This is a genomic window from Stieleria mannarensis, from assembly GCF_014154935.1.
GTDB lineage: Bacteria > Planctomycetota > Planctomycetia > Pirellulales > Pirellulaceae > Stieleria > Stieleria mannarensis.
Window position 1 is genome coordinate 1 of sequence record NZ_JACEHH010000047.1, and the last position, 57,671, is coordinate 57,671.

Here is a 57,671-nt window from a genome sequence, read left to right on the forward strand (position 1 = left end):
CCGCTTCGTGCCGCCTCACGCAAACAGTCGCCCAACGAGCGGCCCATCAACTCGTCCATCACCAACACGCGTCGGGTACATAACTCGGCGACCGGGTTGGGGACGACGACATCAACGCTATGTTTGGCGATCCAGGTGGAGAAGTGTTCGAGCGATTGCCGTTCGCGGCTAAAGTCCAGTTCGCGGGTGATGATCGGTGCCAGCTGGCGGACCACATCGCCGGGTCGCCACGCGGCGACGGTTTCGACGCGTTCGGCCAACACGGCTAACCCGCTCAACACCTCGATGTCCTGTTTGACCGTTTTTTCGATGCCCGCTCGCTGGACTTTCAAGACCACGCGGCGACCGTCGTGCAGCACCGCGCGGTGGACCTGGCCGATCGAGGCACTCGCCAGCGGCTGGGCATCGATGCTGGCGAAGTAGGCCTCGTAGTTTTCACCCAATTCCTTGGCCAGTGTTTGCCGGACCGTTTCGATGCTGTCTGGGCGCACGTTGGCCCGCAGCCCTTTTAATTCTTCGCTCAGCGCGACGCCGACCAGATCGGGGCGGGCGGCCAGAATCTGACCAAGCTTGATGAACGTGGGGCCGAGGTCGGTCAGCGCCATCCGCACCCGTTGTTCTCGCGTGTACTCGGCCAACGGCGTGCCGCGATGATCTTTGAACCATCCGCGAAATGGCAGCCGACGATGCTGGCTGAGCCAATCGGCGAGTCCATAGCGGCGCAGCACGGCCAGAATCTCGCGCCAGCGGCGCAGATTCCGGTACAGCTGTGGGATCGCGGTGATTTTCATGCGGCGGGAAGAATCGGCGCAAACGGTGGGTGTCCCGTAGCGGAACTCGCCAAGAGTTTCGCAGGGGGGGGGGGGCGACCGGCGCGAAAGCCTTGGCGGCTTCCGCTACGGTGTGAGAGCCGGGTCATTCTAACCCGAGGGGCGAAACTCCAGCCGTGGCGGGGCGCCGCAAAAAGTTTTAGACAAATAAACGAATCGAATGGATCAGTTAAACTGGTACTCACTCCCCACCGCCGGCCCCCTCACGCGTCCGCCTCGTCTTTTCGTCGATTTGCCCCTGATGACCGAAGCCCCCCCTGTTGTTGATCCGACCGCCGCGGCCGCGGGTGCCGGCGAAGCCGCCAATGTCGCCGCGGTTTCCGATTTCGCCAAGCGGGTGATCGCCAATGTCGAACATGCGATTGTCGGCAAGCGAAAGCAATTGGTGTTGTCCCTGGTCGCGTGGCTGAGCGGTGGGCACCTGTTGCTCGAAGACGTCCCGGGGGTGGCCAAGACCATGCTGGCACGGGCGCTGGCCAAAAGCATCGGATGCCAGTTCAAACGGGTCCAATGCACCCCCGACCTGTTGCCGACCGACGTGACCGGGACCTCGATTTTCAACCAAAAGGAAGCCGAGTTCGAGTTCCGCGCCGGACCGGTGTTCACTCAAGTTCTGTTGGCCGACGAGATCAATCGGGCGACACCGCGGACCCAGGCCTCGTTGTTGGAGGCGATGGCCGAGGGCTGCGTGACCGTCGACGGAACGACGCACGTGCTGGAAAAGCCGTTTTTGGTGATCGCGACCCAAAACCCCGTCGATCACGAGGGCACGTTCCCGTTGCCCGAAGCACAATTGGATCGATTTCTGATGCGATTCAGTTTGGGGTACCCCACGATGGAAGAGGAGATGCGGATGCTGGACTTGCTCCAGCACACGCACCCGATCGATGGTTTGAAAGCGGTGGCGACGTCCAAGGAGGTGTTGGCGGCACAGGCGGAAATCCGCAAGGTTCACGTCGATCCCCGCGTGCGTCAGTATTTCTTGCAGATCATCGAGCAGACGCGTCATCACAGTGATCTCGCGCTGGGGGGCAGCCCGCGTGCGACGATCGCGCTGTTTCGATGTGGCCAGGCGATGGCGGCGATTCGCGGGCGTGGATTTGTCACCCCCGATGACATCAAACGCGTGCTGGCCCCGGTGATGAATCACCGGCTGATCCTGCGTGGGGAATCGCGGCTGCGCAAGGTGACCACGGAAAGCGTGTTGCAGGACATCGTCAGCGAAATCGCCGTCCCGACGGTCACCGCGTAGCGAATCGCCCCTCCCGTCGCTGTGAATCGACCACAGACGCGGCACGTGAAGGGGGCCTGCACCCGAGCCGTCTGTCCGCTCATCTCTGTGGCTTTTGGCAGGCCGCTGGTCCCGTCATCCCCAGCCCTTTTCCCCCGCAACGCCGGGGGAGACGGGAGCCATCGTAAATTTTGTAGACCGCAATGCTTCCCGCGAGCGTCGTGGAGGAGCATGCGACGACGCACGGTGTCGTGGGCTGGTCAGGAGGGGGCCGCGGGACGTAGGCTGTACATTGACCAGTTCGTCCATACCACAATATCTGGGAAACGGGGTGCAGGGATGTTTCAAGACGTCGCCCAGTCGGTCGACGCGACCGGCCGGGTTCAGGATCCGGGAGAGGTCCCGTTGGTCGTCCATTCGGTGGTCTCGGGGCCGATCGCGGCGATGAGTTTTCTGCGTCGTTCGCTGCTGTTTGCCGAGTTGTCGATGATTGCGTACAACGATGAAGCGGAGGTGAAGGCGGCCGCGGCGATCGTCGGGTTTGACGACGTGACCTTCTTTGACCGCGACGGATCGCAAGCGTATCGCTTTCGCAACGACCACGATTGCGTGATCGGATGCCGGGGGACCGAACCGAATGAGTGGAATGATATTCGGGCCGACGCCAACGCCGCCAGCGTGGTCGCCGAAACGGTCGGACGAGTGCATCGCGGGTTCAAACGCGAGGTGGACGATCTGTGGCCGATGATCGAGACGGCACTGTTGGACAACCACCATTCGCTGTATTTCTGTGGCCACTCACTCGGCGGGGCGATGGCCACGATCTGTGCCGGTCGCTGCCATCTGTCGCACATCCCCAGCGACCCGGTGGAGTTGTTTACGTTCGGGAGCCCTCGGGTGGGTAACCGGCGGTACATCAACTTTGTTAAACTGGATCATTATCGCTTTGTCCACAATAACGACATCGTCACGCGGGTGCCGCCGTCGATCCTGGGTTACCGACACAGCGGAAGTGAAGTCTACTTTGATCGCAACGGGCGCATCCGAAGACTCGGGCGGGTTTCCAAACGCCGTGACAAGTGGCGCGGGTTTCTCCGTGGGCTTCGAAAATGGAAAATTGATCATTTCACCGATCATTCGATCCACCAATACATCCAGGCGATCGTGGCGGCGGTTCAGGACGAAGAGACACGCGTGCAATCGGGCGGCCGGGCGAAACCGGCGTCTGCCTATACCGGCACGGGCGAATGAGTAAGATTCCTTTTGGACAGCGAAGAGATTGAGACCGGGCCCGTCACGGGCGGTACCGGTCGGACCGGACGGTATGAACAGTTAAGATGAGCTCCGCGAAAGACCCGATGACCAATCCCGACGAAAATGATGCGTTGCGCTCGACGCATGTCGAAATCGATGGCGTTCTATTGAAGCTGGCCCAACCCTATGTCGCTCCCGGTCGTTGGATCGGCCAAGCCGAGATTTTCCAGCAGCTGTTGGCTTGCTGGATCTCGTTGGACGAAGCCGATTTGCCGTTGACGCCGCGATTGATCGGTGCGCCCGGTGTGGGCAAGACGCAACTGGCGATCGCGGCGGCCAAAGCCCAGCGGCGCCCGCTGTACATTTACCAGTGCACCGCGGACACGCGGCCGGAAGACTTGTTGGTGACGCCGGTATTGAGCCAAAACGGCAACATCGCCTATCACGCGTCGCCGTTGGTCACGGCGATGATCTGCGGCGGCGTTTGCGTCTTGGACGAGGGCAATCGGATGAACGAAAAGTCGTGGGCCTCGCTCGCGCCGCTGCTGGACAACCGGCGGTATGTCGAATCCATCGTCGCGGGCATCACGATCGACGCGCACAGCGAGTTTCGCGCCGCGGTGACGATGAACCAAGACGAATCGACGTTCGAAATCCCCGACTACATCATGAGCCGGTTGCAGCCGACGTTGCCGGTCGGGTTTCCCAACAAGCAGGACGAGATGGCGATCTTGCAATACCACCTGCCGTTCGCCGAACCGGAGATGCTGGCGATGACGGTGGAGTTTCTGCAGCGTTCGCATCAATTGAAGTTGGAATTTTCGCCGCGCGATGGGATCAACCTGCTTCGCTACGCCCTGAAACGAATCTCACAGAACCCCGATCATCCGGTCAGCCGCGACGTCGCTTGGCAGGAAGCCCTGCAAAGTTGCCTCGGGGACGAAGCGTTGGATCTGGAGCAATTGTCCAAGCGGAAGAGTCGAACGCTCGGTGGCGACGCCGTCCCGCTGGGATTGGCCGATTTGTTTTTTGATCCGGACGATCCGATGCACCCGGATCGCGACGACGATGACGAGGACGAGGATTTCCATGTCTAGCTCGATGGCGCAGCAACCCGCGACCGGGGCGATCGATCCTTCACCCACGACGATCCAACGGATCGTTGCCGTCATCGACATCGGTGCCACGGCGATCCGGATGGCGGTCGCCGAGATCCACGCCGGCGGCAAGGTTCGAATGTTGGACCAGTTGGTCCAGCCGGTGCAACTGGGCAAAGAAGCCTTCGAGACGCGTCGCTTGTCCCGCAAGAGCATCGAACGAGTCGTGTCCGTCTTGTCACAGTATCAACGCGTCTTGCGCGAGTACGGCATGGACGGAACGTCGGACATTCGCGTCGTTGCGACCAGCGCCGTTCGTGAAGCGGCCAACCGACTCGCGTTCACCGATCGCGTTTACACCGCGACCGGATTGCATGTCGAACCGATCGACGAAGCCGAAGTCAATCGGATCACGTACATGGGGATCACGCCGGAGTTGCTGGCCCATCCGGAGCTTGCCAACGGCAAAGCGATGGTGTTTGAAATCGGCGGTGGCAGCACGGAGGTGTTGATCGTCCGCAGCGGCAATGTGCTGGCCAGCAATTCGTTCCGGCTGGGATCGCTGCGGATGTTGCAAGCGATCGACTTGGCCCGCGCCGGTGTCGACCGACGCCGCGCCTTGCTGGAAAACCACATCAATCGGACACTGACGCAGTTGCACGATTTTGTCCGCAGCGACGCGCAGATGGATTTGGTGGCGATCGGGGGCGACATCCGCTTGGCGACACGGTTGATTCTCGATGACTGGCAACCTCGCGAATTGGCCGTGCTGCCGACCAAGGCCTTGGCGGAACTGACCGACGCGGTGCTGAAGATGGGCGATGATGAAATCGTCAAGCGGTTTGGCGCCTCGTTCATCGAAGCGGAAACGCTGGGGCCGGCGCTGCTGTCCTACACGATGGTCGCCAAACAGTTCCGATTGGAACACCTGTACGTCAGCGATACCAACCTGCGAGAAGGGTTATTAAAAGACATCGCGGCCGGCGGCAGTTGGACGGCCGAGTTTCGCAACCAGATCGTGCGTTCGGCGTTGTCGCTCGGTCGGCGTTTTCACTTTGATGAAATGCACGCCCGCAGCGTCGCCGAGCTGGCACGAAAACTGTTTGACCAGTTGCGGCCCCAGCACCGGCTGGACAACCGTCACGAAGTGATCCTTCACGTGGCGGCATTGCTGCACGAAATCGGGATGCAGATCAACGTCCGCAGCCACCACAAACACGCGCTGTACATCATCAAGTACAGCGAGCTGTTCGGGCTGTCGCGGTCCGAGCTGCTGCAAGTCGGATTGATCGCTCGGTACTATCGCCGTGCACCGCCGCAACCGAGTCATGCCGACTACATGTCGCTGGATTTGGAAACCCGCGTGATCGTCGGCAAATTGGCGGCGATCCTGCGATTGGCGACCGCCCTGGACGACACGCGGACCAGTCGAATCCGCGAAATCGAATGCCACAACGACGGCAAGCGATTGATGATTCACGTCCCGGGGGTCCGGGACGTGTCGCTGGAGCAGATCGCGATGAAGCAGCAATCCGGCCTGTTCCGCGACGTATTCGGAATGTCGGTCACGTTGCGGGCCGGCGAGACGTAGTCGTCTACCGCAGCTTCGTTTTCGATTGGGCTGGACTGTCGCCGTCCTCTCCGAGGTCGGCGCGAGTCAAAGCTTCGCTTATTTTCGCTCGCCGAGTTCGGAGAACACGGCGACTTTTCGCGGCTCGCCGAGTTCGGAGAACACGGCGACTTTTCGCGGCTCGCCGAGTTCGGAGAACACGGCGACTTTTCGCGACTCGCCGAGTTCGGAGAACACGGCGACCCTCGGGATACACCGTCAAGCACGCAAATCGAATCGGCGCCGTCGGCGCCAGTGACTTACGCTCCGCAGCCGCAGCTGCAAGGGCAGGTCTGCTGGACCGTTTTCATCACGGTGCAGGGGACCTGTTTTTCGACCGTGTAGGGAACTTTAACGGTGCAGGTGCGAGTCTGTTCGACCTGGACCGTTTCCGGGACACAAGCGGTGACCATCTTGGTCTTCTTGCGGTATTCCATCGTCTTGTAAGGATGCTTGATGGTCTTGGTTTCCGTTTTCGTGAAGTACTCTTTGACCTTGCGCGTCTTTTTGATCGGCACCGAGATGCAGACTTCGCAGGTGTAGGGTTCTTCGACACAGACCTCCTTCATCACCGTGACTTCTTTGGTGACTTCGACCGGGTTGGGGCACCAGACTTTCTTTTCGGTGCACTTGCATCCGCCACAGCTGTCGCTGGCGACCATTTGGATTTCCCAGTGGCCCTGGTCCTCGATGCAGGTCTTGGTTTCGGTGACCGGCACACACTCGGTCCGTTTGCGGATCTTGGTGACGGTGTCCTTGCCGGGAACCATGATGGTGTATTCTTGATCGACCCAGCGGAATTTGGGCGTTTTGACTTCGATGACTTGTTCGTCAACTTTTTCGACGCACACCAGCGCGTTGTATTCGTAGGGGACTTGTTTTTCGACCGTGATGGTTTTGGGGACCAACACGGTTTCGGTGCGCTGTTCTTCGCGATAGCACGTTTGCGTGACGGTCTTCATGACGGTGCAGGGCACTTGGACCGTCTTGGTGCAGACACCGGTCCCTTTGCATTTGGCACAATCGTCACAGGCGCCAGCGGTTCCGACCAGCAAGGCGGTTGCGGCGACCAGTCCGCCCCAGGATTTTGCGGCTAACATTTCGTTTGAACTCCCCCGAGTCTTCGATTCTTGTGGTTTGATTGCCGCACCCGAAAACAACGGATGGTGCGGATTCAGGTTAAACCTAGGTCGATCGTGGGGGGAGTCAAATCAACAATGTTGACTTTTGGCAACAAGCGTTGCAAATGGGGCTCGTTCGGGTTCGGAGGGGGGCCCGCGGGGGATGTCGCTGGGCGGACTACCGCGCGCCGATTTCCAACCACAGATCTTCCAGGAAGCGTTCGTCGTCGCCCTGGCCGAACACGCTGTCCACGGCCGGAATCCAATCGGACGCCAGCGGGCGTTCTCCTTCCGCGACGGAGGAACTTTGCCTGGCGATCGCGTTGATCACCATCAGTGCATCCGACGGTTCGATGGCACCGTTTCCGTTGACGTCTTTGGCCCGATCGCCTTCACTGAGCGTTTGCTCGCCGGAGGCAGAACTGTTTTGCGACCGGGCGACGTGATTGATCACGACCAGGGCGTCCCGTGCCGACAGGATGCCGTCTTGGTTAACGTCGGTCGCGGCAAACCCCTGCGGTGTGACGACCGGTGGGGGATTGCTGGTGGTGGCGACCACCGACGGAATCTGACTCGGTTCGGTGACCGCGAGCAAGGGCGCCGGAGTGTCACGGACTGGTGCGAAGGGGACGAGAATGGGGCTGTTCATCGCCGAGAACGAAACGGCGTCGGGCGGGATGATGATCGCACGCAACCAGGTCAGCACGTCCTTCGTGCCCCCGCCATCGCCGATGACTTCGCAATCACGAAATGCGTCCACGCCCACCTGGATGCAGACGTCGCCCGGGGTCAACGAGGATTGGCTGCCGCCGTTGAGGACCTCGCCTTCGGCAAACACGATCGAATCGGTGCCGAAGGCCTGGTCGCTCAGCAGCACGTCGTTGCCGTCTCCACCGAACAAGAAATCCTTGCCCGGTCCGCCGGTCAGCAGGTCTTGATCAAATCCGCCGTAAAGCGTGTCGCTTCCCAGTCCGCCGGTGAGCGTTCCCAGGGCCGGTGTTTGGGTGGAGATTTGATCGTCGCCCTCGTTGCCGTCGATGCGGATAAATTCGACATTGTCGATTTCAAAGGGCTGGTCGTTGGGCGTGTCATCGGTGCCGACGGTGATCAGGTCGCTACCGCTGGTGCCGACGATTTCGAATTTGTCGTCGCCGCCGCCGCCATCAAAATCGATCAAGTGCTCGGTCAAATTCACGTCGATCGTCACGTCGCTGGTGACGGTCAAGAGATCGTTTGCCGATCCCGAGGTGATGTCGACCGATTCGATGCCCAACGTCTCGAACACTTCGTTACCGGTGGTCGCACGGGGAGAGGATGGCGTGGTGGTCGCGAGCACACCCTGGGCCGCGGCGGTGATCACATAACGCAGATCCAACGCGTCGGTGGCGGAGGAGGCGTTTACGAAGACTTGGTCACCCACCGCAACACCCGTCACGGTTTGTTCGTCGGGGAATTCCGCGTTGTTGACCACGCCTTGAAACACGGTGCGCGTCCCGGCGGCGTTGTCACCGCCATCGAGGAACAGTTGACGCGTCGCTGCCACGGCGTCACTGCCCAGGGGATCGTTGTTGAGTCGGTCCAGGTATCCGGCGGCATCGGATCCCGCAGCGGTCAGATGAAAGCTGTCCTCGCCCGCGTCGCCACTGAGGTCGACGACGGTGTTCAGAAACACTTCGTCGACATTCAACGTGTCGTCGTCGTCTCCGGCGGACACCACAACCACGGCCGATCCGGTGCGGGGCGGTGCAGCGATTTCAACGCCCAACGTCACGGTGTCACCGCCCGTATCGGTTTCGATTTGCAGCCCCGCCTGGTCGCCAAGCGAGTTGACTGAAACCGTATCATTAGCGGCCCCCGTCGAAACCAGCGTGACACTCGAGTGGCCGGTCGGGGTGATGTCTCCGGTTGAATCGATGGTCACATCATCGACACCATCAGCGGTCGAAATCCGGTTGATCGAACCGTCACCGGTGTTGCTGATTGTCACCACGTCGGAACCAAGAAACGTGTCGAGATGAAACGTTGTGGCATCCGCCGTCGACGCAACGGTGACGGTGCTGTCACCGCGGCTGGTTCTCAGATTCAGCGTCTCGGTCGTTTCATACGTCACGGTTCCACCGGTGCCTCGTCGAACCGTGGTGGCTGAGACCGCATAGCTTTGGGCGGTCAGGGAGAGTTCGTCAGAAACGTTCAACGTGTCTCCGCTTTCAACCGTCGTCGTCACCGTGACATCCGAGCCGATTGTTTGTCGACCGCTGACCGATTCGGGCGTCGACGTGGCATCGTGACCTTCACCGAAGACGCAGATGTCGCCTAGGATGGCGTCCAAATTGCCGAACAAATTTCCGTCGGGCATCCCAGGGGCGGGAGCACCATCGGCTGTGGACGTGATGTTGAACGTGTCATTTCCGTCACCTCCGTTGATGTCCAACCCGCTGCCGGTTGCAGTGCCGCGAATGTTTGCGACGTCAGCTCCCTCTCCCAACAAAATCGCGGTTGCTGAATTCATGCCGGTGTTCGTCACCGTCGTGGTGTCGTCGCCGATGCCGGTGTCGATCGCCAGCCCGCTTTCAACGCCCGTGGTGGTGACGGTCACGGTATCGGCCCCTTCCCCAGTCGTCACCCGGGTGACACTCGCGTCGAACACGCCCGGTGTTCCTGTTGTTCCCGTGTCGTGAACAGTCACGGTGTCGGCTTCAGTCCCGGAGTCGACCACCAACACGCTTTCGTCACCCGTGGTCATCACATCGATCGTGTCCGCTCCGGCGTAGGTGTTGATGGTGGTGCGTGTACGATCTTTGGTGGAAATGATCGTGACATCATCGGTGCCGCTGCCGGTTTCCAAATTCATCGTCTCGATCGTCTCATACGTGAGCACACCCGAGAGACCGACGCGAGTCAATCGAGTCGCATCCGGAGTGACGGTTGCATCAAGCGTGTAGGAATGACCGACCGGATTCCCCTCGTCACTCACATTCAGCTCGTCACCGAGTTCATAGCTCTGGGTGACGGTGATTGGTGTGGGAGTGGTGGTTTTGACGGCCACGCTTTCGGTGATGCCCGGCGTCGTTGGCAACGGGGCTTGGCCATAAACGCAGATGTCGCCCAGGAGGTCATCGAGCACGCCGGCGGGATTGCCACGCATGATGTCGCGATCGGCGCTGCGTGTGCCGGCGGCGTCGGAGGAGAGGTTGATCGTGTCCAGACCAGCGCCGGCGAAGATGTCGGTCGCACTGTCGGTTCCGGTGGCGCGCACGTTGATGACGTCGGAGTCATCACCGGTGTCGATGTTGGTCGCCGAAAGTCCGCCGCTGCCGGCCAACGTGACCACATCGTCGCCGCCCTCGGTGTCGATCGCCAGTCCGCTTTCGACGCCGGTCGTGGTGACCGTGACATCGTCGTCGCCGCTGCCGGTGGTCACCCGCGTCACGCTGGCGTCGACCACGCCGGGCGTTCCCGTCGTGCCGGTGCCCAGCACGTTGACGGTGTCGTTGTCGGCGCCCGAATCGATGACCAGAACACTTTCTGTTCCCGTGGTGGTGACGGTGATGGTGTCGCCGCCGGCGTAGGTATTGAGGGTCGTCCGTGTGCGATCGACGGTATCGGTGATGGTGACGATGTCGTCGCCGGAGCCGGTTTCCAGGTTCAACGTCTCGATCGTGTCATAGGTCAGCACGCCGATCGGTCCGCTGCGCGTCAACGTGGTGGTGTCCAGCGTGTAGGTTTGCGCGACGGCGTTGCCCTCGTCACTGATGTTCAATTCGTCGCCGAGTTCATAGCTTTGCGTGACGGTGATGGTTTTGGCGGTCACGGTTTCGGTGATTCCCGGCGCGGCGATGCCGGGATCTTGGCCATAGACGCAGACGTCGCCCAGAATGAAATCGAGCACGCCGGAGGGGTTGCCACGCATGATGGCGCGATCGGCACTGGGCGAGCCGGCGGCGTCGGAGGAGACGTTGATGGTGTCCAGTCCGGCGCCGGCGAAGATGTCGGTCGCACTGTCGGTTCCGGTGGCCCGGACGTTGATGACGTCGGAGTCATCACCGGTGTCGATGTTGGTCGCCGAAAGTCCGCCGCTGCCGGCCAACGTGACCACATCGTCGCCGCCATCGGTGTCGATCGCCAGTCCGCTTTCGACGCCGGTCGTGGTGACCGTCACGTCGTCATCGCCGCTGCCGGTGGTCACCCGCGTCACGCTGGCGTCGACCACGCCGGGCGTTCCCGTGGTGCCGGTGCCCAGCACGTTGACGGTGTCGTTGTCGGCGCCCGAATCGACCAGCAGTGCACTTTCCAGGCCGGTGGTGGTGACAGTGACGGTGTCCGCGCCGGCGTAGGTATTGAGGGTCGTCCGAGTTCGGTCGCCGGTGGTGGTGATGGTGACGCCGTCATTGTCGCTGCCGGTATCAAGCGTCAGCGATTCGATGCCGCTGTAGGTCAAACTGCCGGCAAAACCGGACGACGCGAGCGTGGAGTCGGTCAGTGTGTACGTTTCGGCGGCGACGCTTGTGCTGTCTGAAACATTCAGTTCGTCGCCATGTTCCAGCGTGGCATCGACGGTGATCGCTTTAGCGGTCACGCTATCGGTGGTTGTCGGCAGGGCTTCATTCGCTCCGCCACCGATCACCAGCGTGCCATCGATCGCGTCCAACGAACCCAGACCGACGTTGAGGATGTCATTGCCGACGCCACCGTTGAGAGTGGCCGTCAGCGTCGCTCGTACGTCGGCAATATTGATGGTGTCGCTGGCGTCGTCGCCATTGACGTTCAAAACCGGGAAAGCAGACAGACTGTCGCGATCCAAAATCTCGATGACGTCATCCCCGGTTCCCGCGTTGATGGTCAACGAGTTGGTAGGGTTCAAGAAGTCGACCAATTCGCCCAAGGTGGAATCGATTCGATTGACGTTGTCGGCGGCGACCGCGTCATCCGACAGCGTGATCGTCTCGGCGCCGCCGGTGAAGGTAAAGACGCGATCGACGGCGCTCAGGTTGTCGATGATCGGCTCCAGCCCGGTGTAGGTGATCATTCCGGAGGTCAACGGATCAAAGTCGATCGAAATCGATCCGCCCATCTGGTCGTTGACCGGAGGGGCAAAGCTGTGATTGACACCGAGCGTGGCGGCGTTGACCAGACGCAGCGCGTCGCCGGGCACGCCTGGGTTGTTAGGGTCGTTCAGTGGATCGGCGCCGTCAAAGAAGATCGGGGTTTCGATCGTTCCGCCGCTGTAATCGATGGTCAGCGTGTCCCGATCGGTGCTGCCCTGGACGGCGATGTTGGCGATCGTTGCGATCGGGACGCGGCTGAGCATGGTGCCGCTGCCGGTTTCGTTGACGCGCAGGTCGGCGCCGTCGATCACCATCGTGTAGTCATCGTCGGCACCGTCGGAGACGGATGGGAAAATGAACAGGTCGCTGATGTCGATCGACGCTGAGTCGGTGGAGGTCAGGCCGTCGGTATCGGTCACGGTCAGATCGATCGTGTGCGAGCCGACGCCGATGTGGTCGATCACGGTCATCCAAGGAATTGCCGCGACCGGATTGTTGGTGGTGAAATCAGCGGTGCCGTCCTGGTCCAGGTCCCAGGCGTACGTCAGTGCATCTCCGGTATCGGGATCGGCCGTCCCGCTGGCGTCGACGTTGATCGTCAGCCCGGCGTCGATCGCATAGGGGCCGCCCGCTTCGGCGACCGGAGTTTCATTGACGTTGTCCACGGTGACTTGAAGCGATTGCGTGTCAAAATTTGAATCGCTGTCGGTGACCGTCACATCGACGTCATACACATTGTCTTGACCGTCGTCGGCGGGCAGTTCGAAATCAGGTGCGGCCAGGAATTGCAAAACACCCGAGTTGGCATCGATGCTGAATAGGCTCTGATCCGCACCTCCGCTGATCGAGTAGGTCAGTCCGCTGCCCTCGGAGTCCAGATCATCGGTCGATTGAACGTCGATCGCCAGCGGCTGATTCTCGTCCACCGTGACCGTGTCGGGCGACGTGATGACCGCCAAAAGGCGGCGATTTTCTAGCGATTCGACCAATCCGCGGCGACGTCGGCTCCGTTTGCGGGCGTTGGTTCGGCGCGGGCGTTTAGAAATCGAGCCGAGCAGACGTTGTGGCCAGTGTCGCGACATGACGGAACCTGGAGGACCTGATGGCGTGGAGGTGAATTAATGTCGATCACTCGGAAGTGTGTGGCTTCCACTAACGTCGACCGGATTGGGTGGAGACTCTGGGGCGAAACAACGAATTTGATCCCCTATTCGATCCGCTTCTCTCACCCCCGAGTAAAATCACCCCGCCGCGAAAAACAAGCCAACACTCACAAAAGGACCAACTTGCCTGATTTCCGCCGATTCTCAGCTGCCTTCCCGCTTCAGACGCTTAAAATCGGTGGCGGAGATTGGTGGCACTCAACAACGCTTGAAAGCACACGTTAAGCTGGTATCACAGGGTTGGCCCCGATTTCGAAAGACCCGCCTGACTTGACCCCCTCTTATGAGTAACGCTCCTCCCGTCGAATTCCATCCTGGGATGGAAGTTGTCCCGGGCTATACCCTGATCGCTCCCCTCGGCAGCGGGATGGCGGGAGACGTGTGGCAGGCCCAGGCTGCCGGCGGGATCAAGGTCGCACTAAAAGTGGTGCGCAACTTGAAGGATTTGGGCGGCCGCAAGGAGCTCAAGGCACTCAAAACGATCCGCGATGTGCACCATCCCAACCTGTGCCCCTTGTTCGGATTTTGGACCAAGGACGCTGATGGGCGCGTACTCGCTGACGGCGAAACCGAGGAACTGACGCTCGATTCGATCAGCGGTGTGGGAGTCGGAGTGGGCCCCGGTCAGGCTCGCGCTGGGCAAAAGTCTCCGGGGCAACACGCACCGGGACAGGGGCCCCCCGCACCGCCGGCGACGGACGCCACGACGGACACCCAGAGCGACAAGATGGCGGAAATGGGCGACACGATGGCGATCGGGAGCGGAATGCCGTATTCCCCGCCCGCGGTGGAGCCGTCGTCCGAAACGCCGGTTCCGACGGAGCCTGCCAAGCCCAAGGTCACCGCCGAACAGCTGATCGTGGTGATGGGGTTGGGCGACTGCACGCTTTATGATCGTTTGAAATTCGTGCGTCAGGATGCGGGTTTGGGGCCCGATGCCTACGACACCCCGTACGGATTGGACGCGGCCGAAACGGTGCGTTACCTGCGCGCGTCGGCCAGTGCGATCGACTTGCTCAACCAAGAGCATCAGATCTATCACTGTGATATCAAACCCCAGAATATCCTGCTGGTCGGCGGCGAGGCTCAAGTGTGTGACTTTGGGCTCGCCAAGCAGATGGAAGGCGACATGCGTCAGACGCAGCAGGCCTTTGCGACACCGGCCTACGCGCCGCCGGAAGTGCTGCACAACGAGGGCTACAGCCGCCAGGTCGATCAGTACTCGCTGGCGGTCACCTATTACGAGCTTCGCACCGGTCTGCTTCCGTTTGACATCACCACGCACGCCAGCATGTTGGTGGCAAAGTCGACGGGAAAGCTGAACCTCGACGCGCTCACGCCACCGGAACGAAAGGTCTTGCAAAAGGCACTTCGCCGGGTGCCGAGTGAGCGATACGGTTCGTGCACCGAATTCGTCAACGCGATCGCCGTCGCATCGGGGGTCGAAAAAAGTGGCGGCATCACGATCGGCCGGATCATCACCGCGGTGGCCGTCTTGCTCGTGACGGTGGGACTGGGCATCGGTGTGTGGAGCGTGACCCATCCGGAGAGCTTCAACGCGTTTTTCTATCGCAGCGAAATCGAGGTCGCGGAACGTCTTGCCACGGAGCGCTCGAGTTATGAAGTCGCCGGGCCGATGACGTTCGAACAATCACACGTTTCGCTGACACAAGTGATGCATCGTTCGGCGCAAATCTCGCAACAATCCGAAGGGGAATTGAAGGACCAAGCCGATGCCCTGTTTGCCGACGCGGCGACGCGGTTGATCGGCAAGATCCACACCGTGCTGAAACAGTACGAAACCAGGCCGGGAGCGGTCGTCACGACGGAGGAAAGCCAGGCGTTGGCGACCTGTCTTGCTGAGCTCTCGCTGGAACCGACCGAATCAAACAACGCCATTCTTGGTGGGCTAGAAAGTTGGCGGGGCACCAACGACGCACTGCTGCAAAACGCCTGTAAAGAATACCTGTCGCTCTATCATGCCGCCGTCGTCCGCTGTGGTTTGTTGCTCGATTCGAATTCGACCGATGAATCCCGGCAACCGACTGACGTGGCGAGGGCCGAACACGTGGACGCGCTGCGCCGATCGCTCGATGAGCGTCCAGGCGATTTTTCGCAGGGATCGATCGATTTGACACTGGCGTCCCTGCTGCCGGTGTTGGCGACCATGCCGGCCGAAGAGATCAAAACGTGGACGGCCGAGCAGTGGCTGGATGAAACGCGACTGAGCGATCTGATTCGAGCCGAATTGGTTGTCCGTCAATTCGGTCCGAATGCGTTGTATGCCAATCGTTGGGCCGAAATTCGTGAAAGATTCACTTTGGCTGTCGAGCCGGCGGTGACCGGGACGGCAACAACCGTGGGTTCAATCGCCCCATCAACCAAACAACGTGTTCTGGACGGTTTTCCAGATCTGCGGACGGAAAAACAAATCGCCCAGCTGCGGACCGCGGTCCAGCAATCCGAGTGGAGCCAAGTCGATCGTTTGATTGAACAATTGCGCAGCGCGTCGGCGATCAACGCCGAACAGAAAGCGGTCCTGGCCGCTGTCGATGCCATGGCACAACATCGCTCGGCGGACAATGCCTTGGAATTGACGCTGACGTCGATCAACCAAACGGGCATCCCACCGAATCGATTGCGGCACTTGCGCATGCAACCGTTGCTGGCAAGCTACATGCGCGAAATCGCGAGCCGCATCGTCGCTGACCCTGACGACCGCTCCACGCGTTTTTACACCCAGATCAACAGCGCCCGATGGGTGCAAGACAAACTCCAGATGTCGGTTCCGGAGGAATTCGTGGCCGCGACCGCGATTTCGTTGCTGCGTGAGAGCCCGGAATTGATTTCCGATCCTGCCGGGCAAGCCCCGTTGGGGTTGGACCTGGACGCGTGGTTAAAACAGATCGATGAATCGGCAACGTCAGCCGAATTGTCGGCCGCCATCCGCATCGAACGTGAAATCGCCAGCGAGCCGGCGAATCCATCCGTCGTGTCCGCTGCGGCGGAAAGGTTGCAATCGTCCCAGCACAACTATCTGGGAAAGATTTCCAAGGACTATGCCAATTATCTGTTGGCGTGCGCGGCCTGTCTTCAAAACCAAGACATCGGGCCCCTGGCTGACAAACTCGCCACGGCATCACGAGAGTCGATCCAGGCATTGGGCCCGACGCGGTTGTATTTGGGGACGGACATGCTGGTCCGCCACGCGATCGCGTCATCTGGTATCGCTGATGACGAAGTCGTGTCGCTGCGTTATTCCCAGGGGTCTGCAAACGCATCTGACGTCAGCCGGTCCCGATCGTATTTGAAGCTGGCCGAGACGCTGGTTCGATCGACCGACCAGGGGGCTCCCACCGCACTGGAACGCGAACTGTTTCTCCAGGCGGTCGCCAGCGGTGGCGCCCAGGCCAGCCGAATCGCGATCCCGCGACTGGTCCAAGAGCGGTTGGATTCGGCCGAGACGACCACGGAACTGTCCACGCAAACCCTCAAGGCGCTGCATCGGATCGGCATCGGAATGCGGCAAGCGGCGCGGGATCCCCAGGAGCGACAGGACATCGCGCTGCGTTATCTGCTGCGACCTTCACGAGCTTTGTTGGAGCGGTTCGGACGTGATCGATTCGGCCCCCGAACCGGTGATTCCAACGCCAAGGGGGTTCTGGTGCGCATGGTTTTGTTGCCGACGGTCCGTGACGTCGTTTACGACGCGATGCGGTTCGCTGATGGGCAACTGCTGCCGAGCGGTTTCCAAAAAGAGTCTCCCTGGCCGGTCGACGAAGTCACCAAGCTTTGTCAGGTTGCCGCGGTAGCGTACCGGGATCCGATGACGCGGACGGAATTTCAAGACAGAGACCTATACCGCCGCCAACGGGTCGCGATCTCCGCCATCGCCTCACAAGACGCGTCCTTGTCGCAGGCCGATGCCAGGGAGTTTTTGAGCGACGTGGCAATGGCGGCGGTCTCCATCCGCAGTTGCGACGGGCAGCAATTGTTGACGCTGGCCGACAAACTTGCCCGATCGGGACGGGCCACCGATGTCATTGAATTTATCCGCAGCGAAGGTTTTGAACGATTGGCCAACGCCAGCGAGACGCGTGCCCAACAGGGAGTGTTTCTAAAACAGGCGTTCGATGCCACCGAATCCGCATTGTCGTTGATCCCGGATGACACCAATCAAACCGACCCGGACGCACAATTGTTGTATGAAGTTTCTGCCAAAAGCGCGGACCTGGGCGTGCGACTGGCGTTTCTGCAACAGCCGATCAGCGACAAGCTGGCCTACCTGAAACCTTCCCTCTCGCGGGCCGATCGCGCGCTCGAACTGTATCTCGACCAATGGGCCGAGGAAGTTCATTGCCCGATCGTTTCGGCTTACATCACCAAAGGAAACGTTTGCGAAGATATCGCCCACTATTGCTCCATCGGTGATGATGAAGCGTCGATCCGACAACGCGATGAGCACTTTCGTCTGGCGATCGCAGCGTTCAAGCAAGCCAAAAACAAGAACGATCAAGACCTGAAGACGCGATTCTCGCTCGGGCGCTGTGAGTACCGCTGGGCGATCACGCTGGATGGCAGCGGCAAAGACGCTGTGCTGGCCGACGCGTCCAGATCGCTCGGCGACCCACCCGCTCATCTGGAAAACCTTGGCGAAGTCGAAGCCAACAAGGCTGCCGAGTGGTACGTCTGGAAAATCAATGTCCAGTGGGAACGCGGCAATCAGAACGACGCCTTGCAGCTGGCAATCGAGGCCGTCCAACTGGTCCGCGACCGGCTGGTGCGTATTCATATTCGCAGCGATCTGGCGCGGAAATGCGGCTGGGTGATGGCCAAGAGCGGACGATTGAACGAAGCGATCGACTGTCTGCGAATCCTGGACGGCGAAGGTGAAGTGATGGATGTGATCCTGCGAATGGGATTGTTGTCAGACATCGCGTTCTTCGGCAACAACCCCGACAAAGCACTGTTCACCGTCCCGCTGCGAGTGTTGCAGCAGCTCGAAAAATTGCGGACGCTGACCGATGACGACGACGCCACCTACGAACTGGCCAAAATCGCCACGCGCGCCGTTCGCGAACAATTGGCCAATCGGATTCGCAGCGTGCAACCCAAGACGTCCAGCACGCCCGAAGACCTGTCGATCGGTCCCCAAGCTTTGGACGCCCAGCTCGATCATCAAAGCGATGGCCGCTATCTGCAGCTTTCACGTGTCTTTCTGGAAGGTGATGCCGCGGCGCGGAGCGGTGACGCCGACGCGATTTTCCGTTTCACCTGTGACCTCGCTTCGGTCGCCGATTCGATCCCCGAACCGCCGCTGTACGTCGAAGACCGCGATTACATCACCAACAACCTGTGTCTGATGGTGCTGTATTGCTTGAATGACTGGCTCGACAAACTGGCACAACAAGACACGTTGGGAAAGAATCAGATGCAGCAACGTGCCAGGGACGAGCTGTCAGAGGAAAAGCATGCCGCTGTCGTCAAATGCCTCGATTCTCTGAAGCAGAAGTTCTTGAACGCGCGAAATACTCGGTCTGCAAAGGTCGTCGGCGATGCGATCGAAATGGTCGACGATCTGGTGAAACAAGCACCGGAGCCTGCAGGGACGTGATCCAGGCCGTCTCCCCTTGCTGGTAGTTTGGGTGCGTTGGGCAGTTTCGAAGATTTGCCTAACATTTGCTTTAGGCATTTGGGGGTGACCGTCGATCTACCCCCATAAAGGCTGGTTGCGCGGACGAATCAAGGACGAGACGTCAGAATCGATCGATCTCCCATAAAAACTGCTTGTTGACAGGGAATGCAATGTTTCGAAAAAGGCAAGGACGCCTGCTACCGTTGGCGGTCGTGACGTTGATCTCCATGCCCGCCGTGATGGCCGACGAGCCGGAACTTAAATTGCCGGCAACAGCTCTGCCGGCAACCAGCCAGCCTGTCACGGATGTCCGTGCCCCTGAATCCGGCACTGCCGGGGTTGCCGAGCCGAATTTTCGGCTGCTGCGCATCGCCGAAAACCTCGAGCAAATGGTGGCCAGCGGGGTGATCCCGGCTCAGTTCGAAGAGGAAGACCTGTTTGGTGCCCCCAGCGAAGCGGTCGGCCAACAGGGACTGCAGCCGATCGACGCCGGCCCTTCGGGCGGCTTGGAATCGTTCGACGCCGGTGAATTTTCCGAAGAGTTCGGGTTCGGCGATTGGAGTCTGATCAGTCGTCCGGCCCTCAGCACGGACACCTCGTCGCTGGTCGATTCGGCGAGTTTCATCGAGGACTTGGAACAGGTCCAGGGGACCAGCGAAGTCGGTTTGTCCGAGGCGCCCGCGGTCGACATTGTGACCGCCCAGCAGTTCAATTTGACCACCACACCGGACATCGCAGAAACGCTGGTCGCCAACCCGACGACCCAGACCATTCGTGCCCGCCAGCGCAGCCAAGTGGGCTTTGATCCTCGGATTCGCGGGTTCTACACCGGTCAGGTCTACACCGGCCATGACGGATCGTACCAGTTCCCGGTCCGTAGCGACCTGGATGGCGTGTTCTCGAAAATCGATCAGTCGTTGATCGGCAACATGCAGGTTTATAGTGGCCCCTACACGGTGCGCTACGGCAGCGGGTTCTCATTCTTGAACGTCGATACGATCCCCGCACCGCGATACCAATGTGGCTGGGAAAACCACGTCCGCTTGGGAACGAACGTGCGTACCAATGGTGGCCAAACCTACAACACGATGACGTTATTTGGTGGCGGCGAGAGTCTTGGCTATTTTGCGAACGTCGGCTATCGCAAAGGTAGCGATTACGCCGCCGGCGACGGGTTGCTGGTTCCGTCCAGCTACGACGCGTTCAACCTGTTCACCGGGATCGGTTACGACATCGACCGACAAACCCGTAGTGAGTTGCGATACACGCACATTGACCAGGACAACACCGAATACGCGGGGCAGTTTTTCGACGTCGATGATTTGAAAAGCGACGGGCTGACGCACAGTCTGGTTCACCGTGACGACCGGGCCGGTTTCGGTTATCGCATCGACAGCTGGGCGAACTACACCACGTTCAACGGTGACACGGCCAATGGCAGCAAGCGACGCGTCGACTTCCCCGTGTTGCAACGTGTCGACGACGCCTTGGCGGAAATCGGCAGACCGATCAACACCGGGCCGTCGCCGACGCCCGTCGTCGCCGCCCCCGGCCAAGAATTTTTTGGAACCGTCGACGGCGATTTGATCAGTGCCGGGATGCGAGCGGGATTCACGCAAGAGCTTGATCGTGACCGCACCGTCGGAGCCGGCGTGGATTTTCGGTATGTCCGACAAGAAATCGACGAATCATTCGACCTGTCCGATTTCACCGACAATATCGGGAATCCTCTGGACAACTTCAACACCGGATTGCCGGCCGCCGAGGTTTTCGAACCCGGTCTGTACACCGAGTATTCCTTCAGGCCGCGACCGTTTCTCAGCACGGCCGTGGGAGCCCGCGTCTCGTTGGCCTACACCGAAGCCGACGAGCGGGACGTCGCTCTGGATCGCTCGAATTTCCGTGACCCGTTCACCAACGAGATCAATCAAGACTTGGACGTGTCCGACGTCTTGAGTGCGTTTTTTATCACCAACGACATCGATCTGGCACCGGCTTGGAAAGCCCGCATCGGTTTCGGCTATGCCGAACGTTTGCCCAACCTCGAACAGCGTTACAGCGACGGTCTGTTCTTGGCAATCATCCAAAGTGGATTCAGTCGCGTGATCGGCAATCCTACGCTTAGCAAGGAACGCAATTGGCAGGTCGATGGTCGTATCAATATGGAACACGACTATTTGCGTGCCCGATTGAGTGCCTTCCATAGCTGGATCGTGGACTACATCACCTACGAGGCAAACGTGGGCGACGATCCCCAGGGAGCCCGATTGCTGCGTGCGATGAACACCGAATACGCCACGCTGACAGGATTCGAGTACTACTGCGAAGCGGATCTGGTGGACGGCTGGCAGGTGTTCGGCAGTTTGGCGTATCTGGACGGGCGTGACCGCGAGATCGATCAACCGCTGGCAGGAATCAACCCGCTGGAAGGACGCGCGGGTCTGCGGCTGATCGACACCAGTCCTCGCAACGCCTGGGGAGTCGAATGGGGCTTGCGGATGGTGGACAACCAAGATCGCTTGGCGACTCTGCGCGAGGTCGCGCCGGCCACCGGGGTGGTGGAACTGGAAACCGCGACGCCCGGATTCACCACCAGCTACATTCGCGGCTACTTCCGACCGGCGGGCAACGTCAACATCACGATGGGGGCGGAGAACCTGTTCGACAACAATTACTACGAACACCTGAACTTGCGGCTTCCTCCGGAGGGCCGGTTCGGGCAAACCGCCGTCTTGTCCCCCGGTCTGACACCGTACTTCGGCGTGGAAGTCGACTACTAACGGCTGTCAAAGTCGATCGGGACCGACCCGGTGGCCGCCAGCGTGCTTTGTTTCTGAATCTCGCCGGCGGCGACGACACTGAGCGAAACCGACGTGTCGGCATCGGCGAAATCAAACGTCCGTGTGACGACACGTTTATCGCGGTACACGACGGTGGAGGCTTCGTCACAAAGCGGAGTCGGCAGAACGCGAATGGTGTTGGGTTCACGTTCCTGGGTGTATTGCTCGGTCACTGTGACGCGGATCCCGCCGGCGGGATTGACTCCGCGTTGGGTGCGAAACGAGACGCCCGGCAATTCATCCAACGTGATCCGCCCCGGCTGGTCCAGCGGAATGGGGATTCCGGCCAAACGTTGATCTCCGAAACGCATCCAAGCTTTCACGGCGACTTGATCGAATCGCGCGTCAAAGTCATCGATCCGGCACAGCAGGATCGGAATCGGTTGACGTTCCAGGAACTCCGGCAAACTGAACGAATACGTCTCGTTGCGTCCCCGGGCGGCCGCCCGACTGTCGATGCCCGTCAGTTCGATCCAGATGTCGGATGGCCGCGGTGTGAATTTTCCATTGCCCCGATCACCATTGGCGCTTTCGAGCGCCACCTGCAGAGTCAACTGGCGATCGACACGTTTGCCCATCGGGCCCGCGCGGACTTGAAACCGGCTCGAATCGGTCAATTGCGTCGAGATCTTGTTCAGCGGCGTGAACTGAAAATTAAACGGTTGATGAGACAGCTGTTTGTCCGCAAGAATCAATTCGAATTGTTCGCCGCCTTCGACTCGGACATCGGTCCTTTCGTCGATCGGATCGCTGGAATCGGGCACGATCGCTCGGATGGAAAACGGTTGAGCCGGCAGGACCGGGTGTCCGCTGGGCGTGGCGACGCCGGTCGGCGGCCACTGGGAGATCGAAACGATCGAATCAAAGTCGGCTTTGACACTCGCCTCATTGCGATTGCGTTCCCAAACGACCTCCGGTTTGCGGCGGATGTTTTGTAGGTGCCGCAGCAGTGCTTTTCCATCGGCGGCGTTCAGGAACTTGGCACCTCGGAATTCGTCTTCGAGTTGTTTGGCACCGATCAGATAACGCACAAACGTCAATTTGATGTTGTCTTTGTTTTTGATGTACAGCGTCTGTGCCTGATCGCTCAAGTCGTCGACGTTGACGTTTTCGGTGTGAACGACCGTCGGCAACCCATCGGTCAGCACGATGATGTGGCCGCCGCGTCGTGCGAGCTGTTTATAGGCTTCGGCAATCGCACGATACGTCGGCGTGGTGCCGATCGCGCCCAGGCCCGATATTTTTCCCCTCAAATCACCCAGGTGCCGTTGGTCCAGCGGTTTGATCGGCGCCGCAACACGGACGTCCAGGTTGGGATTGTTGGCGACGTTTTCGTTCCCGGCGACGTGGCCGGCGTCGACGATCTGTCCCTGGACGAGTTGTTCGATGCGAAACTTGAATTGACCGTTGACTTCGACCGGCCAGATTTTGGGCAACCCATCCCGACTGCGTTTTCCAGTCATCGGGTTGACCACCGACTCCTTAAACCCGAATTGATCGCCGAACAGAATCAGCCCGACTTCCACGTCCGGCGCTAGCCCGTTCAAAAAACCCGTCACGGCATTCTTGGCCACCTCCAGTCGCGACAACCCGACGTTGGTCGTAATCCCCATTGATCGCGAGCAATCCATGACCAACAACAGCCGTTCGGGTTCCTTTTGTTGGCGAATGACCCGCGCCGCAGGCTCGGCATAGTTGGGCAATCGGAAAACCGTCCGCGTCCCCCCGGTCAGTGTTTTAAACGCGATCCGTCCCGATCGACGCAGGCCGCGAAAAAACACGTCGGTCACGAGAGAGGCTTCCTCGGCCGGCGTGTCCGAGGGGACCGTCATCGGGACCGACACCGATCCGTCGGCCGATGGATTCAACGCCACGGTCTTGGATTGATCACCCAGCGGCGACCACACCGATGCGAAACCGGCCGGAACCGAAGCGGGGCGATCAAGGACGAATTGAACCTGCTTTCCGATGACAAACTTTAGCAACGTTCCGACGCGGAACTCTTCGGCCGGCTGGGGTTGGAGCGATGTCCGTGCGGTCGCCGCAGTCCCGGCCGCGGCCAGTCGCTCGCTCAAATCCACCCCGTCCAGATTCATCTTGATCGTCGGGAACAGCGGATTTTGATTGCGTGATTGCAGCAACCGATTGCCGGCGGCGACGAAGAACGGCTCGTCGCCTTCCCGCGCGCCGCACCAGAATTCATCGATGGTCCGCGCCGCGTGGTCGAACAGGAACAGTTGTTGGTCGATCGCAAAGCGTCCCTTGCCGATCTTTTCGACTTCGGCGGGGGCATAGGAGAACAGGATGGTGCGGCCACGCAGGTAGGTGTCCCACTGTTCGATTTGTCGCCGCGTTGTTTCCAGCGATGCCTTTTGCTCGGATCGTTTGATCGGATCATCGATCACGTCGTCGGCCAGTGTCCGCTCGGCCAACCGTCCGCCGACAAGTTCGGCGACCAGTTTGCGAAACGCGGCGCCGGTGTCTTGAAACAATGCGACCAGATTCGGCGGTGTGGCATCGGTGGCGTCGGTCGTCGCCGCGACAGCCCCCAAGAGCGCGGGGTCGCGGGTCACGCTCAACCAATGGTCCCAGACGTGTTTGCGGCCGATCGCCATCAGCTCCAGGGCGGCCGTCGTCGCGTCCGCGGCGGGTTGATGTGGCTGGTTGTTTTGGACGATACCCGCACCGGCACTTTCGTCGGCGATCAGATCGCACAGCCGCGTGTGCACCCGTTGACGCAGTTCGGCGCTGTCGGTCCCCGAACCGGCCAGCAGGGCAAAGTTCTGACGCAGCCCCTTGGCATCGCCCGCTTTCTCCTTGGTCGCCAGATTCAGTCGATCGATGATGCGTCCGGTCAGCGCGTCAAACGCCTTTTGTGCCTCCAGCCGGGCGGCGGTGATTTGTGGTTCCCGCGACTGGATCGGTTGGTTGTCGTCGTCCTGGGGCAATTGCAAACGAGACACCAGCGCCGCCAACGCATCGATCGCACGGCCGACGATCGCTCGGGTCTGGCTATCGGGAAACTGTTCCTGATAATCGAAGGCCGCCATGTCCACCATCAACGTTTCGGCGATGCGTGGAATGGAGTGCAGCATCTGGTCGCGCAACTGATACGCTTGCGAGATCTCTGCTGCGGATTGCTTCAGCGATTCGAATCCGACGCGGACCTCGGCCCAACGGCTGCGGCCGAGCGTCTGTTCGCCGGTGTTTCGCGACAACATCCGATCGACACACGCCAGCCGTTGTTGTTGCAGATCGGCAAGGCGACTTCGGATCCAAAACGATGCCCGCAGATCGTCGCTGCAGAGCGTCTGACGGCTCAGGTTTTGACATTCGAACAGGGTCGCGATGGTTTGCGGTTCCAAATGTTGTAGATCGGGGGCCGCGCATAGCCGCATCAGTTGTGATTCGAGCAACGAGGCCGGCTGCACGCCGGTCACCAAATTGGCACGATCCAACAGTTGTGACGATAGCGACAACGATTCCGCGGCGTACTTTTTCTCTTCGATCCATGGCAACAGGAATCGGATCGCCTGTGCCTCGTTCATCGGCACTTGAACTGCCGCGGCGATGTCGGGTTTCTTTCGCCAATTGGCGACCATCTCTTCAAACGCCGCACCTTCATCCTTGCTCCAGCCGGCGCGTTCAAGTTCCGGGCCGCGGAAATAATCGCGCAGCGCCAGTTCCGGCAAGGAACTCGGCTCGGGCATGGTGTCGGGGCCGATTTCGAATTGCGTCAGATCACTTTCGCAACCGGACCGGATCGTGACAAAGCGGTCTCGATAGCCTTTTCCGGCCAACAACAGGGCGTCCAGCCGTGCCAGTTTTTTTTCCAGCGTCGCCCAACCCAACGGGTTAAATGCCAGCGGCGGGTGTGTCATCCGCGTCAGGCGGTTGTGTCGCTGCCAGAGCGTATCGAGTTCTGCAAAGTCGCTGCGAAGCCGGTCGACATCGACGCCTGTTTCCGGCGGCGGCGGTTGCGGCCCGGGCTGGCTGATAAAATTCCAATCGGCCGCCTGCCGGCCGACGATCATCGGCGTCTGCGTGGCATCCCACGTCGCTTTGGCATATTCGTTGACCTGGCGTTTCAGGTACTCGGCGATCTCTCCCACCGTGACGGTGTTGTCGCCATCCAAGTCCCCTTGCCCGGTCAACGCTTCAACCAGGGCTTGGGTGAACAAGCCGCGTCCTTTGCGTGGATCCCACCAACTGCGTTGGCCAGGGCTGGCCGACAAAACGACGGCGATGCGGTCGGGCACGCCGCCGGTGACTCGCTCGCACGCTTCGGAAAACGATTCGGAAAACTGGCCCCAATCCCACTGGGAGCCGACCCGCGCCGCGTCGATAAACAACACCGTTTTGACGTCTTTGGAATCACCGCCGCGTTCGTCAAGCGTGCCGACGATGGCGTCAAACAGGTCTTGAAACCGGATCCAAGTCTGTTCGCTGTCGGCGCGGCTGTCACCGACGGCCAGATACGGCGTCCCCTTGTCGACGAACCCGTGTGCGCTCAAATAAATCGCGATCATGTTGCCGTCGGGACCGCCCGGCTGGACGGTCGCCAACGGCTTGGTGATCGCCGAGATCAGACGATCGGTTTCATAGCCCATCACGCCCGATGCGTCGTTGGGATCGCCGACCACGACGACGTTTTCTGACGGAGCGTTGGCACCACCGCCGAACCACGACCAAAGCAATTCGACGTCTTCAAGCGCAAACGGATTCGGGGCGGTGAACAAAGCCGAATTGTTCGCCCGCGCGCCGGATTGTGAGACGACTGATACGATCAACGGAACGTCACGGTCGGGCGAGCGACGCAGCATGTACACCAACAGCGCCAACAACAGAATCCCCAACGTCGAAAGCATGCTGACGCGGAACAACAGCTTTCGACTTTCACGCCCGCGATGGCCGAATTCCGTCGTCGTTGCCGCGACCACGCGTTTGTTGGATTTGCGCCATCCGGCTCGTTGGTTGGCTTTTGCCATCGTACTGTCGTCAGGGATTGATGATGAATGCCGTCGGTGACTGGTGTCTATCGGCATTCTAAGGCACGGCTCAGACCGAATCGATTACCCGCCACCGTAACTGCGAAAGAATGCCGAAAAGCGTTCGGCGCCGTCGGCCATCAACAACCACGTCCCAGGCGGCATCACCGATTCAAACCGCTCGCGAACCGCGTTGGCCTGGCCGGGCCAGCAATAGACGAACACGACATCGGCCGCAACGATGACGTCGTGATAGCTGGCGTGGACGACCTCGGCATTCAATCCAAACTGCGCGAACAACTCGCCAGAACGCCGAGCCAATTCGGCGTTGATCTCAATGCCCGTCGCCCGGAATCCCAACATCGCCGCGATGCCGGTTCCGATGCCTGGACCGCTGCCCCATTCGCAGTAACGCTTTCCAGGAACGACCCGCAAGTACGCGTGCAGTAACTCGGCGCTGCTGGGAATGTAATCGAAGCAGTCGACGGATTTGCCCGCCATCCGCCCGGCGTCGATCCATTCGGCGACGCGGCGGGGAATCGGACCGGGGGCCGGATCAAGTTCAATCGGTTGCAGGCACATGAGGTGATGATCAATGGAGAGTGATGGTTCGAGAATCAGCAGGTCGCCCCGGACGACAGACCCGGTTTTCAGCTCCGATTTTCGTTGCACCCGAGCGATCGTTGCGTACTTCCTTGCCCGCTCAGACCAGTTTCGTTACTTTCTAGCTGGACAGCGGCACTTTGGACAAGAAACATCGTTGACCGCTGGTCGAACGTAGCTACCTTCGCCAGAAGGTGGATCCCCGGGGTCTTCCACGCTCTGGCTACGTCAAAGTGGCGTTGTCCAGCTAACGATCGACACGATCCGGCAGTGATCCGGGATCTTCAACGACGCCGACGCGGCGGACAGGCACCACCACCATAGCGGGCAAAGCGATTCACGAACCGGCCGATCGTCGCGATTCACCAGACCAGGCCGATTGCCCGGGTGAGGGCGATTCGCCTCAACACCCGGTTTTACCCGAGGCCCCCGATGCTCACGCCGAACGCGGCGTGGCGATCCTGGCGGCGATCTGGTTCTTTTTTGTCTTGCTCAGCTACAGCGTCGTCCGGCCGGTGCGGGAAACCATGGCGGCGATCGGCGGGACCAAGCAACTTCAGGGGCTGATGCTGGTGACGTTTGCGACCATGCTGGTCGCCGTGCCGATCTATGCGGTGCTGGTCAATCGGCTGCCACGCCGTTGGTTGGTCCGCGTGGTGTTTCACTTTTTCACTCTGTCGCTGCTGGTGTTCAGTGTCTCGCTCAGTTTCGGCAACGAACCGGTCCGTGTCTGGGCGGCCCGAGTCTTCTTCATTTGGGTCAACGTTTTCGGGTTGTTCGTGACCAGCGTGTTTTGGTCCGTCTTGGCCGACCTGTTCAGCAGCGAACAGGGCAAACGTCTGTTCGGACGGATCGCCGCCGGGGGGACCGTCGGGGCCGTGACGGGATCGCTGTTGACCAGCCAAGTCGCGACCGAATTGTCGACCGCCGGGCTGCTGCTGATCCCGATGGCGACGCTGCAGGCGGGATTGTGGTTTGCTTGGCGATTGGAGCGGCGTGTGGCCAAGGAGCCGTCGTTTGCACCGAAAGAAACGCCACGCGATGCGGACCGGCCTCCCGCGGTTGGTGGACTTTGGGAAGGCGTCACGCACGTCTTGCAATCCAGCTACCTGGCGTCGATCTGTATCTACCTGTTCTTCGTCCAAGCGGCGGGCACGCAGTTGTATTTTCAGCAGGCCGAGATCGTGGGGGCGAGCGTTCCCGATGATCAATCCAAGACACAACTGTTCGCCTACATCGACTTTTGCACGCAGGTATTGACCCTGACGGCCCAGTTGGTCTTGTCCGGGTGGATCCTGCGTCGGCTGGGCGTGGCGGTCGCGTTGGTGATTTTGCCGCTGGTCTATCTGGTCTCGTTTTCTGTGTTGTCGGTCGACGGCAGTCTGGCGGTGGTTGCCACGGCGATGGTCGTCACCCGCGCGGCCGGTTATGGAATCACGGTGCCGGCCCGGGAGGTGTTGTTCACCGTGGTCAGTCGCCGGGACAAGTACAAATCGAAAAGCTTTATCGACACGGTCGTCCTGCGTGGCGGAGATGCGCTTTCCAGTCAAGTCTTGGGGTCGCTGCGAAATCTGGCCGGATTCGGGTTCGCGACCCTGAATCTATGGAGTTTGCCCCTGATCGCATTGTGGTCCTATGCGGCTCTGCGGCTCGGTCGCCGCCAGCGGCAACTCGCCGAGCGAAAAACTGTGACGTAGCTACGCTCGCCAGAGCGTGGGAGACGCCGGGGATCCGACGCAAGCGACAATTAACCGGGGGGTGTGACATGCGAGCACTGCCAGGGTGTGACTCCCAAGGACACTTTCATCGCCCCAGTGCCCCGGTTAAGGGCACGCCTGCTTCGGCTCGGCTGCCCCGGGTGACCGGTCGGTCGATGCGTCGTAAAATGCGATCCGGCATCATCACAATCGAACAGTCCAGTCAACGGTTTAACGAGACAACAGTCATGGCAGTAAAGAAGGTAGGCATCCTGACGGCGGGCGGACTTGCGCCCTGCCTTTCTTCGGGAATCGGAGCTTTGATCGAGCGATACACCGAGGTGGCGCCCGAGGTCGAAATCATTTGTTATCGGTCCGGATACAAGGGCTTGCTGTTGGGCGACAGTTTTGTCGTCAACCAGACGGTCCGGGACAACGCCGCCCGACTGCACAAACGTGGCGGCAGCCCGATCGGCAACAGCCGCGTGAAATTGACCAACGTCGCCGACTGCGTCAAACGCGGCCTGATCCAAGAAGGGCAAGATCCATTGGCCGTCGCGGCCGAACAGCTTCGCAAGGACGGTGTGGATGTACTGCACACGATCGGCGGAGACGACACGAACACCACCGCGGCCGATCTGGCGGCGTTCCTGCGACAAAACGATTATGAACTGACCGTGGTCGGACTGCCCAAGACCGTCGACAACGATGTCATTCCGATCAAACAAAGCCTGGGCGCGTGGACGGCTGCCGAACAGGGCGCGCGATTCTTTGAGAACGTCGTCGCCGAACAAAACGCCAATCCGCGGATGTTGATCGTGCACGAGGTGATGGGGCGAAACTGCGGCTGGCTGACTGCGGCGACGGCCGACAGTTACACCCAGTCGCTCGATCAACTGGAATTCCTGCCCGATGCCGGACTCAGCCGCGAGCGCGACGAAGTCCATGGGGTCTACATCCCGGAAATGGAATTCGACCTGGAAAAGGAAGCCGCTCGTCTGCGCGGTGTGATGGACGAACTGGATTGCGTCAACATCTTCATTTCCGAAGGTGCCGGCGTGGAAACGATTGTCAAAGAAATGCAATCGCGTGGGGAAGAAGTCCCGCAGGATGCCTTCGGGCACTACAAGCTGGATGCCGTGAACCCCGGCAAGTGGTTCGGCCAACAGTTCGCGGCAATGATCGGCGCCGAAAAGACACTGGTCCAGAAGAGCGGATACTTCAGCCGAGCCGCCCGCGCCAACGAGAAAGATCTGGCGTTGATCAAAAGCTGTGCCGACAAAGCGGTCGACTGTGCGATGGCCGGACAGGGCGGCGTGGTCGGCGAAGACGAAGAACGTGGTGATGAACTGCGGGCGATCGAATTCGAACGCATCCGCGGCGGCAAACCCTTCAACAAGAACGCACCGTGGTTCGTCGATCTGCTCTCGGCCATCGGCCAACCCCACGACAGTCAACAGTTGCAGACAAGCTGACCCCAAGGCGGCATATCACCAAGGCGAATCAAGCGCAACGGCGACCGCAGTCGCCACGCCGGATTGCCACGCATGTGATGGGACCAAATGCAAAAAGAGGACGCAGCCGTCCAATGTGTCCCATGGGGCTTAGCGGATGACCATTGCGCCGGCGAGCCGCAGGAAATGTGAACGCGGACGCTTTGGGGCATCATTGCGCACGCGTCATGATTCTTCGTTGACGCGTGAACTCGATCGGCGATCAGATCGATACCCGCTTCTGGATCGTTGTGGCAGTCTGCCGACATCTGACCGAATCTTGCGAGGGGTGGGCACCCCCACTAAACTTTGCATCGGATGCTGCCACCCGAGATTCATCGGATCCGATTATGCCACCAGTTTCACCTTGTCGCCGAAACCTTTTCAATCACCGCCGCCGAGTTCGCCGGAAAACGTTCGAACGCCTTGAGACTCGACGAGTTCTGACAACCTTGTTTGTCGATGGCATGGCTGCGTCCGGTGGCGACGGAGCGGATTGGACGTCAGCTTTTGTCAGCTTGGAATCGGCATTGGCCGAGGCCCGCTTACGAAACAACGACGTCGACTCAGCCAACGATGTCGACGAGGTTTGGATCGCCGAAGGGACTTACCGACCTCAGCGAATCTGGGATTCCACCAGTCGGCGGCTCTCCACATTCGAGATTCCCAATGGCGTCTCTCTGGTCGGTGGATTCGCCGGATCGGAGACAGTAGCAGATCAGCGACCTAGAGAAGCCGATGGCACACTGGCTTTGTCGACGGTGCTGTCGGGAGACCTGGACGCAAACGACGATCCCGCACTTCCGTTTACAAGTGTCCAAGAGCACCGGATCGACGAAAACGTGCTGACGGTGGTTTGGGTTCGCGGTGATCAATCCGTCAAGTTTGATGGCTTGACGATCACGGGCGGCTGGGCGGAGTCGACGAACATTGGTTTCGGCAACCCGACAGACATCGGACTCTTCGTAAAACATCTTGTCGGAGGCGCTGCGGTTCTGGTGACCGGATCCGGGACTGTCGATTTGGTCGATAGTGTCGTTTCACGCAACTATAGCGGGTTCGGCGGCGCGGTCCGCTCCGAAGTCTCACCGCTTGTGGTGGCAGGGACGCAATTCATCGAAAATGTAACCAATTCAATATCTGCGTCCAACGGCGGAGCGATCTACGCCGGCGGCGGTTTATCCGTGTCCTCCAGTGTGTTTGTCAAGAATGAAGCCGAAAAAGGAGGTGCGATCTATAGCGTGGCAGAGTCCACAGTGCAGGACTCCAGATTCGAGTTCAATCGCGCCGATGTGGGTGGTGCAGTCTATGCGGCTGCGAGCTTAGCTGTCTCTGAAACAGATTTTTTTGATAACGAATCGGTCGCCGGGATCTTTGGAGGCGGAGGAGCAATTCACGGTTCGGGGGCTGTCGAGGTATTTGGCGGAACATTCTCAGGCAATACGACAACGCAGGGTCTCGGCGGTGCGATTTGGGCCGAGCGAGTTGACCTCGATAGCACGACATTTTCTGGCAACGTGGCTTTTCGTGAAGGCGGTGCCATCTACGCAACGCAACAGGTTTTGGCCAATGGATCGACGTTTATGGACAACCAGGGATCGATCGGCGGTGCGATCGCAACCGAATTGACCGGACAGACGACCCTCACCAATTCAACGATCAATCGGAATGTCTCCACTTCCCGAGTTGGCGCCGTCTCGACCGGCAGCGCGACAGTCCATGGATCGACAATTCAAGGCAATATTGCCGACCGTGGTATAGGGGGGATTGATGCGTTCGGCGATATCGTCGTGTCCGATTCATCGATTCGTGACAATCAAGGTGTCGGACTAGACGCTACCGGACGAATCGAGGTTACAAATTCACGAATCAGCGGAAACTCGAGCGGAGGGCTCACCGGGGGCGTCGTCACAGTTGCCGACTCAACCATCGCCGACAACGAGGATGGTGGTGGGATCATCGCGAAGACCTCATTGACGATGACCGACAGCATCGTTCGCAACAATTCGAAGACGGGCGACGGCGGCGGTATCCTTTCCAATGCGATCAACATCACGGACTCGACGATTTACTCGAACCGGAGCACCGGTGCTGGGGGAGGCGTCTCTCGCTTTTCCGGATCCGCGTCCGCAAACTTTATCATCTCGGGTTCATCGATCTCGAATAACACCGCAGGAAGTTCGGGAGGTGCGATTTGGGGACGCGATCTCAACTTGATTGATTCTCGAGTCTCAGCCAATGTCGCGACCGGCGACGGCGGCGGCATTCTAGGAGAACGGATGACGATCACAGGATCCGTGTTGACCTCGAATAAGTCAGGGCTTCGGGGAGGTGCAGTCTCGGCGACCGAGCTTGACATTGAAGAATCGGTTCTTTCCAGCAACGAATCCGAGTCTGATGGCGGCGCGGTCAAAGCGTCCCAAGTCGCCGTCACCCGATCGCGACTCGATCGCAATGAATCAGGCGGCGGCGGTGGTGCTGTCCATGCGGATTCCGTCACGGCGATTGATTCGTCTTTCAACGAAAATATTGCCACGGGAACCGGTGGGGCCTTTTCGACCAGCAGTTTCACGGCTCAGCGAAGCAACTTTTTTGGCAATCATTCCGGGGGACGTGGCGGTGCGGCGTTGGGAAATGGAACGATCATCGAGTCGACCTTGATCGGTAACGTCGCCGCCGCGGATGGCGGTGCCGTCTATGGCGACGTCATCGCCGAGGCGAGTACCTTCTTGAAAAACCAAAGTGGGGGACAGGGTGGGGCGATTCGTGGTAGTAATGTTTCGCTTTTTGAGACCGATGTTCTGTACAACGAATCGCAAGACGATGGCGGAGGCATTCATGGGTATATCATTTCGTTGAATGCTTCAGAAGTGCTGAACAATAGGTCGCAAACGCGAGGCGGAGGCATCTATGGTTCTCAAGTCCAACTGTCCACATCGAAGGTGCTGGCGAACATCGCCGGCGGCGATGGCGGCGGAATCTATGTTACCGGCGGAGTTGATTCGTCGTCGTCGAAAATTGGAAACAATGAGGCGGGAGGGAACGGTGGTGGTGTCCATGGAAGCATCGATGCGACTAACACAACGGTGTCGAGAAATGAGGCGGGGGGCGATTTCGGTGGCGGAATCTTTGGCGGTGCGACACTCGTCGATAGCCGAGTGAGCAGCAACACGGCGAGCACCCTAGGTGGCGGCATCTACGGCGGTGTCTCCGAATTGGCCGGAACCACCGTCGTCGGAAACGGACTCATCTCGCCACCGGACCGGTTGGATCCTGCCACCAATGAACCTGTCCGCGAGTATCACGATTATCCCCGCGATGGGCAGGGGGCGATCGTGGACTACAACCGCATCGTCTACCGGCCTGGCGAAGACATCTACTCTACCGGGCGATCGCTCCAAACCACCGATAGCACGATCGGTGAGCTCAATCACCATTACAGCCCGGTCACCGTCGTCGGCTTAACGGCGGTGATCGGCACGCTTTCGATCGAGTTCGGCCAACCCGCGACTTTCGATGGCTCGGATTCGATCGAAGCCACCGCGTACAACTGGGACTTAGACCATGACGGTGAATACGACGACGGTTCGGGACAAACACTCAGGAAGACCTGGGCCGAACTGGATTCGCTGGGCTTCTCTGTCGGTGTCCACTACATCGGATTGCAGGTCTCGAGCGTTGATGAGCAAGGGGAGCCGATTTTTGACACCGCCGTCGCGCGCATCACCGTCTTTTCCACTGACGAACAAGACGATGATCAGCCAATTCATCCGGAGATTGTCGCACGTTATCTCGCCTATGAAGACCTGGAGCCTGAAACGCAAGTCGGCTATGGCAACTACGTTGTTGACAAGGTGTTTCGTAGCGGCGAGTTCTTTGCGATCGGTTTGGTTTTAAGGACCGCCCAGGGGGAGGAAAGTGAGCCGATCTTAGCCTTCCGTGGCACCGACTCGAACGTCGAGCTGTTGACAATCGATACCAACGTCAATGGTGTCGGGTACTCCCAATACGTCAACAACCGTAGCGCCATCCGATCCTGGCTGACCGAGCAGAAAGGTCAGGGCAACGCGGTGCAATTAGTTGGGCACTCACTCGGAGGAGCACTCGCCCAATGGTTCGCTGTCGATTGGTTGCAACTGGATCCGACAAACCGTCTGGCAGCGATCACCACTTACAATTCTCCCGGGATCGACAGCGAGTTTGCTGAGCTATTCGATGCCCGCCGTGCCGGGGCCGTGGTGCACCATATTGTCGACGGCGATTTCGTTTCGATGGCGGGTGATCGGTTCATTGACGGACAGGTCAAATCCTATTTTATGAACACCCTCTCACCGATCAACAAACATCTCCTGCCGGTCCAACTGCCTCAGGTGCCGGTTGCGGGAAGCCGCGAAGGAGACTCCAAAGCATGTGATTCGGGGAGTGTTCGCTGCAACCCGGGTGTCACCCCAGGCGATCTCACGATCGAGTCGCTCAATAGTTTCTGGTTTCACTACACCAGTTATGAGTACTACGGCGTTCTGTTGGCGGCACAGATCGCATTCGGAGCCGCTGATGACGTCGGCGTGGCGATCTCGGGGCGGCGATTTCAACCCGCGATGCTGGTTTTTCGAGGGACCGCCGAGTTTGCACGGACTCAATTCGGGCAGACCCTTCCTCAGATTCTGGGCGTCGAACCCGTCGACCCGACGCTCGATAAATTAGTGATTGATGAGATCAAGGCGCCGTTCTTGCCCTTCTCGTTGAAGAAGTTGGAACTCGAGCGTACCCCAGAGCATGGTGTGAAGGTCGGCGCTACATTCGACTTTCCATTTGTTGATCTACGCGGTGAGCTTGAATTCCGAGCCAGCCAAATCTATTCGGCTCGAATCGAGATCTCGCCCGAAAAGCCCTGGCCAATCTTTACGTCCGGCCTGTTCCTTTCCAAGGCTGGGCTGGAGGTGGGGAACTTGACACGTTTCTTTTCCGTCGAACCCCGACCAGGAGAGCCGCCTGAAAAGTTGCGGCTCACGGGTATCGGCGAACTGACCTTCCTGCCGGAAGCGGAGCTCGAGTTCCCTAAGGAGCTCGAACGATGGACGGGGAGTCTCAGTTTGAGTGTGGCCCTGGCGAAATTTGGCGGCGAATTGACGGTTGAAATCTACAAACTCGATGATCAATGGTTCATTGACTTTTCCGATGCTGAAGCCGAATTCAGTCTCGTCCTGGCGGAATTCAACGGTGCACCTGTTTTTCGGCTCGCACACGGAACGGGGTCGGTCAACATCGATCCAGATCAGGATCGCTCTGTCATCGAAGGAACGATCGAACTGCTCGGCGGTGTGATTCACGGTGAAGCGCAAATCGTGATGGATAGCTCCTCCGAGAGAGACGAATTGCGTCTGAGGGATCAATTGGTCGTCGACATCGCCCAGATCATTCCCTTCGTCGACTTTGATCCATCGGTCTATACCACAACACTCTATGTCACCGACGACACGAATAATCGAAGCAACGAGTTCTTGCGAGTCGAAGCGTCGGAAGTGGGATGGTTCAACGTCGGTTTCGAAGCTCGATTTGACGGAACCTTCGATTACTGGATCGGCATGCGTGAAGAAACGCCGGCGACGGCAGTCGGTACGAGAGCATACCGATCCTCCTCCACCCTCTCACCCCGGACTGCCGTTGTCATTCAATCCGAGTCGCCTGTCGGTTCACGCCAATTGAGGATTCGCAAGCCGGACGGAACGGTCATTCTACAAAACGAATTCAACAACCTCCCGGACATCGCTTTGAGCACAAGCATTGTTGGTGAAACAGTGCGCGTCTTAAAGATTCAGCAGGATTCCAGCACCGTGCGGACGTGGGTGATTGATTTTGTAGAAGGTGATCTGAATATACAGACGTCCTATTTTGTTGACGATACTCCTCCCAGTTTGCAAATTGATCCTCCGACGACGATGGCTGACGGATCCGTCGGTTTGAGTTTTCAATTGACGGACCCAGATTCCGACGCTCGGGTGAGTTTTTATCTCGACCATGATCACGAAGGATTCGATGGATACGAGATCGCCCGCAATCTTGGCGAGACAGAACAGTCCTTCCGTTGGCAACCGTATGGCCTACGATCGGGAACCTACTACGTCTACTCGGTGGTTCGCGATGGAGTGAATCCTCCGATCGCCGCGTACCTTGATCAACAGGTAACGATCGAAACGTCCGCCGAATTGATGGTCACCGATTCAAGTGGTGTCCAAGATGACCAATACGTACATTTTGGCAATCGCACGGCGGATTCCACAAACAGCGAACTCCATTGGTTCACGCTCGAAAACATTGGCAACGGGCCCGCCGACATTGATGATCTAATTGTGACCGGTCAAAGTATCAATGAATTCGATGTGACCTATGACGGTGTTCCGCTGTCGGGCAGTCCATCGCAAAAGCGAGTCATCTACCCCGGCGAATCAGTTCGGGTCGAGTTGCAAGCGTTCCCGCAAAGTGGCGGAGCCAAATTCATTGACCTTCAAATCGACGGCAACTTTCAACAGCGTCCATTGACACTATCAGCGACGATGCGGTCCTTGCCCCGTGCCGCCAAGGTGTTGTCCGCTGAAATCGACGATGCGAGCGGGCAACGCTCGATCATTCGGACGATAACGGTTACCTTTGATAAATTGGTTGACATTGATCCAAACGCGTTCACGGTGACGAAGGTGGGAACGTTAGGCGGCCCCGTCGATGTGCAGGTCAAGCACTTTTGCGACGTCGCTGGGAACACCACGGTAAAGCTTGAGTTTTCCGGGGAACAGACCATAAACGGTAGCCTGCTTGATGGTCATTACGAACTGATCATTGATGCAGACCAGGTCTTTTCGGAAGGTTTGCTACTCGACGGCGGCTCCGGAGCCGGTACGGATTATGTGGATCATTTCTTTCGCTTCTTTGGCGACAGCGATGGAGACGGGGACGTCGACGGCCAAGACTACGGCCGATTCGGACTCACCTTTTTGCGAAACAGTGATCGTGAAGGATTCGATCCGATCTTTGACTTCGATCGTGATGGCGATGTCGACGGACAAGACTACGGCCAATTCGGACTGCGTTTCTTGCGAACGCTGTAGCATTCACTTTCGACGCATCGGCAATTGGAGCTCGGGGTTTTGTGCCTTCGCGGGGAAAATTTAGGTAGCATTATTCGATGAAGATCAAGGGCAAGAAGAAGCGTCGTTCGTTACCCGAGCGACGGGCTCATCGATGGTTGCGGTTTGAGCACTGTGAACGGCGCGACCTATTGGCAAGTCTCACCGTGACGTCGACCACCGATGTATCCGATCCGAACGACGGTGTCCTCACGCTGAGAGAGGCGATCGAACAGGCGAACATGTTGCCGGGGCGCGACGTGATCGGATTTGATGTTCCAGGGGATGGCGTGCAGATCATTTCCCCGGCGTCGCCATTGCCAGAGATCACCGATGACCTTGTGATCGACGGCCGATTGATGAGTGGTGACCAATCACACCCCTACATCGAAATCCAAGGTCCAGAGGTCGATGACGCTGTGGGGATACGTGTTTCCGCGGACAATACCAGTATTTTCGGGCTGGCGATCAACGGATTCCGTGGAGGAGGGATCTCAGTCGGAGCCGTCGTTTCGTTCGTTCTTGAGTCGAGCTTTCTTGGAACGGACGCAACGGGTCAGAGCGATCGTGGGAACCAGGCTTTTGGGCTCATGCTTGATGGTTCGGTCGGCGCGAGAATTGGTGGAACCGAGGTCGGTGCAGGCAACGTCATTTCTGGTAACGGAGACCAGACCTCTCCAGCTGACGGAATCCGAATCCGTGGCGGCAATGGGCACCGAATAGAGGGGAATAGAATCGGCACGACGATCGACGGGACCGCGGCGATCGCAAATTCGAATGACGGAATTCATCTTTACGCGGGAGCCCGCGAAGTCACGATTGGCGGACCGACCGTGGCCCACCGCAATATCATATCGGGAAATGCTTTTGACGGCATCGAAATCAATGGTCAATCAACGAGAGAGAACCGGGTCACCGGGAATTTCATCGGGACAGATGCTCTCGGTTTGGCAGCGATACCCAACCTAGATGGTGTCGAACTGGACAATACATCCGGAAATTTCATCGGATCACCCGAGCATGGTGGAGGCAATCTGCTCTCGGGAAACAGCAGCGACGGGATCGAAGTGGTTCGAGAGGCGACCGGTAATCTCATTCGTGCGAACCGTATTGGTACCGACCACACCGGAATGCATGCGATTGCTAATGTCCGCAATGGGATCTTGATCTTGAATGGTGCAAATGCAAACACGATCGGAGGTGTTACCGAAAGTTCGCGGAATGTTATTTCGGGCAATGGTTCTGATGGCATCGAAATATCCGGGACCGGAACGAACAGCAATATTGTTCAGGGGAACTTGATTGGCGTCGCAGGCGATGGAACGATCGCTCTGGGTAATGGTAATGATGGTGTGTATCTTCTAGCAGGCGCCTCCTTGAACCAGATTGGTGGCACGACTCGTGGAAGCATGAATGTCATCTCAGGCAATCTTTATGACGGCGTGGAAATCAATGGGATCGGGACGACTTTGAATCGAATCGAAGGAAACCGGATTGGAACCGATTCGACAGGGAGCAGGGCGATCGGAAATGGCAGTGACGGCGTCGAGTTGGACTTTGCCATGTCAAACACTGTCGGAGGTCGAGACAGCGGCGCCGGAAACGTCATCGGCGGAAACGGCTCCGATGGAATTGAAGCACACAACGGCTCCGCCGCAAACAAGATCTTCGGTAATTGGATCGGTGTCGGGGCAGATAACGTCACCAATCTCAGCAATGCTCACACCGGAATCCGGCTCAATGCCGGATCCGAGGACTTTCAGATCGGCGGCACCGTGCCGGGAGAATCCAACGCCATCGCGTTTAACAATCGTCAAGGTGTGATGGTGAGCGAAACCGGGGCAGTGAGAAACCGGATTCGCGGCAATTCCATTTATTTCAATACCAAGCTCGGTATCGAACTCGCCGAAACCGGCGCCGACGGCGTTTCCGCTGTCCTCGGACGCAACGCAAATGACACTCTTGATTCCGATGGCGGAGCGAACACCGGGCAGAACCACCCGGTACTTCATCAAGCCGTGGCCACCGGATCGACTCTTCTCGTCGAAGGTGTACTGAATAGTCGTCCGAATCAATCCTACTGGATCGATCTCTATTCCAACTCAGGGACGCTAGGAATCAACGAGGGAGAATCCTGGATTGGGGCCACCGAGACCACGACTGATTCGGTGGGCAGCGTAGGTTTTTCGGTACCAGTGGCCGGCGTTTCTGCTGTTGGTCAAACCATTACCGCCACTGCGACGGACGCCGACGGAAACACCTCCGAGTTCTCAATCGGACTGGAGGTTGTCGATGCCAGCGGACGGCCGTTGATTCACGTCCGCGATGCCGGCGTGATTGAGGGCAACGACGGAACCATCGAAGCAATCTTTGATGTTCAACTGTCAAAGCCGTTCCACGATACGGTAACGGTAAGCTATGAAACGATGTCCGTGACGGCCGTTGCCGGAGAAGACTTTCTCGCCGCCGAGGGCAGTCTCTCGTTTTCACCCGGGGTCACGCAGCAATCCGTTTCGGTGCTCGTTTCTGGGGACGGTGAAGACGAGGAGCTTGAGCATTTCTTATTGATGTTGTCGGCCCCCGAGATGGGTTTTATAGGGAAACGAGAGGCAATCGGTTGGATTTCCGATGATGACCACCCAGGAGAAACGATGGTGCCACTCGGCGCCGGCGCCAGTGACACCTCTGAATTCATGCTCGGTTCGGTTCATGTCAATGTCGTCGCATTCGAATCCGACGGTAGGATGGACAATGTCCTCGAACGATGGTCACCAAGTCAAAAAGTCGATTTCCGGCAGAAAGTGAATGAAGGATTGCAGTGGTGGGAGGAGGTTCTAGACAGACGGGGGGCCACGCATGATTTGAACTTCCAGGTCGACTTTCAATTTCTCGATCATCCCATCGAAATCCCGTATGAACCAATTGCCGGTAACTTTGGTGACCAGAGCGACTGGACGAACGCCTTTCTTGATGCCGTCGGTGCCAACACCGTGTCCAGTACGTTCGCTGATCTCGATGCCTACAACCATCTGCAGCGACTCGAGAATGCAACCAATTGGGCGTTTACGATCTTTGTGACCAATGGAAGCATGGATTCCGATGGCCGCTACGCTGATAACTCGAATGCTTGGGCATACGCCGGTGGCCCTTACACGTTGATCCAACAGCATCGGTCCGCTGTTACGATCGCACATGAAGTCGGCCACATTTTCTACAATTTGGATGAGTACCCGGGGGGACGCTCCTACACAGACCACAGGGGGTACTACAACACGCAAAACCTAAATGCCTACGAGGATCATCCAGATCGAACTCAGCGGGTCGACAGCCTTATGGCCGAATCGGCATCGACCGCTTATGCAAATTTCACCAGTTCTCCAACGTCACTCGAGATGATCGGGTGGAAAGACTCCGATGGTGACGGGATCTTCGACGTCTTGGATGTTCCGTTGTCGCTAACCGGATCAGGCACCTATGACGAGTCAACACGCCGGTATCATTTTCGAGGCAGTGCATCGGTCAATACGCTTCCGAACCTGAATCCCAGCGGCAATGGGAATGATATCACCATCAATCGCATCAGCCGATTGGAATACCGTGTCGCGGGAGGAACATGGGAAACGGCCAGAGATTTGAATGGGTATTCAGCAGCAATCGATTGTGATTTGGTGATCGCTCCAAATCGAAGCATCGAATGGCGCGTCATTGATGATTCATCGGGTGTGGTTTCCAACATCGTTCTCGATCACACACCGCTGCCGATCCCGAAGGTTATTGACGTCATGATCAACGACGGAGGTCCGCAACGGTCGCAAGTCACTTCGATCCAGGTTTCGTTTGACACTCGCGTTTTGCACTCCGACGTAACCGCTGCGTTTCGGGTCATCAATCGCGATACACTGCAGTCGGTCGGCCGAATCAGCACTTCTGTCGTGGACATTGATGAAACCACGGTCGCAATCTTGACTTTCTCGGGCCAGCTTACGGCGGATCGTGAGGGGCATGAAGCACTAGGTGATTCGCTCATCGACGGACGTTACCGTTTGAGCATTGACGCGGAAAAAATCCGTGCGACCGAAGGGGGGCTCGCGATGTTCTCGGATCGGCACGACGAATTTTTCCGGTTGTTTGGCGACACCGATGGCGATGGCGATGTTGATGGCCAAGACTACGGAAGATTCGGCGCAACTTTCTTGCGTGTGCAAGACGAAGTCGGTTACAACCCTGCACTTGACTCTGACGGCGATGGAGATGTAGACGGCCAGGACTATGGTCGATTCGGGTTGAGGTTCCTACGTTCGATTTAACGGCCGAAAAACAAATGATGACTCCACGACGAATTAAAGGTCGACCGTTGCGTCTGATCGAAACAAACTTGTTTTGCAGGTTCGAATGCGAAGATCGACGGATCCGCTAGTTCACGTCTGGCCTAGCTTCGAAACTTGTCGAAGTCCGGTTTGCGTTTTTCTTTGAAGGCTCGCACGCCTTCTTGTGACTCGTCGGTTTCGTAGAACAGCTTGACCGCTCGCATCCCCATCGCCGACAGGCCGCCGATGTGTGCGGTGTCGGCGTTGAAGGAACCCTTGGCGATGGCCAGGGCCGTGGGGCTTTTTTCCAGGATCTCCTGACACCACCGCTGCACTTCGTCGTCCAATTCGTCATCGGGAACGACGACGTTTGCCAATCCCATGCGGACCGCTTCGGCCCCCGAATACTGTCGGCACAAAAACCACACCTCCCGGGCGCGCTTTTCGCCGATCACGCGTGCCATGTAGGCGGTCCCAAATCCGGGGTCGACCGATCCGACCTTCGGACCGACTTGGCCAAAGACGGCGGATTCTCCGGCGATCGTCAGGTCGCACAACAACGCCAGGACGTTGCCACCGCCGATCGCGTAACCTTGCACCCTGGCGATCACCGGCTTGGGGGCGTCACGAATGGCCGCTTGCAAGTCCTCCAGCGGCAATCCGATCGTACCGCGGCCCTGGTACTGGCCTTCATGGGCGGACTGATCACCGCCGGTGCAAAACGCCTTGTCCCCGGCGCCGGTCAACACAATGACACCGATCGAATCGTTCCAAGCGACACGCTTGAACGCGTCGATCAACTCCTCACAGGTCTCGGCCCGAAACGCATTGTAAACCTGTGGCCGATTGATCGTGATCGTCGCCACGCCGTCTTCTACCTTCAACAGGATGTCCTGATAACTCATGGTCGCCTCCCCTGATCAATCTGCCGGGATGTCGTTCGAACAACCCTTCAATTCTAGCAGTTGCTGACCCGCATACTTTTCGCGAGGGCCATTCGACCGCCGCTAACCCCGCCAATGGGCGACCGCTCAGCCGAACAGCCCTGTGCAAGCGTGAGACAACTCGGGCTGCGAGGGGGCCCTTGGGAGTGTTGTTGTGGGCGAGACCGGTTCGGTGTGCGACGATGATCACTTACAGGTTCCTCAGCCAGTGGAGCATCTGTACCAGTTGCGGCCTGTCGCGAATCCATGAATCGTTTCCAATCGTTCCAACAGTGATTATTCTCGGTGTGACCCACGCAACACAGACCCAAAATTCTGACCGATGACTCCTGATTTTTCTCGCTGTACCAATCGCCCACTCTTCTTCGGTGCGATCCTGCTTACGAGTTTGCTGTTCACGCCCCATGTCCAAGCTCAGGACATCTCACGGCGACAGCTCGAACACCAGGACTATGACGTCTGGAACACGATGTCATCGTCCGCCATCTCCAACGATGGCAATTGGGCGAGGTATCAAATCCAGAGCGGAGCCATCGACGGCGAAGCCACATTGCATGTGCAACACACCGAGTCGGGAAGGGAGTACGTCATCCCGAGGGGAACCGACGCAAGGTTCACGCCTGACAATCGCTTCGCCGTTTACCGCATCACGCCTGAGAAGACGTTGCTTAAGAAATTGCGGAAAGAGAAAAAGGCAGAGCACGAATTGCCCAAATCGCAACTGCAGATCCTGGAGCTCGAATCGGGCGCCTTGATCAACCTCGAGAATGTCCGTTCGTTCAAGACACCGGAAGACAGCGGTGCGTGGGTGGCCTGCTTGCTTGAGAAGCCGAGCGCATCGGACGAATTAGAGGATGATAAACCGATTGCCCGCGAGGTCTATGAAGTGACCGCCGAAGGACTTCGCCGACCAGCAAAGAAACTCAAATTAAAGAGCCGCAGTCAGCTGGCTCGCGAACGAGGAGAATCCGCGGCCGGCCCCGAAGAGCACAAAACCAAACCATTGAAACAGCCAGAACCAAAGCCTGGGGAACCCCGGAAGTCGAGTTCAACGACGAATACGACCGACGATGATGAGACTTCGCACGACGATGACAAACAACCCGGCACCCCGTTGGTCTTGATCCATCTTGATTCAGGGATCCAGCGAACCTATCCCAACGTTGATTCCTATGGCTTCTCCAAGAACGGCAAGCTCCTGGCATTTGTCACGTCGGTCAAACCAACCGACACCAAAGAATCAGGCTCCGACAGTCAAACCGCAGAATCGAAACAGCGTGGCGACAATGGCCCGGTCGACGGAGTTCACGTTGTCGATTTGGATTCCATGGTTCATCGGACTGTCGCGCACGGTCAAGGCGAATACAAGAATCTAGCCTTCAGCGAAGACGGCTCCGCGGTCGCCTTCATCACGAACAAAGATGACTACGATGCGGAGAAAGCAGCTTGGACTCTCTATCACTGGACATCACGTGCAAAACAAGCACGCAAAATCGCGACCGAGGGCGACCGAGGAATCCCTGAGGGTTGGTGGGTTTCACCCGACTCGAATCAACAGTTCTCCGAGGACGGACGCCGACTCTATTTCGAAACCGCGCCGATTCCCGAACAGGTGATCGAGCGACGCCAAGCGAACAGCGAAGGGCGAGAAATCGAGGAGGATGAAGAAGACGAGCAAGCAAAATTGGACGTCTGGCATTGGCAGGATCCACAGCTTCAGCCTCAGCAATTGCTGCAAGCAGAAATCGAACGCAAGCGAGATTATCGGGCCGTTTACGACCTCAGGTCCAAGAAGATCGCCCAACTGGCAACGCGTCAAATGCCGCTGGTCGACATCGACGATCGATCGTCTGCACCCATCGCGGTCGCAAATACGAACATGCGTTACCGTAAAACACTTTCGTGGGATGTGCCCGGGTTGCAGGATGCCTACCTGGTGGATCTGCGCACCGGCGAGCGTGAATTGGTGTTGGAGGCGGTGAAGTGGAATGTGCGTCTGTCTCCCGAAGGCAAGTACCTGACTTGGTTCGACGCGGAACAGAAGGCGTGGTTTGCAAAATCGGCCACGAAACGCGACGAAAAACCGATTCGGATTAGCAAGGGCATCAAGTTTGCATTGCACGATGAACTTAATGACCGACCGACCTTGCCCAGCGCCTACGGGTCGCCCGGTTGGCTGACGGGGGACCGTGCCCTTTTGATCTATGACCGCTATGACATCTGGCAACTCGACCCCAGCGGTACAACGGATCCGATTTGTATGACCGCAGGCGTTGGCCGCACGAATGATCTTCGATTTCGTTATCTGAAACTGGATCCTCAATCGCGTGCGATCGATCCCGCGAAACCCATGATGCTGTCGGCTTTCAACCGCAAAACGAAAGCCAGTGGCTTCTATGTGCTGGACCCGCCTGGCGACGATCAAACGACGAAGAAGAACGCCGACAACGTTGACAAGAAAAACGCCCCCCCGACGCAATCACGGTTGCGGCGTCTGATCGTCCTGGACGAACAACTCTCCGGATTACAAAAAGCGAAGGACAGCGATCGCGTCCTGTTCACGCGCAGTACGTTTCGCCAATGCCCCGATCTGTGGTCAAGCGACACAAGCTTTGAGAAGATCTATCGGGTCAGCGACATGAACCCGCAACAGGCGGAGTATTCTTGGGGTGACGCAGAATTGGTTCGGTGGAAGTCCAGCGACGGTGAAGATCTCGATGGAATCCTGTTGAAACCGGACGGGTTCGACGCTTCTAAAAAGTATCCGATGATGGTGTACTTCTATGAGCGAAACTCCGATCACCTGCATCGCTACTACCCGCCCGCCGCCGGGCGTTCGATCATTTGCCACAGCTTCTATGTCAGTCGTGGCTATCTCGTGTTCATTCCGGACATCCCGTACCGCATTGGCCAGCCGGGACCGAGCGCCGCCAACTCGGTCATCCCCGGGGTCGAGCACTTGATCGCGCAGGGGTTCGTGGATCGTGCGAGGATTGGAATGCAAGGTCACAGCTGGGGCGGATACCAGACGGCGTACCTGGTGACAAAAACCGATCTGTTCGCGTGCGCCGAATCGGGCGCCCCGGTCAGTAACATGACCAGTGCCTACGGCGGCATCCGTTGGGGAAGCGGGCTTAGTCGCATGTTCCAATACGAACGGACTCAAAGTCGGATCGGCGAGGATCTATGGACGGCTCGCGAAAACTACATTTCCAATTCGCCCCTCTTCTTTGCAGATAAAATCAATACACCGCTTCTGATTCTTCACAATGACGAAGACGGCGCCGTTCCCTGGTACCAGGGAATCGAATTGTTCGTCGCCTTGCGCCGTCTCGGAAAACCCGCTTGGATGTTGAACTACAACGGCGACCCGCACTGGGTGATGGGCGACTCCAACCGGCGGGATTTTGCGACCCGGATGCAGCAGTTCTTTGATCACTATTTGTTGGGGGCTCCCGAGCCAGAGTGGATGGCGGTCGGGGTGCCCGCAGTCGACAAGGGCAAGAACTTCGGGCTCGAACTACTCGAACCAGAGAAGCCGGAAGTAGGAGTTGAATAGCTGTCGGCACTACGCCGATCTCTGGCGCGGGCCGTTGAGCGTTCGACCGATCACGGTGTAGCGGACGCCGTACTGGTAGGTCAGCAACAGGATCGCAGAGATCACGATGCAGATCCCAACAAGCTTGACGATCGCCGGGGCGGGAAGTTCGCGAACGTACCACTGCGCCAGTAGGACCAGCGGCAGGTGAATCAGATACAACCAGTACGACGAGTCCGAGATGTAACGCATCGTCTTGCTTTCGCGTGATAGGAGTCGACGGCAAACTCCGATCGATCCGAACGTCATCAGCCATGCAAACAGGGCCTGTAGAAAGTTCCCTGCAAGAGCATTCAACGCCGGGTCGTCCAGTTTGGGCACGATCCCCAAGCTGCCCGACACCAAATCCAGCCCGATCGGAAAAACAACCAGCAGCGCGATCGACAAACTGATCAACCAGCCGCGCCCCAGTCGCCCCTCGTCGTCGTCCTTGTCAAAGTAAAGGGCGCCGAAAAAGAAGAACACGGCGTAGTATGCCAACACACTCGGGAGGGGCAGCAGGCCGATCGACGGATCCGGACCGAAGATGCCAGGATTCATGTATGACAGGGGCAACATCGTCAGTGGAATCAGCCACAGCAAACTGGCCGGTGAAGACACCAGAAACGCGGGAACCTTGCTTAGCCTTATCGCGTCGGCAACCACCGCGTAGATCACAAACGCCGCGACCAGCCAACACAGGAACCACAAAAACCACAGGTGCATGAACACGGGCATCTGAAACAGCAACCCTTCCAGCATTTTCCACACGCTGTTTTCTGATCCACCGGCGTCGGATCCGAGGTAGTCCACCGTGCCCATCTGTTTGGCGATCTTCGCGCGTCCGGCTTTGAGTGCCGCTTCGTCAAGCGAGAGTCCGAACGAAGTCGCAATAAAGTTTGTCGTTCCGAAGTCGATCCTTAGCAGATCCTTCGGCGTTTGCCCGTTGGCGTCCATTGCATCGGCATCGGCACCCGCTCGCAATAGCATTTCGGCTTCTTCGTCGCGACCGATGAACGCCGCGCTGTGCAGCGCCGTTCCTTGATCGCCGTTTCGCTGATGGACGTCCGCACCCTCGCTGAGCAACATTTCGACCATTTCGGTGTGCCCCAGGAAGACAGCGACCGTCAACAGCGACGCGCCATCGGGGCTGACGGCATCCACATCGATTTCATCCGCTGCGATCGCAGTGCGAACACGATCGGTATCACCCGCGACGACGGCTTCCCAAACAGCTGCGTTTTCGCTCGTCGTCGCCGACGGACGACTCACGAAATAGCTGACCGCCCACATCGCCGGGACGATGGTCAAGCAGCCGATCCCCAGCGGCAGGGCGATGCGCTTGAGCCGTTGTTTGATCAGCCCCCCAAGCCCCCGTTTTCGCCACAACATCGCGGTAAAGAAACCGCTCAGCATGAAGAACAGCGGCATGCGAAAACCATGGATCCCGGCAAACAGAACCGAATAGACTTCACTTTGCTGGGAGTCTTTGACCGTCCAAGGGATCGGCGAAAACGAAAGCGCGGCGTGCAGCAGGATCCCCAACAGCATCGCGATCGCCCGCAACGCGTCCAAGTCATGACGCCGGTCGATGGTTGGCGAGACCGATGTGGCGGCGTTCGCCGTCAGCGTCTCCGGATTTTGCTTCAGTCGTTCTTCTTTGACGATGGTTTCCAATGAAGTGCTGATGGCTGACTCCTCGTTGGTAGATGAGAAACATTGGGGATCCACCTTCTGGCGAAGGTAGCCATGATTGCGCCGCAGCATGGTTTTCGCGTCGTCCACTACCGTTTACCTGGATGTTAGGGCGAGACGGGATGCGACGTGAGGTTGGCGGGCGACGCGGCTCTAGCGAATCTGTGCCTGTTCGATTTCGCGGAGGGCCAAAAACGCGTTCGCAATGCTGGTTCCGGCAAAACGTTCTCTCCAGGATTCCGCCGACGGACGGTCGGGACGCTGCACGCGCACGTACAGCCAGTACGAGACAACCAGCCCGATCACACCCAGCACGAGCGACGGAATCAAGGAGTTGGGGGTCAGGACGACATCGAATCCGATCGCAACCGTCGCCGGAATCCACATCAGCCACCACGGGAAACCGATCAACGGGGCGACTTTCAAATAGATGCCTTTCACCGCGTCAAGTTTCTCGCGGACCTGGTCGATGGGTTTCGAATAGTCGATCCGATTGATTCGCGTACAGACCGCAGCGGCGGCGGCGATCACCAAAATTCCATAAACGTGCAGAATCGCGCCGCAGACCACCTTGGGCATCACGCTGGTGTTTCGCGCCCAGCATTGAGCACCCAAGACGATGATGGCGACGCCGACCAAAATCTGAATCACTTGCCCGCGAAACAGCGGCCGCAAAGACGTTCGGATGCGGTCCATCAAGTCACGCCGCGTCAACAGCAACCTGCCGGCCAGTTCCTGTTGCTCAAGACTGGCCGTTGACGGCGTGATCGTCGTCGCATTATCGACCGGCCGGCCGACATCGGCGACGTCACCGTGGACCAGGGTGGGGGCAAACGCCGGGTTGTCCGTCGACGCGATGCTCTGGATGTCCGACTTAATCTGGCTGGCGTGTTGGTACCGACGCTGGGGTTCCTTTTCAAGCGTTCGCAGCACGACGTCGTCCAGCCGTACATCGATCGCGACCTTGCGTGACGGCGCCGCGAATCGCCCGATCGGAAGCTCGCCGGTCAGCATCTCGTAAAAGACGACGCCCAACGAATAGATGTCAGCCCGGTGGTCGACTCCGCGAGCCCCTTCGAATTGTTCGGGGGCCATGTAGCGTGGCGTTCCCATCACCTGATGCGTCCCGGTCAGCTCCGTCGGCTGATTTTCATTACCCAGGATCCGCGACAGACCGAAGTCGGCGATCTTCACCGAACCGTCCTTCGCCATCAAGATGTTTTCCGGCTTGATGTCGCGGTGGATCACACCCTTGTCGTGGGCAAACTGCAACGCGTCGCACAGATGCGGCACGATCGCCAACGCGTGTTCGGGAGACAACTGCCCGGCCCGGACGACGTCGCGCAACGTCGGTCCGTCCACAAACTCCATCAAAAAGTAAAACGTGTCCTGGACCTTTCCGAATTCGAAGACCGAGACAATGTTGGGGTGGTTCAGCTTCGCCAGTGTGCGAGCCTCCCGAGTGAACCGGAGCGCGAACTTCACGTCGTGGGCGAATTCTTCTGGCAAGATCTTCAGGGCGACCAAGCGATCCAGCCCTTCCTGGCGGGCCTTGTAGACAGCGCCCATCCCGCCGGCACCGAGCAGTTCGATGATCTCCAGTGTCGGGAACAGTTCGGACAAACGTGCGACGGTCGGCGGTGCGAACGGAGCGTTCGGCTTGTCGTCTTCATCGAGTGCGTCGTCGATTGCCCCGACATGATCGGGAAATCGATCCAGGTATTCCTGTTTCGTCGGACGGTCGCCACGACGTCGCCGATAGTCGATTTCCAACACGACCAGTTCGGCCAGCAGCAGTTCTTGTTCTTCGTCGGGAACGTTGTCCGAGAGCACCGATTCGATGGTCGGTGGCCGGTCGGATTGCCACAGACGTTCGAAATCGGCGCAGCGATCGTCGATCCGTTCCAGGGCGGCAAGCGGCAGTTTTTTCTGGCGAACATTCATCGGTTTCAAGCAATTCCTGCTGACGTTTTTCTCATTTCAAACGCGGACGACTCTCCATGGTCCGCACGAAACCCCAAAAACCCGGGGATTTCCGCACTAATCTAGCAACCGCTGTTTCTCGCGACTGCCCGACAGGAAACTGGGAAAAAACTCTACGAGTTCTGAAACCGGTATTTGTGCCCGGGACATCTTCAGCGGTGACGTGACAACCGGTCGACCGTTACTTGTCGGTGGCGAATTCGACCCAACGCGTGCGAACGTCCTGTGCCGTGTTCAGTTTCCATGTCCCCGTGCCGTCAAATACGTGTGACTGTCGGTGGTCCCCCGAAGAGTCGTTCCAGTCATAGGTCACCCGCACCGAATCATTGGCCTTGGTAGATTCGACCAGATGAGCTTCAGCCCGCAGATAGCGTTTGCCTCCGCTGTTGCGAAATCGGATCTGAATGTCGCGCGAAGGATGGGGCAACTCTGCCGAGCCATAACAGAAACTCTGAGACCAAAAATCACTCGGCTCGTCGCCCCGTCGTGGAACCCTCCAATCTCGGACGATCGGCCGGAAGTGTTCTCCGCCGTCGGTGCTGAATTCGATCTGGTAGCGAACCGTCGGATCGGGTGGGCTGCCCGACGCGACATGGGCCGCTGCATAGGCTTGAACAACCGGGCGGTCGCTGCGCAGGTCGAGTGAGACCGAGGGTTCACCAAATCCGCCTTCGGCGACAAACGTCTTGGCCAGTTCGATTTCCGGCCCGATGGAACGCACGCGTCGACCGCTCGATGCGTATTGCACCGTCGTCCCGTTGTCTTTCAATCGAGGCAGGACGGCGATGTTCGCCTGACAGACCGTGCGAATCTCCAATCCCGAGTCGCGCAGGTCTTGGGCGCCCGCTGCCAAACGCAACCAATAGCTCGATCGGCCCTTCACCAGATCGGTCAGATCCAATCCGTCGACGAAGGTCTGCTCGGTGGACCAGGTCCGACCGGCGTCACGGGAAACCGCGACGGGGCAATCAAGGTTGCCACGGAGCACGAGCCCGCCGGTACAGCCCGGCTGGTAAATCCCCCAGGCGTTGTTGTTGGGTGGTGATGCACCAATCACATACGGGGTTTGAAATTCGAACACAATCTCGTCGGCACTTTCCCGTACGATGCCCTCGCGGTAGTCGTCGGTGGAAAAATCGGGACGATAGACCGACTGGACGTTGGCGTAGCGCACTTGTCCGTCGCGGTGCGGTGTTCCGGTGGTTGAACCGTGCATCTTGTCGGGCTGGTTGACCCAAGTGCGTGATCGGTGCGGCCCCGGGATCCCGCCGGCGTTGTAGTTGCGTCCCCAAAAGACGAACGTCTTCCCATCATCCAGACCGGGTTGAAAGTACCGCCGCAACGTTTCGCCTCGCCGCAGATAAACCATCGGTGGCGGACCCGCGTAACCGGCCAAGTACTCAGCGACGGCGTAGCTTCGATAAGAATTGCCGTCATCGGGGTGTAGCCCGCACACCAACCAACCACGCTGCCGCCCAGGCAAATAGTTGCGGTCGATCAAACGGTCCACATCAGATTGAATTTCACCCAGCCCCATCAGCCGGGCGCCGCTGGGATCGAAGATGACCGTCGACAAGTCGTGATCCAACAGCGCCCAGCGACCCTCGCGATACGCACCGCCAGTAAGGAAAACCTCAAATGCATTGTGTGCCGATGCGCCAACCCCGCGGGCACGTCCGTGTCCCAGGCGATGTTCGAATTCGGCCGTCCACTGCGAGTGGGTGGTGCCACAAAGCCCGTATCCGAATCCGAACAGCCCGTTCCAATACTCACGCAGCCGATAGTCGTGTTGCGATTCAAATCCATTCCCCCAAAGGTCGCGGCGGCCGGCTTCACCGTGCCAATAGTGCGTGTTCCGAAACAGCCAGGACGCCAACGCCCGGTCCTCGTCCGTCTGAACAGGCCGTCCTGTGACGCGTCGATAGATCTCCGCCTGAGTCGCAAACAGGCGATCAAATGTCGAGATCGCCAACTCACCGGGATACCAGGGGTGATCGGTCCGAATTTGAGGGTCACCGGTTTCCGCCAGCGCCTGACCGATCAAGGTGCAGGCAATCATCAATCCGATCAGACGTCGCATGAGTTTCCGGTCCAACGGGCGGAAGGAAGTTTTGGGGAGGCTGATCAGTTTACCTGGAATGACGGTCGCACTTGGAATGACAGGTAAAAAATGCGTTGAACCCTCCGTGAGCGGCGATCAACCTTCTTGCTGCGTCGGGTATTCGGTGTGTTCGACCCGATAGAGGGCGATGCCAAGGAACAGGACAATCATCACGCCCAGCATTTGCAGGTGCGTCGATGCCGGTTCGTTTCCAAACACGTTCTCGGCCTGACTGCGGGCGTCCGCCCATTGCATCCAATCCGCCAACAAGCCTCGCAAGCGGTAATTGATCGTGAACTTGTTGACCAACGCGGGGATGAACGAGACGACGTATTCCACGACGACGGTGTACGCCACCGCGGCGACCATCGTGCGGCGGTAAAACAGCGTGCCGATCAGCAGATACAACGCCGCGTGGACGAAACACGACAGCACCACCAGTTTCGTGAGCACCCACCACAATTCGGATCCGATCGTCGGCCCCACCACCACGGTGCACAACGCCACCGCGGCAAGCGACGCCGAGAGCGTCCAAACGACCGAGGTCATGTACTTGCCGACCAGCACCATCCGGCGACCGGACGAGCGCAGCGTCAAATAGACCCAGGTTTGCCCTTCGATCTCCGTGCTGATCGCCGGTGTGGCCCACAGCAGCAATCCCAGTAAGCAACTGACTTCGGGGATCAAAAAGTACATCGCCATTCCCAACGGCTCGATGAAGTCATCCGCGACGTATTCATCACCCCGTTCGAACTTTGTGATCAGGTGGACCGCCGTGACGATCGCCACTGGAAACGCCACCAGCAGAAACCAGATCGCGATCCGTCCCAGTGTTCGCGAGCGGCGAAGCTCGAACAGCATCACATCGATCGGCAGAGTCAGCTTGCTCAAGGCGTTTCTCCTCGGTGATGCTTCAACAGCGAATCGAACAACGCTTCCAGATTGCCGTTGGAAGCCTGTAAACGCTCGATCGCCAAGCTTTCGCCGCGGATCCAATGCGGCAGCTGTCGATAGAATTCGCCGGGATCTCGCAGCGAAACCTTCAATTCCGTCCGTCCGGCCGACAGGGAAAGCGAGTCGACCCACGGAACCTCGGCCAAGTGGTGCACCAGCCGAGCGGCGTCCGGGCCGATCACGCTGACCTGTTGCGGCGTGTCGGCCAAGATCGATTCGATTTCATCGGCGGTCCCACTTGCCAGCAATCGTCCGCCATAGATCAACAGGAACGACGACGTCACCGCTTCGATCTCTTGCAACACGTGGCTGGCGAACAGCAGCCCTCGCCCCTGGTCGGTCCACGACTTCAACACCGCCGTCATGTCGGCTCGCCCGACCGGATCCAGGCCGTTGTAGGGTTCGTCCAAAATCAGCAAGTCCGGTTGGTGTGCGATCGCTTGGGCGATCTTGGTGCGCTGTCGCATCCCCAGCGAATAGGTTCCCATCGGGCGGTGCATCGCGCCGCTCATGCCGACGATCTGCAACGCCTGTTCGGCCAGCTCGCGGCTTTCGCGGCGGCTGATGCCGTGCAAGCGAACCAGGTACTTGACCCATTCATAGGCGGACACGTTGGGATACAGGACGTCCGAGGCCGGGCAAAGGCCGATGTTGCGGAGAATGGTTCGGTGGCGGATCGGATTCTTTCCAAAGACGCGAACGCTTCCCAAGGTGGGGTGAAAGTGGCCGATCAACAGATTGATCAGTGTTGTTTTTCCTGAACCGTTGGGACCGATCAGACCGTAGGCCCCCGAGTTCAGGTTGACGTTCAAATCGTTCACGCCGACGACGTTCCCGTACATTTTGGTGACTTGATTCAATTCGATCATCGCTCAAACACTCAGCCTCGCGACGATGCGTCGGTGCACGATCCAAAATCCGATCACCGTGATCCCCACCAAGACGCCGATCGCAGGCAACACGCTGGCGGATGTCGTGTCCAATCCGAACACCCACGATTCGACTTTGCCCAGCGTGTGGTAGGGCGAAAGGAATCGCCAGCGATCCAAATCCACGCCGTACTCTTCCCAGTTGATCGGTCCGCGGCGGCGACGGGGAGGCCGCCGGCCGGACATCGCGGCGGTCGTGAAGGTCAAGAATTGATAGGCCACAAACCCCATCGCCCACGTGGCGAACCAGGCAAACGTTGCATAACGACTCTCCGCCGTCAGCGAGGAATAAACGACGGCCAGCGTGGTCGTCGGAAGCACCAACACGACCGAAGCCGCCAGGATACGCAGCGGAATGTCCCAGGTTTGCGAGATCACCGACAGGTCCGGCGACAGCAACACGCCCAGCACGTACAGCAGCAACGCCGGCACCGTGGTCACCGCCGCCAGGAAAAACCAGATCACCGCCGATTTGCCGACGATGTACTGCGTCGGTGACAGCGGCCGCGAAAAGTACATCAAGTACGCTTTGGTGCGGAGGTCATAAGAGACCAAGAGGGGCGCGATCAGGCCGATCAATCCGACCATCGTGAACAGTTGGGGGTAGCGAAAATAGGCCAAGATCATCGTCGACCAGACTTCATGCCGGGCCGCGTCCATGTCGTCCAGGATCAACGCCGCCAGATCGGGACGCGCTAGTGGTCGACGAACCACGTTGACGATCATCCGCTGCATGTCCGGTTCGGTCGACGAAAACTCGAATGCAAAAATCCCCAACGCCGGAAACATCACCGGCAGCCAGGCCAACACCAACAGAATCCGCAGCCAACGTCGCTTCAATATCAACGCCACCCCGCCACGGGCGATCACCAGTGGGCGAAGCAACTGGTCGGCACGCTCACCGGACCACTTTCGGTACCCCAGATCATGGACCGGCACGACGGGCCCCCGCTGTCTGGACGGCTGCGTCTGTGGAAAGTCCCGCTGACGCCGAGAGGCCCGCTGTCATCGAACCCGAGGCGACATCGATGAAGATCTGTTCCAGCGAGTTGACGGCCGGTTCCATTCGGCCGATCGCCGTGTCACTGTCGGCCGCCCAATGCCACAACATCGATGTTTGCTCCGGTTCGATTCCGCTGATGCGAAGCGTGCCGGACTTGGGTTGCCACTCCACGCGATGCCCTTCCGACGTGACGCGACGGGCAAACGCGCTGTGATCACCGATGACCGACACGTGCATCGTCGGTTCGATCGGACGGCTCAAGTTGTCCAGCGTGTCGATCACGCGGACGGTCCCTTGCACCAGGATCACCACATGGTCGCACACCGACCGGACGTCCGGCAAAATGTGCGTCGACAAAATGATCGACTTTCCGTGACGCGTCGCTAAGTTGCGAATCCGTCGCAGCATGGCGACACGTTGATCGGGATCCAGACCGGTCGTCGGTTCATCCAATATCAACAGCGGAGGATCATGCACCAGGGCCTGAGCGAATTTCAGTTTCTGACGCATTCCGGTGGAATACGATTCGACCTCCCGGTAACGTTCTTCGCCGAATCCACAGAAGTCCATCATCTCGTGGCTGCGCCGCAGACCCTCGCGAGCGGGCAAGCCCGACAGTTGTGCCATCAAGGAAACCGATTCGATCCCTTCCAGCCCCGCGATGTAGCAATCGTCTTCGGGCAGGTAGCCGATCGAATCTCGGATCGCTTTGGTTTCGCGCGGCCATTTGTAATCCAGCACGCGTCCGTTTCCCGCTTGGGTATGCAGCAACCCCAGCAACGCTTTGATCAGCGTGCTTTTCCCCGACCCGTTGGGCCCCAGCAGCCCTGTCACGCCGGGCGGAATGCGCAGCGACACATCCCGCAACGCTTCGATGTCTCCGTACCGTTTGGAGACGTTGTCAATTTCGATGATCGGTTCCAGTGTGCCGTCTCGCTACAGGTGAACAGTGACGGGGATGGTGACAAAGGGCGGTGACTTCATCAACTCACATCGCTCGCGCCGGATCCATTCGACTGTGCCGATCAATGCTTGGCAAGCGAAGGCAAAAAAACAATCAGGACGGAACTCAAGACCGAACCACTTTGACCACCTTGGATCCCGCGATCAGATCGTGCAGACAGCGCTTATCGGAGCGAAAAATCAGGATCGCGTCAAACAGAAAGACCAAATTGACCAATTGGTCGTCGGTGTACCCGGGGATCAACAGAGTGGCGATGGTGAAGGGGACGGTCCACAGGTAGCGATAAACATAGATCCGCGTGAACGAGATCAATTCATTCGTATTCGCGTCCACGATCCGAATACCCGCGGCCAGTTTGCCGATCGACTGCCCCCGGGTGGCCAGCAAGTACCCGTTGAGTAACAGATACACCAGCATGCCGGCCAACGACATCGCCAACTGCTCCAACATGCCCACCTCTCCCATCGCGGCCCGGCCGATGAAGTCCGTCGCGATCTGGAGCGGGAAAATGATGAACATCATCAAGAATCCGTCGACGATCACCGCGCCCAAGCGGGACAAGCGACTGGCCAATTCCGGCGCCGCGTTGTGATCGACAAACGCGTCGGTTTGCGACGGATACGACGTCGGCGCGTATGGATTGACCGGCTCGTTGTCGGCGAATGGATCATTCATGGGGGCTTACTACGTCGGCGGACCGAAGGGCGTGGGGCGAACGAAACGTTGACGCACAACGTTGACGCACAACGAGTGAGTCTTTGCGTCAGAGAAACGAGATCGCGTCGACGTGATTATACAGTGGGTGCCCCGCGGTCATTCGGCTGCCCGACCGATGATCGACAATATTTCTGTGCCGGTCAGCTTTGGTTACACCGCCGATTCCGCACCTTCTATTGCGGGGGCTGTTAAATTGACGCAAGTGTCCCCTCTCCAGATGCAAGGAAAGAATCCGTGAATCGAGTGTCTACGCCATTCTCGTCCGCGCTGTTGTTGCTGCTGCTTTCATCACTGCTTTCATCACTGCTTTCATCACTGCTTTCATCACTGCTTTCATCACTGCGTGCGGCGGACGCGCCCAACGTTATCCTGATCATGACGGACGACCAGGGGTACGGGGATCTTTCCTGCCATGGAAATCCGACACAAAGGACTCCCCATCTGGATCGATTGCATTCCCAATCGGTGCGGTTCACCGACTTTCATGTGGCTCCGTTTTGTACTCCGACACGGGCGGCGTTGATGACCGGCCGCTATCCGGCACGGACGGGCGCGTACCGCACGTCGTCGGGGCGAACGTCGCTACACCGGCGCGAGAAAACGTTGGGTGATTTGTTCACCCGCAACGGCTATGCGACCGGGATCTTTGGCAAGTGGCATCTTGGCGATTGTGCACCGTCACGGCCGATGGACAAGGGATTTGAACGCAGCGTCTGGCATCGTTGCGGGGGCCTGACGCAGATCTCGGACTACTGGACCAACGACTATTT

Annotated in this window: 27 protein-coding genes (1 of these 27 running past the window's edge); 12 read left to right on the plus strand and 15 right to left on the minus strand. The window is 58.7% G+C overall.

Features of this window, described 5'->3' with window-relative positions:
* The coding region (locus tag H1B37_RS25445) for an ABC1 kinase family protein (protein WP_182870095.1) at positions 1–791 on the minus strand (791 nt) is incomplete at its 3' end.
* Positions 792–1,071: 280 nt separating this feature from the next.
* Between H1B37_RS25445 and H1B37_RS25450 the strand changes: the two genes are divergently transcribed.
* The 4 genes from H1B37_RS25450 (at position 1,072) to H1B37_RS25465 (ending at position 6,003) form a co-directional block, all read left to right on the plus strand.
* On the plus strand, positions 1,072–2,082 hold the full coding sequence (locus H1B37_RS25450; protein ID WP_182870096.1) for an AAA family ATPase: 1,011 nt from the start codon (positions 1,072–1,074) through the stop codon (positions 2,080–2,082).
* A 318-nt stretch (positions 2,083–2,400) separates the two neighbouring features.
* Positions 2,401–3,312 carry a lipase family protein gene (locus tag H1B37_RS25455; RefSeq protein ID WP_182870097.1) on the plus strand — a complete coding sequence of 304 codons (912 nt, stop codon included), beginning with the start codon at positions 2,401–2,403 and terminating at the stop codon, positions 3,310–3,312.
* Between the two features lie 86 nt (positions 3,313–3,398).
* The gene (locus H1B37_RS25460) at positions 3,399–4,412 is read left to right on the plus strand and encodes an AAA family ATPase (RefSeq protein ID WP_182870098.1); all 1,014 of its coding nucleotides are present in this window, start codon (positions 3,399–3,401) and stop codon (positions 4,410–4,412) included.
* The gene (locus H1B37_RS25465; RefSeq protein ID WP_286178164.1) at positions 4,405–6,003 is read left to right on the plus strand and encodes a Ppx/GppA phosphatase family protein; all 1,599 of its coding nucleotides are present in this window, start codon (positions 4,405–4,407) and stop codon (positions 6,001–6,003) included. The genes H1B37_RS25460 and H1B37_RS25465 overlap by 8 nt, the downstream gene beginning before the upstream one ends.
* Before the next feature lie 78 nt (positions 6,004–6,081).
* Here H1B37_RS25465 and H1B37_RS25470 read toward each other — a convergent pair whose 3' ends face one another.
* The 3 genes from H1B37_RS25470 to H1B37_RS25480 all read right to left on the minus strand — a co-directional run bounded on the left by H1B37_RS25470 (position 6,082) and on the right by H1B37_RS25480 (position 13,269).
* A complete protein-coding gene (locus tag H1B37_RS25470) occupies positions 6,082–6,219 on the minus strand; it encodes a hypothetical protein (protein ID WP_182870100.1) in 138 nt (45 codons plus the stop codon).
* A gap of 62 nt (positions 6,220–6,281) precedes the next feature.
* Positions 6,282–7,121, minus strand: a complete 840-nt coding sequence (locus H1B37_RS25475; RefSeq protein ID WP_182870101.1) for a hypothetical protein — start codon at positions 7,119–7,121, stop codon at positions 6,282–6,284.
* 199 nt (positions 7,122–7,320) lie between these two features.
* Positions 7,321–13,269 (minus strand): dockerin type I domain-containing protein, encoded by a 5,949-nt coding sequence (locus H1B37_RS25480; protein ID WP_182870102.1) that lies wholly within the window; start codon positions 13,267–13,269, stop codon positions 7,321–7,323.
* Positions 13,270–13,669: 400 nt separating this feature from the next.
* Between H1B37_RS25480 and H1B37_RS25485 the strand changes: the two genes are divergently transcribed.
* Both H1B37_RS25485 and H1B37_RS25490 read left to right on the plus strand, forming a co-directional pair.
* The gene (locus H1B37_RS25485) at positions 13,670–18,964 is read left to right on the plus strand and encodes a protein kinase domain-containing protein (RefSeq protein WP_182870103.1); all 5,295 of its coding nucleotides are present in this window, start codon (positions 13,670–13,672) and stop codon (positions 18,962–18,964) included.
* Between the two features lie 191 nt (positions 18,965–19,155).
* On the plus strand, positions 19,156–21,765 hold the full coding sequence (locus tag H1B37_RS25490) for a TonB-dependent receptor plug domain-containing protein (protein WP_182870104.1): 2,610 nt from the start codon (positions 19,156–19,158) through the stop codon (positions 21,763–21,765).
* On the opposite strand, the gene H1B37_RS25495 is transcribed toward H1B37_RS25490, so the two are convergent.
* Together H1B37_RS25495 and H1B37_RS25500 are read right to left on the minus strand one after the other, a co-directional pair.
* On the minus strand, positions 21,762–26,813 hold the full coding sequence (locus tag H1B37_RS25495) for a caspase family protein (protein ID WP_182870105.1): 5,052 nt from the start codon (positions 26,811–26,813) through the stop codon (positions 21,762–21,764). The two genes, H1B37_RS25490 and H1B37_RS25495, sit on opposite strands and share 4 nt — an antisense overlap.
* An 84-nt stretch (positions 26,814–26,897) precedes the next feature.
* Complete coding sequence (locus H1B37_RS25500; RefSeq protein WP_182870106.1) at positions 26,898–27,485, minus strand: class I SAM-dependent methyltransferase; 588 nt, start codon at positions 27,483–27,485, stop codon at positions 26,898–26,900.
* A 383-nt stretch (positions 27,486–27,868) separates the two neighbouring features.
* On the opposite strand from H1B37_RS25500, the gene H1B37_RS25505 reads away from it, so the two are divergent.
* The 4 genes from H1B37_RS25505 (at position 27,869) to H1B37_RS25520 (ending at position 42,034) form a co-directional block, all read left to right on the plus strand.
* Positions 27,869–29,113: an NTP/NDP exchange transporter gene (locus H1B37_RS25505; RefSeq protein WP_353620917.1), complete on the plus strand. Its 1,245-nt coding sequence runs from the start codon at positions 27,869–27,871 to the stop codon at positions 29,111–29,113.
* A 248-nt stretch (positions 29,114–29,361) separates the two neighbouring features.
* Positions 29,362–30,588, plus strand: coding sequence for a pyrophosphate--fructose-6-phosphate 1-phosphotransferase (locus H1B37_RS25510; RefSeq protein ID WP_182870107.1), 1,227 nt, complete (start codon positions 29,362–29,364; stop codon positions 30,586–30,588).
* A 485-nt stretch (positions 30,589–31,073) separates the two neighbouring features.
* The gene (locus tag H1B37_RS25515) at positions 31,074–37,709 is read left to right on the plus strand and encodes a lipase family protein (RefSeq protein ID WP_182870108.1); all 6,636 of its coding nucleotides are present in this window, start codon (positions 31,074–31,076) and stop codon (positions 37,707–37,709) included.
* 77 nt (positions 37,710–37,786) lie between these two features.
* Entirely contained in the window at positions 37,787–42,034 is a 4,248-nt protein-coding gene (locus H1B37_RS25520; RefSeq protein WP_182870109.1) for a Calx-beta domain-containing protein, read from the plus strand.
* Positions 42,035–42,156: 122 nt separating this feature from the next.
* Here H1B37_RS25520 and H1B37_RS25525 read toward each other — a convergent pair whose 3' ends face one another.
* Positions 42,157–42,939, minus strand: coding sequence for an enoyl-CoA hydratase-related protein (locus H1B37_RS25525; RefSeq protein WP_182870110.1), 783 nt, complete (start codon positions 42,937–42,939; stop codon positions 42,157–42,159).
* A gap of 361 nt (positions 42,940–43,300) precedes the next feature.
* Between H1B37_RS25525 and H1B37_RS25530 the strand changes: the two genes are divergently transcribed.
* A complete protein-coding gene (locus tag H1B37_RS25530; protein WP_182870111.1) occupies positions 43,301–46,537 on the plus strand; it encodes an alpha/beta hydrolase family protein in 3,237 nt (1,078 codons plus the stop codon).
* 9 nt (positions 46,538–46,546) lie between these two features.
* Here H1B37_RS25530 and H1B37_RS25535 read toward each other — a convergent pair whose 3' ends face one another.
* The 8 genes from H1B37_RS25535 to H1B37_RS25570 all read right to left on the minus strand — a co-directional run bounded on the left by H1B37_RS25535 (position 46,547) and on the right by H1B37_RS25570 (position 56,859).
* Positions 46,547–48,322, minus strand: a complete 1,776-nt coding sequence (locus tag H1B37_RS25535; protein WP_182870112.1) for an acyltransferase family protein — start codon at positions 48,320–48,322, stop codon at positions 46,547–46,549.
* A gap of 81 nt (positions 48,323–48,403) precedes the next feature.
* Positions 48,404–50,194: a serine/threonine protein kinase gene (locus tag H1B37_RS25540; protein WP_286178167.1), complete on the minus strand. Its 1,791-nt coding sequence runs from the start codon at positions 50,192–50,194 to the stop codon at positions 48,404–48,406.
* Positions 50,195–50,414: 220 nt separating this feature from the next.
* Entirely contained in the window at positions 50,415–52,313 is a 1,899-nt protein-coding gene (locus tag H1B37_RS25545) for a hypothetical protein (RefSeq protein ID WP_182870113.1), read from the minus strand.
* 117 nt (positions 52,314–52,430) lie between these two features.
* Positions 52,431–53,225 (minus strand): hypothetical protein, encoded by a 795-nt coding sequence (locus H1B37_RS25550; protein ID WP_182870114.1) that lies wholly within the window; start codon positions 53,223–53,225, stop codon positions 52,431–52,433.
* Positions 53,222–54,157, minus strand: a complete 936-nt coding sequence (locus H1B37_RS25555; RefSeq protein ID WP_182870115.1) for an ABC transporter ATP-binding protein — start codon at positions 54,155–54,157, stop codon at positions 53,222–53,224. The genes H1B37_RS25550 and H1B37_RS25555 overlap by 4 nt, the downstream gene beginning before the upstream one ends.
* 3 nt (positions 54,158–54,160) lie before the next feature.
* Positions 54,161–55,156: an ABC transporter permease subunit gene (locus H1B37_RS25560; RefSeq protein WP_353620918.1), complete on the minus strand. Its 996-nt coding sequence runs from the start codon at positions 55,154–55,156 to the stop codon at positions 54,161–54,163.
* Positions 55,143–56,078, minus strand: coding sequence for an ABC transporter ATP-binding protein (locus H1B37_RS25565; RefSeq protein ID WP_353620919.1), 936 nt, complete (start codon positions 56,076–56,078; stop codon positions 55,143–55,145). Before H1B37_RS25565 ends, H1B37_RS25560 begins: the two co-directional genes overlap by 14 nt.
* Positions 56,079–56,289: 211 nt before the next feature.
* A complete protein-coding gene (locus tag H1B37_RS25570; protein WP_182870116.1) occupies positions 56,290–56,859 on the minus strand; it encodes an RDD family protein in 570 nt (189 codons plus the stop codon).
* 276 nt (positions 56,860–57,135) lie between these two features.
* On the opposite strand from H1B37_RS25570, the gene H1B37_RS25575 reads away from it, so the two are divergent.
* On the plus strand, positions 57,136–57,671 hold the 5' end (the start) of the coding sequence (locus H1B37_RS25575; RefSeq protein ID WP_182870117.1) for a sulfatase-like hydrolase/transferase. Its footprint extends 2,779 nt past the window's final position; the window shows 536 of its 3,315 coding nt (coding positions 1–536); its start codon is at positions 57,136–57,138; its stop codon lies beyond the right edge, outside the window.

What these genes read in the sequence shown, in the direction of transcription:
- H1B37_RS25450 (WP_182870096.1), top strand. Translation starts at nt 1,072, where the DNA reads ATGACCGAAGCCCCCCCTGTTGTTGATCCGACCGCCGCGGCCGCGGGT.
- H1B37_RS25455 (WP_182870097.1), top strand. Translation starts at nt 2,401, where the DNA reads ATGTTTCAAGACGTCGCCCAGTCGGTCGACGCGACCGGCCGGGTTCAG.
- H1B37_RS25460 (WP_182870098.1), top strand. Translation starts at nt 3,399, where the DNA reads ATGAGCTCCGCGAAAGACCCGATGACCAATCCCGACGAAAATGATGCG.
- H1B37_RS25465 (WP_286178164.1), top strand. Translation starts at nt 4,405, where the DNA reads ATGTCTAGCTCGATGGCGCAGCAACCCGCGACCGGGGCGATCGATCCT.
- H1B37_RS25475 (WP_182870101.1), bottom strand. Translation starts at nt 7,121, where the DNA reads ATGTTAGCCGCAAAATCCTGGGGCGGACTGGTCGCCGCAACCGCCTTG.
- H1B37_RS25480 (WP_182870102.1), bottom strand. Translation starts at nt 13,269, where the DNA reads ATGTCGCGACACTGGCCACAACGTCTGCTCGGCTCGATTTCTAAACGC.
- H1B37_RS25485 (WP_182870103.1), top strand. Translation starts at nt 13,670, where the DNA reads ATGGAAGTTGTCCCGGGCTATACCCTGATCGCTCCCCTCGGCAGCGGG.
- H1B37_RS25490 (WP_182870104.1), top strand. Translation starts at nt 19,156, where the DNA reads ATGTTTCGAAAAAGGCAAGGACGCCTGCTACCGTTGGCGGTCGTGACG.
- H1B37_RS25495 (WP_182870105.1), bottom strand. Translation starts at nt 26,813, where the DNA reads ATGGCAAAAGCCAACCAACGAGCCGGATGGCGCAAATCCAACAAACGC.
- H1B37_RS25510 (WP_182870107.1), top strand. Translation starts at nt 29,362, where the DNA reads ATGGCAGTAAAGAAGGTAGGCATCCTGACGGCGGGCGGACTTGCGCCC.
- H1B37_RS25515 (WP_182870108.1), top strand. Translation starts at nt 31,074, where the DNA reads ATGGCTGCGTCCGGTGGCGACGGAGCGGATTGGACGTCAGCTTTTGTC.
- H1B37_RS25520 (WP_182870109.1), top strand. Translation starts at nt 37,787, where the DNA reads ATGAAGATCAAGGGCAAGAAGAAGCGTCGTTCGTTACCCGAGCGACGG.
- H1B37_RS25525 (WP_182870110.1), bottom strand. Translation starts at nt 42,939, where the DNA reads ATGAGTTATCAGGACATCCTGTTGAAGGTAGAAGACGGCGTGGCGACG.
- H1B37_RS25530 (WP_182870111.1), top strand. Translation starts at nt 43,301, where the DNA reads ATGACTCCTGATTTTTCTCGCTGTACCAATCGCCCACTCTTCTTCGGT.
- H1B37_RS25535 (WP_182870112.1), bottom strand. Translation starts at nt 48,322, where the DNA reads ATGCTGCGGCGCAATCATGGCTACCTTCGCCAGAAGGTGGATCCCCAA.
- H1B37_RS25540 (WP_286178167.1), bottom strand. Translation starts at nt 50,194, where the DNA reads ATGAATGTTCGCCAGAAAAAACTGCCGCTTGCCGCCCTGGAACGGATC.
- H1B37_RS25545 (WP_182870113.1), bottom strand. Translation starts at nt 52,313, where the DNA reads ATGCGACGTCTGATCGGATTGATGATTGCCTGCACCTTGATCGGTCAG.
- H1B37_RS25555 (WP_182870115.1), bottom strand. Translation starts at nt 54,157, where the DNA reads ATGATCGAATTGAATCAAGTCACCAAAATGTACGGGAACGTCGTCGGC.
- H1B37_RS25570 (WP_182870116.1), bottom strand. Translation starts at nt 56,859, where the DNA reads ATGAATGATCCATTCGCCGACAACGAGCCGGTCAATCCATACGCGCCG.